General features: G+C 38.8%; 39 protein-coding genes, 1 tRNA gene and 1 pseudogene. 21 read left to right on the forward strand and 20 right to left on the reverse strand.

Annotation, left to right across the window (positions count from 1 at the left end; genetic code table 11):
- Window positions 1–156 precede the first annotated feature (156 nt).
- From D7322_RS27060 to D7322_RS27080, 4 genes are all read right to left on the reverse strand, one after another.
- Window positions 157–795 (reverse strand): hypothetical protein, encoded by a 639-nt coding sequence (locus tag D7322_RS27060; protein ID WP_121127294.1) that lies wholly within the window; start codon window positions 793–795, stop codon window positions 157–159.
- A 271-nt stretch (window positions 796–1,066) separates the two neighbouring features.
- Complete coding sequence (locus tag D7322_RS27065) at window positions 1,067–2,011, reverse strand: hypothetical protein (RefSeq protein ID WP_147430556.1); 945 nt, start codon at window positions 2,009–2,011, stop codon at window positions 1,067–1,069.
- A 172-nt stretch (window positions 2,012–2,183) separates the two neighbouring features.
- Window positions 2,184–3,005 carry a hypothetical protein gene (locus D7322_RS27070; protein ID WP_147430557.1) on the reverse strand — a complete coding sequence of 274 codons (822 nt, stop codon included), beginning with the start codon at window positions 3,003–3,005 and terminating at the stop codon, window positions 2,184–2,186.
- Window positions 3,006–3,411: 406 nt separating this feature from the next.
- Entirely contained in the window at window positions 3,412–3,651 is a 240-nt protein-coding gene (locus D7322_RS27080) for a hypothetical protein (RefSeq protein WP_121127297.1), read from the reverse strand.
- A 512-nt stretch (window positions 3,652–4,163) separates the two neighbouring features.
- Between D7322_RS27080 and D7322_RS27085 the strand changes: the two genes are divergently transcribed.
- Entirely contained in the window at window positions 4,164–4,904 is a 741-nt protein-coding gene (locus D7322_RS27085; RefSeq protein WP_121127298.1) for an SDR family NAD(P)-dependent oxidoreductase, read from the forward strand.
- 190 nt (window positions 4,905–5,094) lie between these two features.
- Here the strand turns inward: D7322_RS27085 and D7322_RS27090 are convergent, their stop codons facing one another.
- Both D7322_RS27090 and D7322_RS27095 read right to left on the reverse strand, forming a co-directional pair.
- Window positions 5,095–5,928: a ferritin-like domain-containing protein gene (locus D7322_RS27090; RefSeq protein WP_121127299.1), complete on the reverse strand. Its 834-nt coding sequence runs from the start codon at window positions 5,926–5,928 to the stop codon at window positions 5,095–5,097.
- 21 nt (window positions 5,929–5,949) lie between these two features.
- Window positions 5,950–6,672, reverse strand: a complete 723-nt coding sequence (locus D7322_RS27095; protein ID WP_121127326.1) for a ferritin-like domain-containing protein — start codon at window positions 6,670–6,672, stop codon at window positions 5,950–5,952.
- 376 nt (window positions 6,673–7,048) lie between these two features.
- Between D7322_RS27095 and D7322_RS27100 the strand changes: the two genes are divergently transcribed.
- Both D7322_RS27100 and D7322_RS27105 read left to right on the forward strand, forming a co-directional pair.
- Entirely contained in the window at window positions 7,049–8,017 is a 969-nt protein-coding gene (locus D7322_RS27100; protein WP_121127300.1) for an ROK family protein, read from the forward strand.
- Window positions 8,018–8,099: 82 nt separating this feature from the next.
- Window positions 8,100–8,483, forward strand: coding sequence for a hypothetical protein (locus tag D7322_RS27105; protein WP_121127301.1), 384 nt, complete (start codon window positions 8,100–8,102; stop codon window positions 8,481–8,483).
- A gap of 213 nt (window positions 8,484–8,696) precedes the next feature.
- Here the strand turns inward: D7322_RS27105 and D7322_RS27110 are convergent.
- A tRNA-Leu gene (locus tag D7322_RS27110) sits at window positions 8,697–8,778 on the reverse strand.
- A 338-nt stretch (window positions 8,779–9,116) separates the two neighbouring features.
- Here D7322_RS27110 and D7322_RS27115 point away from each other — a divergent pair.
- The 8 genes from D7322_RS27115 to D7322_RS27150 all read left to right on the forward strand — a co-directional run bounded on the left by D7322_RS27115 (window position 9,117) and on the right by D7322_RS27150 (window position 16,034).
- Complete coding sequence (locus D7322_RS27115; RefSeq protein ID WP_183078863.1) at window positions 9,117–10,037, forward strand: toxin-antitoxin system YwqK family antitoxin; 921 nt, start codon at window positions 9,117–9,119, stop codon at window positions 10,035–10,037.
- Window positions 10,038–10,164: 127 nt separating this feature from the next.
- Window positions 10,165–10,965 carry a 3-keto-disaccharide hydrolase gene (locus D7322_RS27120; protein WP_121127303.1) on the forward strand — a complete coding sequence of 267 codons (801 nt, stop codon included), beginning with the start codon at window positions 10,165–10,167 and terminating at the stop codon, window positions 10,963–10,965.
- 369 nt (window positions 10,966–11,334) lie between these two features.
- Window positions 11,335–11,976 (forward strand): MarR family winged helix-turn-helix transcriptional regulator, encoded by a 642-nt coding sequence (locus tag D7322_RS27125; protein WP_121127304.1) that lies wholly within the window; start codon window positions 11,335–11,337, stop codon window positions 11,974–11,976.
- Window positions 11,977–11,997: 21 nt separating this feature from the next.
- Window positions 11,998–13,470 (forward strand): phytoene desaturase family protein, encoded by a 1,473-nt coding sequence (locus D7322_RS27130; protein ID WP_121127327.1) that lies wholly within the window; start codon window positions 11,998–12,000, stop codon window positions 13,468–13,470.
- A gap of 4 nt (window positions 13,471–13,474) precedes the next feature.
- Window positions 13,475–14,311, forward strand: a complete 837-nt coding sequence (locus D7322_RS27135; RefSeq protein ID WP_121127305.1) for a phytoene/squalene synthase family protein — start codon at window positions 13,475–13,477, stop codon at window positions 14,309–14,311.
- Between the two features lie 19 nt (window positions 14,312–14,330).
- Window positions 14,331–14,786 (forward strand): sterol desaturase family protein, encoded by a 456-nt coding sequence (locus D7322_RS27140; RefSeq protein ID WP_121127306.1) that lies wholly within the window; start codon window positions 14,331–14,333, stop codon window positions 14,784–14,786.
- Window positions 14,786–15,487 carry a lycopene cyclase domain-containing protein gene (locus tag D7322_RS27145; protein WP_121127307.1) on the forward strand — a complete coding sequence of 234 codons (702 nt, stop codon included), beginning with the start codon at window positions 14,786–14,788 and terminating at the stop codon, window positions 15,485–15,487. The genes D7322_RS27140 and D7322_RS27145 overlap by 1 nt, the downstream gene beginning before the upstream one ends.
- Window positions 15,471–16,034, forward strand: a complete 564-nt coding sequence (locus tag D7322_RS27150) for a lipocalin family protein (RefSeq protein WP_245971488.1) — start codon at window positions 15,471–15,473, stop codon at window positions 16,032–16,034. The genes D7322_RS27145 and D7322_RS27150 overlap by 17 nt, the downstream gene beginning before the upstream one ends.
- A gap of 157 nt (window positions 16,035–16,191) precedes the next feature.
- Here D7322_RS27150 and D7322_RS27155 read toward each other — a convergent pair whose 3' ends face one another.
- The 5 genes from D7322_RS27155 to D7322_RS27175 form a co-directional block, all read right to left on the reverse strand.
- The gene (locus tag D7322_RS27155) at window positions 16,192–17,241 is read right to left on the reverse strand and encodes a DKNYY domain-containing protein (RefSeq protein ID WP_121127329.1); all 1,050 of its coding nucleotides are present in this window, start codon (window positions 17,239–17,241) and stop codon (window positions 16,192–16,194) included.
- 319 nt (window positions 17,242–17,560) lie between these two features.
- Entirely contained in the window at window positions 17,561–18,418 is an 858-nt protein-coding gene (locus D7322_RS27160; protein WP_220700191.1) for an alpha/beta hydrolase family protein, read from the reverse strand.
- Window positions 18,419–18,709: 291 nt separating this feature from the next.
- Window positions 18,710–19,033 carry a 2Fe-2S iron-sulfur cluster-binding protein gene (locus tag D7322_RS27165; protein ID WP_183078864.1) on the reverse strand — a complete coding sequence of 108 codons (324 nt, stop codon included), beginning with the start codon at window positions 19,031–19,033 and terminating at the stop codon, window positions 18,710–18,712.
- A 92-nt stretch (window positions 19,034–19,125) separates the two neighbouring features.
- On the reverse strand, window positions 19,126–20,022 hold the full coding sequence (locus D7322_RS27170) for a dihydrodipicolinate synthase family protein (RefSeq protein WP_121127310.1): 897 nt from the start codon (window positions 20,020–20,022) through the stop codon (window positions 19,126–19,128).
- A 21-nt stretch (window positions 20,023–20,043) separates the two neighbouring features.
- Window positions 20,044–20,544, reverse strand: a complete 501-nt coding sequence (locus D7322_RS27175) for a cupin domain-containing protein (protein WP_121127330.1) — start codon at window positions 20,542–20,544, stop codon at window positions 20,044–20,046.
- A 99-nt stretch (window positions 20,545–20,643) separates the two neighbouring features.
- Here D7322_RS27175 and pdxR point away from each other — a divergent pair, with 99 nt between their 5' ends.
- Window positions 20,644–22,065, forward strand: a complete 1,422-nt coding sequence (gene pdxR / locus D7322_RS27180) for a MocR-like pyridoxine biosynthesis transcription factor PdxR (protein ID WP_121127311.1) — start codon at window positions 20,644–20,646, stop codon at window positions 22,063–22,065.
- A 233-nt stretch (window positions 22,066–22,298) separates the two neighbouring features.
- Window positions 22,299–23,066 carry a phosphotransferase enzyme family protein gene (locus D7322_RS27185; RefSeq protein WP_121127312.1) on the forward strand — a complete coding sequence of 256 codons (768 nt, stop codon included), beginning with the start codon at window positions 22,299–22,301 and terminating at the stop codon, window positions 23,064–23,066.
- A gap of 301 nt (window positions 23,067–23,367) precedes the next feature.
- Here D7322_RS27185 and D7322_RS27190 read toward each other — a convergent pair whose 3' ends face one another.
- Window positions 23,368–24,774, reverse strand: coding sequence for a LamG domain-containing protein (locus D7322_RS27190; RefSeq protein ID WP_121127313.1), 1,407 nt, complete (start codon window positions 24,772–24,774; stop codon window positions 23,368–23,370).
- Between the two features lie 126 nt (window positions 24,775–24,900).
- Between D7322_RS27190 and D7322_RS27195 the strand changes: the two genes are divergently transcribed.
- Window positions 24,901–26,199: a hypothetical protein gene (locus tag D7322_RS27195; protein ID WP_121127314.1), complete on the forward strand. Its 1,299-nt coding sequence runs from the start codon at window positions 24,901–24,903 to the stop codon at window positions 26,197–26,199.
- A gap of 188 nt (window positions 26,200–26,387) precedes the next feature.
- Here the strand turns inward: D7322_RS27195 and D7322_RS27200 are convergent, their stop codons facing one another.
- On the reverse strand, window positions 26,388–26,636 hold the full coding sequence (locus D7322_RS27200) for a hypothetical protein (RefSeq protein ID WP_121127315.1): 249 nt from the start codon (window positions 26,634–26,636) through the stop codon (window positions 26,388–26,390).
- A 1,068-nt stretch (window positions 26,637–27,704) separates the two neighbouring features.
- Between D7322_RS27200 and D7322_RS27205 the strand changes: the two genes are divergently transcribed.
- Window positions 27,705–28,058: a hypothetical protein gene (locus tag D7322_RS27205; protein ID WP_147430558.1), complete on the forward strand. Its 354-nt coding sequence runs from the start codon at window positions 27,705–27,707 to the stop codon at window positions 28,056–28,058.
- Between the two features lie 658 nt (window positions 28,059–28,716).
- On the opposite strand, the gene D7322_RS27210 is transcribed toward D7322_RS27205, so the two are convergent.
- Window positions 28,717–29,625 carry a diacylglycerol/lipid kinase family protein gene (locus D7322_RS27210; RefSeq protein ID WP_183078865.1) on the reverse strand — a complete coding sequence of 303 codons (909 nt, stop codon included), beginning with the start codon at window positions 29,623–29,625 and terminating at the stop codon, window positions 28,717–28,719.
- Window positions 29,626–29,677: 52 nt separating this feature from the next.
- Between D7322_RS27210 and surE the strand changes: the two genes are divergently transcribed.
- A complete protein-coding gene (gene surE / locus D7322_RS27215) occupies window positions 29,678–30,412 on the forward strand; it encodes a 5'/3'-nucleotidase SurE (protein ID WP_121127318.1) in 735 nt (244 codons plus the stop codon).
- 19 nt (window positions 30,413–30,431) lie between these two features.
- Window positions 30,432–31,550, forward strand: a complete 1,119-nt coding sequence (locus D7322_RS27220) for an aldo/keto reductase (protein ID WP_121127319.1) — start codon at window positions 30,432–30,434, stop codon at window positions 31,548–31,550.
- 59 nt (window positions 31,551–31,609) lie between these two features.
- On the opposite strand, the gene D7322_RS27225 is transcribed toward D7322_RS27220, so the two are convergent.
- Together D7322_RS27225 and D7322_RS27230 are read right to left on the reverse strand one after the other, a co-directional pair.
- Window positions 31,610–32,734 carry a sensor histidine kinase gene (locus tag D7322_RS27225; RefSeq protein WP_147430559.1) on the reverse strand — a complete coding sequence of 375 codons (1,125 nt, stop codon included), beginning with the start codon at window positions 32,732–32,734 and terminating at the stop codon, window positions 31,610–31,612.
- Window positions 32,735–33,196: 462 nt separating this feature from the next.
- A pseudogene (locus D7322_RS27230) lies at window positions 33,197–33,732 on the reverse strand (YciE/YciF ferroxidase family protein).
- Window positions 33,733–34,074: 342 nt separating this feature from the next.
- Between D7322_RS27230 and D7322_RS27235 the strand changes: the two are divergent.
- The 4 genes from D7322_RS27235 to D7322_RS27250 all read left to right on the forward strand — a co-directional run bounded on the left by D7322_RS27235 (window position 34,075) and on the right by D7322_RS27250 (window position 38,351).
- Window positions 34,075–34,434 carry a hypothetical protein gene (locus D7322_RS27235; protein ID WP_220700192.1) on the forward strand — a complete coding sequence of 120 codons (360 nt, stop codon included), beginning with the start codon at window positions 34,075–34,077 and terminating at the stop codon, window positions 34,432–34,434.
- 118 nt (window positions 34,435–34,552) lie between these two features.
- The gene (locus tag D7322_RS27240; RefSeq protein WP_121127321.1) at window positions 34,553–36,199 is read left to right on the forward strand and encodes a glycoside hydrolase family 43 protein; all 1,647 of its coding nucleotides are present in this window, start codon (window positions 34,553–34,555) and stop codon (window positions 36,197–36,199) included.
- Between the two features lie 117 nt (window positions 36,200–36,316).
- Window positions 36,317–37,351, forward strand: a complete 1,035-nt coding sequence (locus D7322_RS27245) for a pectinesterase family protein (protein WP_245971490.1) — start codon at window positions 36,317–36,319, stop codon at window positions 37,349–37,351.
- The gene (locus D7322_RS27250) at window positions 37,335–38,351 is read left to right on the forward strand and encodes an alpha/beta hydrolase (protein ID WP_121127322.1); all 1,017 of its coding nucleotides are present in this window, start codon (window positions 37,335–37,337) and stop codon (window positions 38,349–38,351) included. The genes D7322_RS27245 and D7322_RS27250 overlap by 17 nt, the downstream gene beginning before the upstream one ends.
- A gap of 152 nt (window positions 38,352–38,503) precedes the next feature.
- On the opposite strand, the gene D7322_RS27255 is transcribed toward D7322_RS27250, so the two are convergent.
- The 3 genes from D7322_RS27255 to D7322_RS28665 form a co-directional block, all read right to left on the reverse strand.
- Window positions 38,504–39,286, reverse strand: a complete 783-nt coding sequence (locus D7322_RS27255; protein WP_121127323.1) for an NIPSNAP family protein — start codon at window positions 39,284–39,286, stop codon at window positions 38,504–38,506.
- Window positions 39,287–39,465: 179 nt separating this feature from the next.
- Complete coding sequence (locus D7322_RS27260; RefSeq protein ID WP_121127324.1) at window positions 39,466–40,404, reverse strand: proline dehydrogenase family protein; 939 nt, start codon at window positions 40,402–40,404, stop codon at window positions 39,466–39,468.
- A 722-nt stretch (window positions 40,405–41,126) separates the two neighbouring features.
- The coding region (locus D7322_RS28665; protein ID WP_220700193.1) for a hypothetical protein at window positions 41,127–41,743 on the reverse strand (617 nt) is incomplete at its 5' end.

The raw sequence follows: 41,743 nt of genomic DNA on the forward strand, positions 1-41,743 counted from the left end.
TTTTGGCCGCTAACCTTATTATTCGGGGGAATACACGAAGATAATAAAACCCCAACTATTTATTTATCAAATAGTTGGGGTTTTTCTGAATATCCCTGAATAATTCTGGCGGAAAAAAGAAAAAGACAGTTGGTTGTTTCCAGCGTCTATAGTGTGTTAGTTCATTCGCATCTTATGGATCTTGTTTGATACATGGGCGTTATACTGTATGAAGCTTGGATATTGATCTGTTTTAGCCATTTCTGGGATAATAATAGCTAATTCAGTACCCAAATCTAAAAATTGTGTCTCCAGGAGCTTAAACCTATTTTCATCAGCACTCTCTTTAGCCTTGGTCATTTCTGCGAATAGGTTTTCCAGCTTATCTAAATATTTTTCTGCTTTCTCATTGTTTAACTCGGGACGATTTGCGTTTCCTACCTGTTCTGTCGCTTGTCTATTTTGCGCATTGTCCTCTTTTTTGCCAGACCGATTATTGTTGAAGAATGTATTTAAACCAAAAGCTAGTAGTGTAAACAGGGGTAGAACAATCAGCATGATAACCGGTCTGCCACCGCATTTTTTAAATTTGATATAAGCATAATATAAAAGTATACCGCCTAATATAAGTAAACCGATTGCTAAACCTATATTTCCTGAAAATTCATAAACAGGAAGTAATATTCTTGGAATTCTATAAGTTGATTGCTCACTAAAGTAACTGACTCCAAGAGCCAAAAAAAATGCGCCAATTAGTCCCATTGCAAAGGATTTGACTTTCTCTGCTGTCAGTTGTATGTTGTTATTTGTATTCATTTTATTCACAGTTTAATTAGGATATCTACGTATTTCATATCGTATTCCAAAGTTAATGGCTGATTTAAAATAAATCCGAAGAATTTACAAAGCGCCATCTTTCTTTTACAATTAGGGAGCTAGAGTCATGATTATCTTCATTTTCAAGGTTTAAATATATAGCGATACAAATAGAGTCGCACATAGGGAAATGAATAATCTGATAGCTTCTTTACAATTGAAAAATAAATTTATACGGATAAAAAAAATTGGTTAATATCAGTATGATTTTTCAATAAAAGGTGTAGCTCAGATCGAGGACGCGGTCTTCAAAATAATGAGCCATTTTAGCTGTTTCAGATTTTCGTTGTATTATTGTTAGAAAGCCTTTTTTATTATACGTCATAATCAACTCGCTGACTTTTTGTCCATTTCGGATGTTTTGCATCGAAAACAGATTTCTGTTTTTGTCATAGCTGTATTTTTCACTTTTAGATGCAAAGTCTGCATCTGTTTCATGAATTGCGGATAGGAGGTCTTCTTTGAATTCATATTGTTCAGATGGTATTGTCTTAGGTGCGCAACCAAAATGGAGGAATTGAGCAATAGGATGATTATTTAAATGGTAATAGGTTATTTTTTGATAACAGGTGTCTTGACTATTTTTCCTAAAATTGAAAAACTCTGTCTGTTCTTCTACCTCAAATTTGTTTTCTGTATAATAACGATACTGCCATGAAGAGAACTTATTTTCACGGATCATGTTATTTAACAGCTTTTCATCTGGCCATGATCCTTTAAGAATAAGCTGATCTACACCGGCAGCTGGTTCGCCCATCCAATCATTATTCTGCGTTTGACTAGGCATCTGTGTATTCAATGAAAAGATTCTGACGTTATCAATACGATTTTTTTCGTCGTAGCCATATACTTTTATTTTTACGATACCACTGTGATAATCAATCTTCGCTTCTTTGGCAATTAAGCCATTTGCCTGATAGCAATATGTTGTGTAAAAGACGGTATCTGTTTTTTCTTGATCGTATCGAGCCATGCTTATGCTCATTAAAACTCCATTGGGATTAAATGTATAACAATTAAAAATTCCATTTTCCCGACTTTTAACGGTTATGTTTTTTACCTTTTTTGCCTTCATAAACGCAGGATTGAAAGGGAATATGGTCTTTGTGAAATAGCCTTCAATCGCCATCGGTGTGACGTGATAGAAAGATTCCATTTGCGCTATTCCCTTTATTGGGATAAGGTAAATTAAAGCACTGATTAAAAAAGAAAAAACGCCACAATTTTGGTTTATCATTTATGTCCAAGTATTTAATTTTTTGCCGGTAGTGGTTACAGGCCGTTTTGGTTTTGTTACTTCTTGTTTGAAGAAATCAGATTGAAAGTTTTTAAAGTGTATTTTCATAAAATACAACAATATCATTACCCAAAGCGGAAATTGAAAGTGTGTTGTTAATCCCGTTATTCCAAATTATTTCAATGGATTTTAAGAATTTATCTTCACTACCTTCTTGTGTCTTGCGTAATATCGTCCATTTATATTCATTTCCTTCACTGTCCTTAACGATCGTGTTTCCTTCGGGTAGGGCAGTATTTAATTTAAGAATCCGGTAAAAGCTCCCAATATTTTTTATTAAATTATAAACAGTCAGTACGTCGGTATGAGGTATTTGCAAAGTTTCTGAAAAATTTACATCAAAGCCTGAGGTCGTGGTCAAGAGCATTCCGTTTTGAAATATTTGTCTTGAAAAGTAATTGTCATTTTCGCTCTCGCTCAGTGATTCAGATATTTTTCCACTTTCCCATTTATTTCCAATGGGTTGAGATAACTGATTTACCCAATCAGAAAGCTTGCCTGTATTCTCCTTTGGAGGTTTTATACTTGCAAAATTGTTTTTAACAACATAGCCTTTAACCTTGTTATAGATCACTTTCATCCAATACGTCCTTGTGTCATTTATGACCAATGGATTGTTTACCATTTCCAGTTGGTCTACATCCGAATTACTGAAGGTAACTTGTGAGCCATAAGCAACAGTCGCTAAGGCCTTGGTCTGTATACTAGGACCTACATAAAGTTTTACTCCCTCGGATAAAGTAGCATAGTAGATCTTTGGCGCTTTTTGAGCAAATGTATTCATGCTAAATATATCTGCTAGAAGACCGAAAAACAAAGCTGTTTTAAGTAAGAATGCGGTAGACCTTGTCATAGAAATAATTTATTGTATGAAATATAGCAATAATTGTAATTTTATTACATTAATTTTATTTTAAAACTATAACTAGATCGCATGGGTCGATTTATGCGATACAAATCGCTGTTGGATTAATCGGTAGCAGTTCAATGGAGAGATTATTTTTTGTTATCACATCAGATAGAATCAGAAACATCATTTTTCGTCGCGATACTGTTGAACGTATGTAATTGTAACAATTTAAACTTATTCTAACTTCGAAATACAGTGAATGGAAATGTGACGAAAATAGACGTGAATGAGAAAAATACCCAGGCGGTGGATTTCTATAAGCATATGGGGTTCAGTGTTGTCAAAAAGTCAGCTTTAGATGGCCAAGGAAAATCATATCCGATCTTACATATGGGGTATAATTAACTCATTATTTTGCATTTTTCGGGAGAGTAGGCTTTATGATCTTGCTTTCTTGCTGATTGAGTTGTGCGGCCTCTTTCTTTAGTTTCTGAATCTTCTTAAGACCTTGGATAATGCTTGATGCAGGAACGTCATATTTGGCCACGGCTTCATCCAATAACAAATAGCCATTCATAATTTCGGAAATTGCTAATTGGAGTCTGGTTTTCCTTGGCTCTGGATTTTTATTATCAGTTTTTATTTTCATCGTTATTTTGATTTGTGGAATGTGTCTTATTTTTCGGGATGATACCGACAACAAATATTACTTTTTTTTAAAACAGCGTTAGTTTTATAATGAAAGTCATTTTTCAATTGTAGGTGTATTTTTACATGATGTAGCTTGTTCTTTACAGTTTTTATATGATTTTTTTAGGATAAGATGCTATTGGATAGCCTATCGAATGTTAAGATTTCAACCTGGTTATTTTAGGCAAGAAGCACTGGGGGTTAGGGAGCTATGATGGTTATGCAAAGCAATTGGTATCATTTATAGGCGAAAAGATCTTTCTTGAGAATTGTATAGCATATCTTTATGTTGCGGAATCTAAATTTTCAGGCGATTTCATTATATAGAAACCTCAATTTTAAAACAAGAATAAAAATGACTTTCTGGGCTTTTTAGCCTTCATGATAATGGAGAACAAAAATGTAGCAAGTTTCGGATTTTATGCTTGCATCTTTTAAAATAGCTTTGTATTAACTAATACATAAAATAATATGAACATTTTTAAAGATAAAGTTATTCTCATCACGGGGAGCAATAGGGGGATAGGGAGAGCATTGGTAAAAGCCCTTTTGGATCATGGCGTGAAAAAGGTATATGCTACCTGTAGAAACTTGAATACACTGCCATCGTTCGAAGACAATAGAGTCATATCGTTATCTCTGGATATTACAGACGATGGACAGATCAAAACAATTGCTGATGTTGCCGGGGACACTGAAATTCTCATTAATAATGCGGGTATTTTAAATAGGGGGAGTATATTAGATGGCGATCTATTGGGAATGGACAATGATATGAAGGTGAATTATTTCGGGACAATAAAGATGATGCGCGCATTTGCATCTATTTTGAAAAAAAATCGCCCGGCCAAAATCATTAACATCGTTTCAATTGCAGCTTACTCCCCCTTACCATCCATTGCTGGTTATGCTGCCTCCAAAGCGGCCCTTTATTCTGCAACACAGTCTGTCCGCATCGAATTAGCCAAAGATGGAATCGCTGTACACGCAGTCAATCCCGGAGCAATCGATACGGATATGAACAAGGGAAGTGATTGGGATATGCCTGACCCTGATAGTGTTGCCATTAAGATATTGAGGTCTGTCGATGAAGGTAATTTGGATATTATACCTGATGAAATGGGGCAAGAGATGTACAATTCCTGGCGGGAGGAGCCTTCAAAACTATCAAAGATTTTTTCTGATCTATATTATGCCGAAAATATCGGATAAAGAGTCTATTGTTAGAGAAGAGCCGATGTGGAATTTTTTTAGGACAAATAGAAAGCAGCTGTATATATGGCGAGGGAGAATGCTGAGGTAATTTCTGTATTTGAGCGCCTTTTTATAGTTAGCGACTAATGAAAGGCCCTGGTTTTTTAAATAAACCAGGGCATTCAAAACAGGTTAACTACGACTCTTGTTACGCTTTAATAAATAAACCTGCAATATTAAGTACAGCTTCGGCAGAAAGCGGTTCATCAAAAGACTGTGTTGCCGCACTTGTTGAAATTTTTCCCATCGAACCGGGTAACGTTGTGATATCGACTCCTCCTTGTATTACATTGTTTTCACCCGCATATATAGGGTCTACAACTGCTCCGATTCCAGTGTCATTGTTTCCTGTAATCCAAGGTTTCTGATCGGCGGCACCGCCTCCACGAGCACGTCGCATCTGACGAATATGCGACGCATGTCTGGCCTCAACCGAATGGATCTGCAATGCAGCGGTCAGCACTACTCGATTTCCTAGTAATATGCCTGCCTGTCCTTTGTATGCCCGTACTCCAATATCTTCAAAAGCTTGAGCAACCGCTAAAAAAGTATCGTAATCACTAAAAACATTGCCAAAGGTACCCCCCGCTGTAAAGTCAAAAGTAGGCTTTGAGACGGCCTTATTGCCCAGTACCTGTTTTAAAAAATTAACGTGGGCGACCTCATGATCACGGATCGTGGTAATTGCCCCTAGGGGTTTTCCGGATGGAATGAGACCTGCTTTAGCAACACCCATTGTATAATATTCAGCTTCAAGGTATTCTAAAGTTAAAGCATAATTAAGAACACCATTGACATCTGTGGGTGCTGTGGCGCCATAAGCCTTTTTGAAGAGTTCACCAATAAAAAATGGTAATGCTGCTAAGCTCACTTTTTTGCTCATCGAAGCCAGATTTTTAATGGCTTCTCGTCGCGGACTGATACGATCGCTGAATTCAGGATCTATCGTATTTATTTGTTCAAAAACATTTAAAAGATTCATGATAATATAATTTTAGGTACATTAATAAGTTGGTAGATCCTTTACATCGATTTTAGATTTGATAAACGGTGCTGCGGCACTCAAGACGACGCTTGGGCTGTTGGCTACATCCAGTCCGTTCGAATCTACCACCTCTTGATTGGCAAAAGTGCCATTATCTATCATGTCGCGGACCCATGCTGCATGTCGTGCTTCGACAGAAACGATCTTTCCTGCCAATAATAAATAATTCGGATCTTTAATTAACCAACCTGCTCCATTGTAAGCAGAGACTCCGAGATCTTCAAATGTCTTTGCCGTTGCTAAAACACTGGCGCGACTGCCGAAATTAATGCCTGACAGATTAAATTCAAGACTGGATATCGCTTTAGCTCCCAATGCTACTTTGAAAAACTCGCGATGAGCAATTTCGTGGTCTCGGATATCGGTGAAAAAAGCCTTTTCCAGATCCGTGATCCCTGAATAAGGATTGTTGACCAAATGAATGTAAAAGGCGGCTTCGAGCTGCTCCAGCGCATAGGCGTAATTCAGTATTGCAATATCACCACTGCCAAAATACATGCCTTTACCGCCATTGTCCATGTCGTCATCATGATCTTTTTTACAGCTCGATAGTCCGAGAAGAGCGAGTGATGCAGCACCTGCTCCTGCAAATCTTAGAAAATCTCTTCTTCTGAGATCTTTCATTCCTAGTTCACTATGATGATTCAATAGTGGTTCATTGTAAGATGTTATCTTTTCCATAACAAAAGTCTTTAGTTTATAATTTTCTGTACTTATTATCATTTACGACTTTTTGAGATGCTTGGATTGCCAAATTTGATTTTTATTAAAATATTATATCTTTTCAGCTTTCAATAACAAGTTATCGTGGCGGAATTGTACATGTTCTGGGTTGCTCAAATTTTCTTATTTTCTGTTGTTTGATTGGGCAGAGAAGGAGAGGGAGAGGGAGAAAAGGGGGGAAGAAGGAAGCTGAAAAAAGGTGCCCGGATACCTGTAATGAAAAAAAACTTAGTTGAATAGTTTTTTTCTGTAACTATTCAACTAATCTCTTGTTTAATTCCCCGTAAAATACTATCTTTTTTACAATTTTTGAACTTAGAAACAAGGAATAGCAATGTCATTAATAGATTTATCAAAACGTGTAGCGTTAGGAATAGATATCGGAGGAACAAACACTAAATTCGGGGTGGTCAATCATCGTGGGGAAGTTCTTGAAAAGGGGAGCATACGAACAGATGATTATGAGCATGTTGAAGATTTTATTGACGCATTATATGAAAAGGCTCACCCTTTTATTGAAAAGTTCGGTGGTGAAAATAGCTTCGATGGAATTGGAGTTGGAGCTCCCGATGCGAATTATTATACAGGTACAATAGACCATGCTCCGAATCTTCCTTGGAAAGGTGTGATTCGATTTAGTGATTTAATGACTGCCAAATTCAGAATTCCCTGTACCATCACCAACGATGCGAACGCTGCGGCCTATGGTGAAATGCTTTTCGGAGCCGCGCGAGGAATGAAGGATTTTATTATGATTACTTTGGGAACAGGCGTAGGAAGCGGTATCGTGGCTGGAGGTAAGCTTATTTATGGACATGATGGATTTGCTGGAGAATTAGGCCATACTATTGTCAAGCCGGGCGGTAGAAAGCACTGGAGTACGGGGTCCGAGGGGAGTTTGGAAGCTTATGCTTCTGCAACAGGGATCACAATTACAGCAAAGAAAATGAGGGCCGAATTTCCTGAGTCGATGTTGAATCAATATCCCGAAGACGCTATAAATTCTAAAACGGTTCATGAATGTGCGGTGAAGGGGGATTCCATAGCCATTGAAGTATTCAGGTATACCGGGCAAAAATTAGGTGAGGCATTGGCAAATTTTGTGATGTTCTCCTCTCCCGAAGCTATTCTATTGTTTGGTGGGGTGATTAAAGCCGGTGATTTTATTTTAAAACCAGCGAAATTACATATGGAAAGAAATCTTTTCCCCTTATTTAGAAATAAAGTGAAACTCGTTTTCAGCGAGCTGGAAGAAGCTGATGCCGCTATTCTCGGCGCCAGTGCTTTGGTTTGGGAAAAATAATTTTATCAAAGGCATAGTATTTGCTTATTGAATTCTTTAAAACACAAAAATTTCTATTGTAACTAAAAACGAAATTCAATAAATGAAAAAGACCATTTTACTTTTTGTATTGCTATGTACTGCTTTTTTTTCAAGAGCAGACCAACTCCAGGCTTTAACACAAGCTCAGGCGGAGAAGGCGGTGGGATACCTTAAAAAAGAAACAGTTGTTGTTTTATGGTGCAGCTGTTGTGATAATGAGACACCCCAAAAAATCACCATTAACGAAGTCTTTTATAAAAAATATCCGGATGGAAAATATTATTCCGTAGTATTGAAAGGTAGGGACGAGAATGGCAACGAAGTTGAAGAATATTTAGACCTTGCTTATGTATTTGTGAAAAAGGGAAAAAAAGCAAAGAGCTTGGGTAAGGTATTAAAATTTGAGTGCGACCCCTGTACAAAACCATTTGACTGGTCTGCCTAAAGATGATACTAGTTTTGGTTTGTCGAGCTATTTAAGAAAAGCCTGCTAGGGATGAAACAGTAGCTGTTTTCATTTTTTTCAATATGATATTTGGGCTGATCGACATCTGTATTTTCTTTTTCTTCTAATAGAATGTAAATCATACCTGGGGACGAACTTTAAAGCATTTTGGAAAAAAAACTCCCGATATTTTAGAATCGGGAGCTTTTTATGTGCGGAAGAAGGGACTCGAACCCCCACGCCTTGCGGCGCCAGATCCTAAGTCTGGTGCGGCTACCAATTACGCCACTTCCGCATTAGGATTTCTGTTGATGTCGCAAATATATAAAGCTAAGCGATATCTTGCAAGTATTCTGCAAACATTCGCTGTACAGCGCACATTATGAGGTAGATATTTTCAGTACGATTTTTTATCATGAAATAGATTCTCCTATTCCTGTTTTTTGAACCTATCAAATTTAAAAAAAGAGATTTTGCTTCTTTTGATCTGTTTTTTTGATATTAAGCGTTGCTTTTTACCAAATTTAAAATAGTTGAAACGGATTGTAAAAAGTTCTTCCGTAATATACTGAATTTGTTTTTTATTGTACTTAAATAAGAGATAACATATTTTGACGAATGACAGGAAATCTAATGAAAAAACTAATTATACTTGCAGCCGTGCTCTTTATTCATCTTTCCTCCTTTGCACAGAAAAAGTTTGAAAGCCATTATCCCAGTGGAAAGATAAGGTCGACAGGACAGTATGATGAAAGCGGTAAAGAGACAGGTATATGGAAAATATTCTACGAAAGTGGAAAACCGGAAGCAATGGTAACATTCCGAAACGGAAAAGAAACAGGTGAATTTAGGTCCCATTATGAAAGTGGAAAATTAGAAGAGCTGGGAAAGTATGAAAATGGAATTAAAATTGACGTATGGAGGAGTTATCATGAAAACGGGCAACTTCGTGCAATCTGGCAATATGAAAACGGTAAAAAAAACGGAATTTCCAAAACATACCAATCCACTGGGAAGCTCGCTGAGATCGGGAATTATAAAGATGGACAAGCCATAGGCGAATGGAAAGCCTATCATACTAACGGAAATCTTCATGAAATCTGGAACTATGAAAATGGAGATCCCAAAGGGGAATTTAGAGAATATTATGACGATGGCGGGCTGAAACGAATTGGAAACCGCCATGGCTACGCCGCCGATGGTGAATGGAAAATGTACTATCAAAATGGTACGTTGGAAAAAATCGGAACCTACAAAGATAATAAGGAAAATGGTGAATGGAAGCATTATAATCTTAATGGAAAGCTATGGGAAATCGGTAGCTATGAGGATGGGAAAAAGATTGGGGACTGGAAATTATACGGGAATAAAGGCAATTTGCTACAAACCATAAGATACGAAAAGGGAATGGCGGAAGGTCTAAGCCAGTTTTATCATGAAAATGGAAAACTTAGAGAAACTGGTCGTTATCAAAATGGCAAAAAGTCCGGCGAATGGAAATTTTATGATGAACGAGGAGAGCTTATAAGAACTGAAAATTATCAAGAAGAATAATTTTGGCGTAAAAACTATCGATTTGGAAACAAATGAAATATAAAACTGTATAAGGGCTGTTTAGCTAAAGCTTAAAGGAATATATCGTATATTGGTGTTCAATTTAAACCAAATAGCTCACTTTTAAATGAAACGATTAATCTATATAATTGTAGCCGTTAGTTCTATTTTTATAGGCTGTACCGGATTGAAGGGCCAGCGGGATAACAACGGCTGGAAATCATTGTTCAATGGAAAAGACATTAAAAACTGGTTCGTCAAAATTCATCATCACGATGTCGGCGTGAACTTTGGCAATACCTTTAGAGTCGAAGATGGAATAATTAAGATTAGATACGATCAGTACGGTGATTTTAATGACCAGTTTGGACATTTATATTATAAAACACCCTTTTCTTATTATCATTTGAAATTTGAATATCGTTTTGTCGGTGATCTTCAAAAAGGTGCACCTTCCTATACGCTTCGTAATAGTGGTGTTATGTTTCATTCTCAAGACCCCAGAACGATGTTAAAAGAACAGGATTGGCCAATATCCATAGAAATGCAACTCTTGGGCGGATTGGGTGATGGTCAACCACGACCTACTGGTAATATGTGCTCTCCAGGCACTAATGTGGTCTACCAAGGCAAGATGGCGTCCTCACATTGTTTAAATTCAATTTCAAAAACTTATGATGGCGATCAATGGGTGCGAGGAGAATTGATCGTGCTTGGCGACTCATTAATAAGGCATATTATTAATGGAGATACTGTCCTCGAATATTCCAAACCGCAGATCGGAGGTGGCGTAGCAAATGGATATGATCCAAAAATTAAGATTGACGGTAAGTTGTTGAGCAGTGGATTTATCGCATTGCAGAGTGAAGGGCAGCCTGTAGACTTTAAAAATATTTGGATTAAAGAACTCCCTAAACCAAGGAAATAAAATAATTCCCCTGTTTTTGTAAAATGTCCAAGTTCGTTTGAAGATACAGTAACTTCGGAAGAGTATCATACATAAAAAGAATTTAGATAGACTTTTATCGCCGGGTTCCTAACTATGCTCACAATATTCTTATCAAGAATACGCTGTTAGATGAATTTTACGAGGCAATGGATCAATTGTATAAATGATATAGAACATTTCTAAAATAAAAAGCAGGACATAGATCCTGCTTTTTATTTTAGAAATGCCCCGCTTAGACCACCTTTATCAAATATATTACCGTTAATTAGTGTGTTTCTATACTATTTATATATTATTTTTAAAATATTAAAACCAAAATAAGTATATTTATGTTCTAATTCAAGGTGTATGAAATATCAACTTTTAAAAGAAGTCTTAGTGCTGATAGAAAAATTTGAAGAGGAGAATTTGACAATACATATGTATAGCAATCAAGTGGAGGGATTTAAAGAATGGATTGCGAAACAGGTCATACAGCCAGTTGAGGAGCCCACTTGGGAGGGAAAGGAAAAAGGACGGAGCCCAGAAAGTGTTATTAGTACCTTAATTGTACATATGAATAGATTCGCAAAGAGCTATTCGAAAGCTGCTATATGGGGCTCTGATTTTTCAACGCAGGAGGAATTTATTTACCTGATCACCTTAAAATCATTTGGAGAGATGACGAAAATGGAATTGATCAAAAGAAATATCCATGAGAAACCAGTCGGTATAGCAATTGTTAACCGATTGATCAAACAGGGGTGGATAGCTCAGAAAGATTCGCAACAGGATAGACGTAGTAAGCTAATTAATATTACAGAAAAGGGACTGCAAGTATTAGAGGGGCAAATGCAAAATATACGTCGTGCGACTCAAATTGTTTCAGGGGATTTAACTCATCTCGAGAAAATGGAATTGATACGATTGCTCAATAAGTTAAGTGATTTTCATCAAGCTATTTATGAAAAGAATTTTGCACCGGACAGATTGCTGGATGAACTAAAATAAATGAAGAGAGATACAAAGAAAATGAAAAAAAAGATAGCAGTAATTGGTGCTGGTTTTTCTGGGCTTTCTGCCGCGGCATATTTATCCAAAGCAGGTTATGAGGTTCATGTCTTTGAAAAGCATGAACAGGCTGGGGGGCGTGCCAGACAATTTTCTACTCCCGAAGGTTTTCGTTTCGACATGGGCCCCAGCTGGTACTGGATGCCAGATATTATTGAGTCGTTTTTTTCAGATTTCGGCTACAGTACTTCGGATTTTTTTGATCTTGTATCACTCAACCCACAATTTGAGATGGTATTTGATTCTGCTAATTTCAGTATCCCCGAATCTTATGAAGACTTAAAACTGCTATTTGAAGGCATTGAACCCGGAGCTGCTTCCAAGCTGGATAAATTTATGCAGTCCGCGAAATTTAAATATGAAGTCGGAATGCGTGATTTTGTCAACAAGCCCTGTCATAGTTGGGGGGAATTTCTTTCGCCCAAAATTGCGTTTAGTGCTCTTAAACTAGATTTATTTTCCAATTTCAGATCCTATGTGGCCAGATATTTTTCAGATAAACGATTACGCACTTTGATGGAGTTTCCTGTGATTTTTTTGGGAGCTTCACCAAAAGAAATTCCGGCGCTATATAGTCTAATGAATTATGGAGGATATGCCTTAGGAACACATTACCCTAAAGGAGGTTTCTATCAGTTGGTATTAGCTATGCAGAAGGTAGCACAAATACAGGGAGCTACCTTCCATTTTAACCATAATGTGGAAGCGTTGGAGATTAAAAATAATACCATTACTTCACTCATTATTGATGGCAAGAAAATAGCGTTTGATTTCGTAGTTGCTTCGGCCGATTACCACCACATTGAAACACTGCTGCCTGAAGATTTAAAAAATTATAATGATTCGTATTGGAAAAATAGAACATTTGCCCCCTCTAGTCTTATTTACTACTTGGGTATGAAATCAACGATCCCCAACTTAACCCACCATACACTTTTCTTCGAACCCGATCTGGATGAACATATAAAGAGTATATATGGTGATAAAAAGTGGCCGGAAAAGCCATTGTTCTATGTGTGTTGTCCTTCAAAAACGGATACGCATGTCGCGCCAAAAAATCAGGAGAACCTCTTTTTGTTGATGCCGGTAGCAACCGGTATTGATGATGATGATAAAACACGAGAAGAATACTTATTAAAAATGCTTAAGCGTCTTGAACGGCATACCGGAGCACGTAACCTCTATGAGCAGATCATATATAAGCGAAGTTATTGTGTAAGGGATTTTGTTAACGATTATAATGCGTATGGGGGCAATGCATATGGCCTGGCCAATACATTAAGGCAAACTGCTGTTTGGAAACCGAAAATTAAAAATCAAAAAATCCATAATCTATTTTATACAGGACAATTGACCATTCCCGGCCCTGGGGTACCACCATCCATTATCTCTGGAAAAATAGTTGCTAAAGAAGTCATTAATCTAAATCCATAAAACGATGAAAAAGCTGTTTGATGAACTTGCTTATGAGGTAAGCAGAAAGACAACCGAAAAATATAGTACAAGCTTTTCGCTAGGTATTTTGGCCCTGAAACCTAATATTCGCAACAGTATTTATGCGATCTATGGTTACGTAAGATTGGCCGATGAAATAGTCGACAGCTTTCAAGGTTACGATAGAAAGCGGCTTTTAGGCCGTTTGCATCTGGAGACAAATTACGCATTGGAAGAAGGAATTTCTTTGAACCCCATATTACAAGCATTTCAGGAAACAGTCCATAAATATGCCATTGACCGTGATCTCATTAATCAATTTCTTCACAGTATGTCTATGGATCTGAAAAAGTTGGAATATAATTCAGCGCTGTATAATGAATATATATATGGTTCCGCGGAGGTCGTCGGATTGATGTGCTTACAGGTATTCACAGAGGGCAATAAACAACGTTATGAAGAGCTAAAGCCTTATGCGATGAAACTTGGTTCTGCATTTCAAAAGATAAATTTTTTACGTGATCTGAAAGAGGATTACCATGTTCTTGGTCGCACTTATTTTCCCAATCTGAATATGGAAGTATTTGATAATACACTTAAAAGCCAGATCGAAAATGAAATCCATCAAGAATTTGAAGAAGCATTTTTGGGTATAAAAAAGCTGCCTAAATCGGCACGATTTGGTGTATATCTGGCATATAAATATTACCTTTCTCTTTTCGCAAAAATTAGGAAGAAATCTTCTAAAGAGATTTTGGAAAATAGGATAAGGATAGCCAATACAGAAAAAGCTTACGTCGCATTTAAATGTTATTTGCGTTACAAAGCGGCATTTTTATAAATAATAAATAACGAGTGTCATGAATATTTTAATCGTAATAATCATTTTTATCTCTATGGAAGGAGCTACTTGGTTGATTCATAAATATATTATGCATGGCTTTCTTTGGATACTGCACCGAGATCACCATGATCATAGCACCAAAGGATTTTTAGAGAAGAATGATTATTTCTTTGTGATATTCGCACTTCCCACAATTGCGTTAATGTATTATGGTTCATTAGAGAATTATAATTATCTATTTTACATCGGATTGGGGATTATGTTATATGGCATGGCTTATTTCTTTGTGCATGATATTTTTATACATCAACGCATCAGATTTTTGAGCAAAACAAAAAATAGGTATTTCCTAGCGCTTAGACGCGCGCATAAACAGCACCACAAGCACCTTGGAAAGGAAGAAGGCGAATGTTTTGGTTTTTTATATGTGCCAGTCAAATATTTTAAAATGTATAGTGAAAAAGAAAAGTAATGATGCAATATACCTACTCCCTGATCCTATTTTTTACAGTATTTATCTGCTTTATAGCTTCATTTGATAAGCGGATCCGATTTGATCGAGCGTTTGCCCCTTTTTTAAAAGCATCAATAATTGTGGCGATATTTTTTATTGCTTGGGACGTGTGGTTTACCCATCGTGGTGTTTGGTGGTTCGATACTCGGTATACGGTGGGATTAATTATTGCGGGATTACCATTGGAGGAATGGTTGTTTTTTATCTTTATTCCTTTTTCATGCATATTTACTTATTTCTGTATCGATAAATTTTTCGAGTTGAAAGTTCTCAGTGCGTTCAACAATATTGTGGTTTTTGTAAGCATTATCGTTTGTGCCGTTGTTGCACTTCGGTACAGCGATCGCATATATACGTTAGTCACCGCCTTGGTTACCATATTGACGTTGCTGGTTTTCCATTTTTTCCTTCGAGTACAATGGATTAGTCAGGCCTCATTAGTCTTTACAATTCTTATGCTGGGATTTTTACCCGTTAATGGCATTCTCACTGGAACTGGATTGGAATCGCCTATCGTTAATTATAATCCAGCCGATTTTATAGGCTTTCGGGTATTTACCATACCTATTGAGGATGCCGTATATGGATACACGCAGTTTTTACTGGTTCTTTATTTCTTTAAAAAATTTCAAAACAACGCTCATGTTCAAAATGCATAAATGGTGGATAACCATTATAATGATTGGTTTTACCTTGGTGATTATGGTCGCATGTTCTTCTATTCCTCCCAATACTCATCCCGTTCAGAAATTTGATCTGAATCGTTATCTTGGCGCATGGTATGAGATCGCACGATTGGACTCACGTTTTGAAAAAGATCTCAATAATGTTTCTGCCCAATATAGTTTAAATACCGATCGTAATGTTGTGGTATTGAATAGTGGATATAATACGGTCAAGAAAGAGTGGGTAAAAGCGGATGGACTGGCGAAATTCAGAGGCAATCAAAGCGAAGCAGCTCTGAAAGTTAGTTTTTTTGGTCCTTTCTACGCAGGTTATAATGTCGTTGCTTTAGACACGAACTATCGCTATGCTTTAGTTGCGGGAAAGGATTTAAATTACCTATGGATATTATCAAGAGACAAAACCATTCCTGAAGATGTAAAAACAAATTACCTGAAAATTGCGCACGAGATTGGCTACAATACCTCGAAACTGATCTGGGTGAAACATGATCGGAAAGACAATCCGTTTCTTCCTCAATAGGAGCGATGGGGGGGGGCAAATATTTATTCCACCTATTACACCAAATCTACACTTGTGAATAGGGATAATTCATCCGAAATGTTACTCAGGAATTAACAAGAATCTGTCAAAACATAAATTTTCAAAAAAATATAGGAAGAAACAAATCCGTTTAAGCTTATACTTTATTTCCTGTTAAAGCACTGAATTTATTTCCGTGTTTGTCTTTATAAAAATCTCCATCTTTCTTAAAGCTTGTAGCATCTACGTCTTTGAGTAGCTGTTTTTGATAGTAGACATTTCTTGTATCTTTTCCAAAATCACTGCCAATGAGGATAAATGTCTTCACGTCAGCGCCAGGAACTACCTCCTGATTATAGTATACATTGTTCTTGTCCTTTGAATATGGGTTACCTGTATAGAAATCAGTTTTTTCATCAGCAGTAAATAGCTGAAAGGAGGGAACATCGACGTGATCATATTTAAAATTTTTGCCCCGGACTAATATGGTTTTATTGTTTACGCAAATCACATCTAGATCAAGTACCCGAATTGTCTGTATGCTATTAAATGATTTTGTTACACTAGCCGAATCCTGTTGAAAAGGAGGATAATAAATTGTGTTCCCGATTCTCATGTAATACTTGTTGATGGCTTCGACATTTCCCGGATTAGCTACAACCGACTTAAAGTTTCCGATATTTGGAGAAATATAAACGGAATCTTTATCCTTTAGAAAGTAGTCATTGACGAAGCTAAAAGTTTGTCGATCAGCATGTATCATGTCATCCGCGTAGAAATAATGATCTTTGTCCCGAGCCCAATTCGTGTGATTTTTTATGAGTTCATATGTCTTTGGGTCCGCTCCAGTTATGATATTGAAGCCCAAGACCTGATCAATATAATAGACGTGAAAGCGATCTTTAGGAATCTGATTGTCGACATAGAAGGAAGCCTTGTCTACCAGCTTTTGGGGCATTCCACGAAAGTATACCGCGTTTTTGTCCTTTGCAATATCCTCTGCCAATACCTCAAAAGATTCCACATCGGCCTGCATTTGCGATACACCCAGACTAAACCAATTCCCATTCTGACAATAAACAATTTGTCCTTTTGAATCTATAAAATAAGAGCTCGATTTTTGTTTATTGACCAGTTTACCAATATCCCGGCAAGAGATAAAAAAACTGAGTAAAACACAAGCCAGAAAAAAAGTATATTTTTTCATTTTTATACCAGGGCGAAGTTGTAAAATATCCTTTGTAGCGCGCATATATAAATTTACGCTGTCAAAGTTAAAAAAGGGAATTTTCTTGTAAAATAGTAAATCGTCTTATCCCCACATTTTGCATCTTTACATTTGCTGTTGACTTTTTTCAGGAAAGAAGAGATGGACATTCGAGCTCGGTTGTACGGATACCCAGTTCAAGGAATGTAGGCAATGACAAACTTACTTATGCAGAATATAATATTTTTAATGGCCTGTATGTCCATTTTTTTGATAATATATCTTTCGGCTGGCGATTTAGGAACCGTTATCTCCGTCATCAACGATTTTTAAATTTTTGGCTTAGATTTTTTACCCAGTTTATGGCTATTTTGATCGGAGCTGAAGACTCTGAAGGCGTTAGAAAGTGTCCCATTTCAGGAAATAGACAATATTCAAACGGTTTTCCTTCAATTTTAAGTAAATTAAGATGATCAATAGATAAGCCGACAGGAACTTGCACATCTTGTCCGCCAAAAAGCCAGAGTCCCCGTGCCGTTGTTTTGCTAAGAACCAGCTGAGGGTCCGTTGTAATAAATTTATATTTATCTGGGGCATTTAAAATATGCGTCCTTACTTCTTTCTCGGTATGATTCGTCCAGAAATCTACCTTTCCTTCAGTGAAAAACTGAAAACGGAGCTGTTCTCTGGTTGGAACCACTGCCCCACTAAATATGACCATAAAATCCACTTCTTTTGACTTATTTGAAGCCAAAGGAATAATCCATCCAGCCTGACTGAACCCTAGGAGACCAGTATGGGTTAATTTATGTCCGAAATAATTTTTGAGCGCTAAAATTGCTTCCTTAGCATCCTCGGCCAGGAGATCGAGATTTGCTGAGTCAATATTATTTGTGCCTACTTCCGGACCCGCATATTTCCCCCCGGATTTACCAACACCCCGCTTATCATAAGTTAATACAGATATTCCATTTTTTGCCAGCAAAGTTGCAAATGCATTCAATCTGAGCTCCTGTCCGGATCCATGCACTATTACAATTCCGATTTTAGAATTTGGAGCGCTAAAGATTGTCCCTGCCAACTCTACCCCTTTACTTTTAAATTTTATATCTTTTGTTGCACATTCCGTAGTTTGAGCTATTATATTGGTCGTGAATACTAAAAAAAGTAATGACAAAATTGCTTTTATATGTAATCTTTCTTTAACCCTTTGATATGCGGGCTTATTGCAAGAATATGCTATACTTAAATGTTTTTTCATCGGTTTCAATTTTCAAAGTTAGGGCGCTTAAATGCTGTTGCTGTAATTTTATTTTCAGCATCTAACTTAAATAATTTTTGGAACTCGTCCTGATGTTATTTAGGTGAAGTGCTTGTTTTTATCGGTGAAAGTGCTAACGGATCGGTAAAAAAATAATATACTTTTTCTTTTCTTAAAAAGAGCAAGCATATTTTTCTGTTTGGTAAATTAGTACAATTCATCATAGTTTATCTTTATGCTTTTACTTATCGGAGCAGAAACACAGGCTAAGATTAAACCTTGTCGGAGGTGAACCTCTGACAGTACAAAATTCCTTCTTAACCGTACCTCTCCTTCCTCTAATTTGCATACACAAGTGCCGCAGTTGCCCCTGCAGCAGGAGTACGGAACGTCAACTCCAGCATTGAGCATCGCATCGAGCAGAGGTATCTGTTTGTTCCATTGGATATTTTTTGTATTGCCGTTCAATGTCAATGTTACATGTACATAATCCGATTTCTCAGCTTCGGTGGGAGGTGTTTTTTCTTTCATGTTCATATGTTTTTTGGATTTATTTAAATTATTGCTGAAACATTTATGCTTAAAGCCCGAAGCTTATATTGCTTTGGGCTTTGATATTGTGTCTAAACGGCCAATTCACTTTGTATTGCAGAAAGTATTCTGTCCAGTTCCGCTATTTCGTTTTCACCAAGTGGTTTTAGTGGGCTTTTAAAGCCACCTCCACCTACTTTTAGTATGTCCAAACCGGCCTTTATAGAACGCGGAAGACCTTTTGCTACGATGAATTTCAGCAAATCGACCTGTTTGTAAAATATTCTTTGTGCCTTCTCGAGATCATTTTCCTGTACGGCATCGTAAAGTGCAATATTAAGTTCGGGTATCAGGTTCGGAGCGGCTGTACACCAGCCTCTGGCACCAGCCGAAAATGCGGATAGGGCGAGCGGATTGGAACCATTAAAAAACGCGACGCCTTCGCCTAGCTCTTTTCTCAAATAATGCATACGTTGAATATCGCCCGTGCTTTCCTTTATCATCGTTACATTCGGAATTTCCAATAAGCGTTTCAGCAAGGCGGGCGACATATCGACACCAGCGGTAGCAGGATTATTATAAGCCATGATTGGAATCGAAATTTTGGAAGCCACCGTGTCGTAGTGTTTTACAATTTCGTCATCGGTCAATTTCCAATAGCTCATCGGGATAATCATTACCGCTGTTGCGCCTGCTTTTTCGGCAAATTGTGCGTGGTAAACAGTTCTTTCCGTGGTCAGGTTTGAAACACCCACCAATGTGGGTACCCTGCCGTCCACCTGCTGCATGGTGGCTTCAGCCAATGCTTCTTTTTCTGTGTCGTTAAGATAAGGCATTACCCCCGTACTTCCCAATGGTGCAATACCATGAGAGCCTGATGTGACTAGGCGCTCTAACTGTTTTTTGAATAACGGAATGTCGATGTTTTCGTTGTTGTCAAATGGTGTAACCGGATAAGCGATTACACCTTTAAAAGGGACTTGATTCATAGATACTGTTGCTTTTAAATATTAAAAATCTCTACCTTCTTCTTCACGCAATGCGACCCCCAGGTTTTGCAGTTGTGGGGCATTTTCACAAGCAATGTATTTCGCAGGTTCGTTCTCACTGCGGTTTTGGTGCTGGTGCCAAGCCCAAGAAGGGATATAAACGGCGTCACCTGCTTCCCATTCCACAATTTCATCTTCTACCCTGGTCCAGCCTTTGCCTTCAATGACATACAATACAGTTTCATAGGTATGGCGGTGAAGGTGAGTCTTCTGCCCCGGCAACAGACCGCCGATGGTTAAACTGACATTCTTACTGGGTAAATCCACGAAGAAGACAGGATGCTTTCTTTCTTCTGAAAATTGATTATGTACACCTGAATTTTCAACGTTTTTGTGGATAAGGTGCGCGGGTTTTATGTACATTGGTCTTGCAAATGTTTGATGGAAGTCTTTAGAGCTGAATTGTTTTTGCTCTGCATGAATTGATTTTTTAACTTCTGTAGGTGATTCTAATTTTGACATAACTGATTTTTTTATTGTTTTTTGCACTATTGCATTACAAAAGTATGGTATCTTTGGACTATTAAAATAATACAGTTTTTATAAAAACAAATAGTCCAGATGTTAAGGGATTGGAATTTTGAAATACAGTTAGATGAACAATCAGATAAAGCTATTTATCTGCAAATAGCGGATGCTATAATAAAAGATATCCATTCGGGTAGATTAAAGCCGGGCGACGCGCTACCCGGCAGCAGAAACCTTGCGCAATTGCTGAAAATAAATCGAAATACGGTTGTGGAGGCCCTTAATGTGCTGCTTATTGAGGGCTGGCTGATTTCCAAAGAAAGGCAAGGTACTTTTGTCGCAGACACATTACCTGATTTCAACGATATCCAAGAAAGCAACCTTATCACTTCTATAGCAGAAAGTACTTTAGATAGGTACTGTCACTTACAGTTTGATGACGGATATCCTGACAGTAAAATTGCACCCATTACAGAACTTGCAAGGGCATACCGCCAAATATTCAGCCAAAAAGCGAGGTGGCAGATGATGGGTTATGGCAATGAGCTGGGCGATCTGGAATTTAGGAGAACTATCGTTCAAATGCTCAACCATCAACGAGGGATGCAGGTCGATGAGCAAAGTATTTGTATCACTCGTGGGAGCCAAATGGCCATGTACCTGACAGCACAACAGTTATTTACTGATGGTGATCATGTGATCATTGAAAACCCTGGGTATGCACCAGCATGGAGAGCCTTTGAAAGTGCAGGGGCTACATTATTGCCTGCAGCTGTGGATAAGGATGGTTTGCTGATTGAGGATGTTATTTCTTATTTGCAATCTGGAAAAAAGATTAAGGCAATTTATGTTACACCACATCGCCAATACCCGACTACCGTAACGATGAGCCTGAAAAGAAGATTGGAATTAATACGGCTTTCCAATGAATATGGTTTTACCATTATGGAAGACGACTATGATAATGAGTTTCATTTTGGATATCGTCCTGTCTTACCTTTATCAAGTTTTACTGAACTGAAAAATTACGTTTACATTGGCACTATGAGCAAGGTTGTCGCACCGGCTTTACGTGTTGGTTATTTGGCGAGCAACGACCGAATACTGGTTAAGAAAGTAGGGGATCTACGGAAGATTATTGATGTGCAGGGGGATAATATTATGGAACAGGCTGTTTTGCAACTTATCAAAGAAGGTACAATTAAGCGGCATATAAAAAAGGCAACAAATTACTATAGAGCCAAGAGGGATTTTACGGCAAACGTGTTAAACAAATATATCAAAGATAAAGCAAGATATACTCTTCCCGATGGTGGTTTAGCTTTTTGGCTCGTACCCAATAAGCCCGTGGATTGGTTTCATATTTCCAAAAGGTTGCAAGATAAGGGGATCAAAATCATCAATCCCGATGTTTATAGTTTTGATGAAACCGTTAATGGTTTAAGATTTGGCTATGGATCGCTTTCTGAAAAAGATCTGGAGGAAGGTATTATCGCTTTGGCAGAAATGATTTGATAACAAGTATTCTATGTTGAGCTATATCAAAGACTTTAAGAATGGACTAGCTTCTGAAGTGTAGAATATGGGGCACTCGTTTAAAAACATTTGTTTTCATAGTGGATGTGAATTTGTGATTAGCCAAATATTCAGATATCTTTATAAAATGAAATCTGTTTTTCCTGCTACTTATTCTACACTTTGTCCAGTTGCATTGTCTGCGCTGATATCGGTGAGATATAAACTGGAAAATGTGCGGTGTAAGTTTTTGGTTCGTGGTGTTGGCGATTACAGATAGTTTGGGAGAAGCGATACAGAAACTTGAAGCCGTAGAAGGAGAGCGGTACGCTGTACTTTTCAGTTTTGCACATGGTCGGGTCATTCGATCATTGAATGAAAATCAACTTCGCGTTTTGGGAAATGAAATGGCGCGTTTTCACAATATCTCATCTACGATTAAGTTAGAAGAAGAAAGGTGGAATTTCGATCTTGATACAACCGTCTTTAAACCGTTAGCACAATTAAGATCCGCCTTTAAAGAAAATGTCGAAGAATATACGTGGCTGTGTGAAATGGCCTACCATGTTGAAAAAAAAATGTCACAAGTTAATACATCAGAATTTTCGAAAGGCTACTGTCATTTTGATTTTCTCCCCAAAAATTTTCATTTCGACAATGATACGGTGACTTTCTTTGATTTTGATTTCATGGGATATGGTTGGCTGGTCAATGATATAATGTCCTTTTGGCAGCATCTCATGTTAGATGTATATACTGGAAGAACTACACAGCAGGCTGCTGATGACTCGTACCGCATTTTTTTGGAAGGATATCGTTTAAATCGTGCTATAAGAGAGCAGGAATTAGCGGTAATACCCTATCTTTCATTGGGATTTTGGCTTTTCTATATGGAATTTCATACCACTCATGATCAATTTTCCGTATTTAGCCAGCCTCCACATTTAAATTTCTATATCGGATTTTTGAAGCATATCACAGAGAAGTATTACTCCGAGTAATGAGTTTTCTTAAGGTCATTTTACGATCTCATAAATTTTATCATCTCAAATAAAAGGCTACTATTTCCTAGAAAATATCCTAATCCAGTTTTCTTAGTGCTTTTGAATTCTGTAATAAAAATACAGATTGAAAATAATATGCCGTATGTGCTTGTCGCTGGGTATAATATGTTCACAAGACATCCGTGACTTCACCGTTATCAGATCTTGGGAATCTGAGTGCGGTAAAGTCTGGGCGTCAAGTTTAAATAATGTAATGCAATAGCTGTTTTGACAATGTAAAAGATAGTAAAAATAGATTTTATTGCTCCTTTACAAACTTCATTTCAAAACCGTTTTCTCGCCTTATCACCTGTTTCAAATGTGGATTAAATTGCCATTCTATTCCAAGACCCATTTTGAAAAGATCGTTCCCGACATAATCTAGGTGGGTGGTATCTTGATCAGAAGTCTGTAAAATTAACTTCCCATCTTGTTGAATGAAGTTCAGTTTAACTGTGGGGGATATTTCAGCTGTGTACACCCCTAAATACCGTTCAATATTTTCGATGGCTTGTTTTTTCTTCTCGTAAGGTTCTATTGTTGCAATTCCTTCTAGGTTTTCCAACCTCGCAATTATTCCCCAGCCATAAAAGTCATTGGATACACCTATTAATAGTTGATTTTCGCCTTTCTTGAGCTTTAATTTAGTGCTTCCGTTTTGTAAAGATATCCTCCCGTCCGGATACTTTTTCATATTCTGTCTAAAAATATTTTTGTCTGTATAGGTGATCTGATCATTTAGATAAAGCCATATTTCATCTGAGAATCCCAGTTGAAGATTAGTCTGAGTAGCTTCTTTTGCATTGATTGTAGCTTTTAGCCAGACTATCCTACGTTTTTCGCTGCCACCAAAGCGTCGTGTTAAGTTGACGAGCCCATATCTTTCGGCTGCTATTTTTTCTACAAAAGAGTCATCTTTCGGTAGGTCGCTGACAGTGGTTGGCTCCCTTCCTTCGGCTAAAAGTGCGGGTTGAGCTACCGACCAGTTCCTGATATAATTTGCTTCGTGTCTGCTCAGGTCTGCGCCTTCAGTTTGCGCTAGATTTTCGGTCTGACCGGGTTTTATCTCGATATTGCTAATATATGAGTCACCATCGAAGGCGATACTTCCTGAGCGTTCACGCCCTTCCAATTTAGGGATTGTCAGCCTAAGGCTATTATTGACAAAGACCTGCATTTGCATACCCGAAATGACCAGCTTAATATGATTCCATTCGTCTGTTTTGGCGTGTGCAGCAGTCTGATATTGTGGATACATGTCCCACATATTTATACCGTCTAAAATTGGGCAATACTGAATGCCTTCATTGGCGAACGGATCAGTCATTTTGGGAACACGCAGATAGACGATTTCCTGCTCTTTCTCATTTTTTCGATGGAAATAGATTGCACTCGCAAATTCTGTTTTTGCCGGAATTACATCATATTCGATGATGCCATCTGTGAAGATCAGATCTTTAATGACTATCGGTCCCGATGCCGGTGAAATTTTCATCGCATTACGTCCTTTGAACTTTAAGAAATCAACTTTTCCGGACTGAAATACCCATTTTTCCGCGATTAGTGCAATGTTTTGTGTTCCGGGTGTTTTACTTTTCTTTTCTTGGGCATAACTTTCGAACAATATCGCCAAAAGTGCAGCCACTATCAAAATTATTTTTTTCATGTTAATAAAGTTTTTTGATAAATTTAGTGCTTAGACATCTTGTCCCTGAAGTCAACCTAGTATCAAGTTTGTTCAAGTTTGTTCAAGATGGTTTTGTGTTTTTAAGTCATTTGTATACAGTGAATTATGATAAATGTAGACCAGTCTGAATTATTTCATTACCTTAAAGAATCAATTCAAAATCAACTTGAATGGGGCGAGACTTCGACATGGAGTACCGTTGATTTTGAAAAGCTTTCGGGTAAAGTTCAGGAGAGAACGGGAGTAATGCTTAGCATCTCTACGCTAAAAAGGATCTTTGGAAGGGTTGACTATCAAAGCGCGCCATCGCTGACGACCCTGAATACCTTGTCACAGTTTATCGGTTATGAAGACTGGCGGGCATTTCGCAATACATATTCTCAAAAGCGGCCAACAAAAATGGATGTCCCGATGGAAGCTGTTTCTGAAAGTTTTGAGACTGCCCGAAAAAAAACTGGACATTTGTTTTTTAAGATTATTTTCCCTGTTCTAGGGCTGGTCCTGATGGGGTTTTTGACCCAAAAATTTGTCCTTAGTAGACATTCATTTCCTACTAGCGCTTTCCATTTCTCGTCGAAGACTATATTGACGCAAGGCTTACCCAATTCAGTCGTATTTGATTACAGTGCTTCAGAAGCGAATACGAAAGATACGATTTTCATTGCGCAAAGCTGGGATACTCGCCGTAAGGTCGCTGTAGATAAAAATGGTAAACATCACTCTTCTATATATTATTACCCCGGTTACTTTCGGGCCAAATTGATGGTCGGAAATAAAGTTGTCCGTGAACATGATATACAGATTAAAACTGATGGCTGGTTGGGGCTGATAGAGGCGGACTGGGGAAAAGAACCCCTGTATTTTAGAAAAGCTGATATTATAAAGCCGAATGAAATTGCGGTTGGCAAAGAGCTTCTAGAAAAATATAAAATTGACCTTTTGGCAGATGCTCCACCGGTCCGGCTTTACAACCAAAAGGATATAACCGGCGTAATGACGAATAATTTTAGTTTTGAAACGGAGTTAAAGACAAGAACGGCCAATGGGGTAAATAGTTGCCAGCGCGTGGAAGTGCTTTTGCAATCAAAAAATGATATCATTATCGTGCCACTTGTAAACCCCGCATGTATCGGTGATATCGCTCTTATTGCCGATGGTTTTTACACGGATAGTAAGCAGGATGATCTCAGTGGATTCGGCTGTGATCTCTCCAAATGGACGAAGCTGAAAATAGACTGTAAAAACCAGCAAATTAGATTTTGGATCAATGACAAACAGGCCTACATGGCCATGATCAAAAATGCGCCTACTGAAATTGTCGGTGTACAGTACCGTTTCAAAGGACCTGGTTTTGTCAGAAATACCCGTTTATGGGGATCGGGCAATAAAGAAATTGTTTTTTGATCTACATATATCACTTCCGGAGCAACAGCATCTTCTGACCTTATACAAAGATTATAGAATTCTAATTTTTATGATTTATAAGATCATCATCAAACCGATTGGATATTTCGATATCCCGTATTTTGCCTTATAAGGTTTTAAATACAATAAACAAGATGTTCATTATCTTGGATCAATTATTTCTAAGCTTAATTCGTCAACTGTAATTTTCCGATAAAAGGCCGTTTGTCGATTGTATTAATAGCTTCTCGGATGGAATAACATAACTGGTAATTCTCGTTGAGCATTTTTTTGTTTGATTCGATTTTTTCATCGGCAATCTTGTCAAAGATCCACGTGGGATATAGCGGATCTGAATTGAACTTTGTAATTAATACAGTATACCCATCATTTTGAGCATCCTTTAACCTCTCTTTAGTTATATCTACCATTTTCATAGTGAGATAATATACGAAAAAAAATTAAGTGGTTTTTGCGTAAAATGTGATATTTCCCCAACAAATGATTATCCCTTGGTCTTTCTAGGCTATTCCAGCCTTAATTTTCTAGTAGGTCATGGCTAGGGCGTTTGTTACAATTTACCCGCGCTTTTAGCTTTTTACGGTAAATTTAATCGTAAAATACATTTGTTATAAGAGCCATAGCAATGAATATCAGGAAATCAAATGGCTTAAGCGGCCATATTCTCAGTTGGAGGTTTCCTGCTTGGTGTTGTTGTATACCTTCGAGAATAGAAACTCAGATGGTGTCCAAAAGATAAAGCAATAAAGCTGTATTTCGAGCCTATCGCGAAGGCGGGGATACCATATTAGACGGAATCTTAGAATACAAAAGGTTTTTTCCTATTTTGATCGAGACAGCATAAATGGATCGGCACCACCTTCCGCAATAGAGATTACAGGAACTGCTTGATTTTTATCTGTGTATCGACTGAAAAGATATCCGACGGCCAGGTCTCTATGATCCTGCTGATCCATAGGAAAAGCGTGATCCCAGGTTGAAGAAGAAATTTATGTTGCCTGGGGTTCCTGCTTTGTGTTCAAATGGAGGGCTAATGTGCTTCTTAACACGGCCAGATGCAAAACATATCGGTCGGGGGAGCAATGGCCGAGTGCAGATAACCTTGTATTTCTTTCGGTGTAGCTGATGATACATCAATTGTTTTTTATTTCATTCGAATTTTTATTAACGTGAGCTGGAAATGGAAAAGTACACAAAACCAAGCTAAGAGTATCGCATGCTTAGAAATGAAATCAAAGAAATTTTTATAAATAGCGTTTTTTAGGGAAAAGATTGCTTATAAACGTGTAAGAATCGTTTTTTATATAGTTAAAATACTATTCATGTCGCGAATTGAAAATGTACAACGTTTAAATATCTACTAAACACATAAATAAATTATGAAAAGTTGTCTAACAATGTTAATTCTGTCTATTGTTATTTTCATTACCTCATGTAAAGAGAAAAACGAACCTTTGGTGGCTTGCCTCGATATATATCATCCCATGGTAAGTAACATAAATTATAAAGATTCGAACGGAAAGGAGCTTATCTTTGCTGATACTCCACTCTACCCGGCAGCTGACATCAAAATTTATAAGATAGATATTAATGACCGGGAGACCCCTTTATCATTTACAATAAATAAAGAATCAAAATTTATTTCGATCAATTTGGATAAAGTTGAGAATGGCACTTTCTATATTCAACTTAAGTCCGATGTGCAGGACAAAATTACCTATACAGCTAAAATTGATGCGAATGATCCCTGTAGGGATTATAAACTTCAAGAAATCAAACAGAATGATATCATTGGTCAATATGATCAAAAGAATCAAATTTGGATATTAAAGAAATAAATTAATGCGGAGTTCAATCCTACATACTTTTGCTCGGAAATCTCCAACTGATCCTATGTCTCGGCCATGCGTTCTTTGTTAGGATTTCCTTCAAATATAGAAAATGGCAAATAATTATTTTTTAGCCAATAATTACAGCTAACTTATAGAATCGTTTTTGTTAGCTGTACACTAAAAATATAGTATTCTTTTGCGTGTTTCCATTATGCAATTTAAAACTGTCCCTGTCTAATAATCTGGCAACTAATTGAGGCTGTTTTTGAAAAAAGTGTCTAGATTTTATTCATAAATTAAAGACTGAACGAATACCGGAGAGTAGCCGGAAATCGACACCTATTATACGACGAAAGATTTTCGCTTTGTTTTACCGTAAATGTCCGCGGTTAGACAAAATGAAGCACATTATTATCGTGCAGATCCCAAAGTGATGCGCTATGTCCTGAATACCATTCCTTTATTAGCTGAAATAGTTCATCATTCTTTAACCTACTCCAGTCTTTGACCTTCTCTATCAATAGACTGGTCTTTTCGATTTTTTTTTGGACATAACGTAGGATAGCAATTCTCCAGTTAAAATACAGTTTATTTCTTGATTATTTGTTTTTCCTGATCTGCTACTAGCTTTCGATATGTCAAATCCCTATTTTAATTAAAAATATCAATTCCCGTTCACAATAACTTCGATTAAGCTATCGAGCAATGAAATTTTGAGTTGCTGTCCAGTATAAACTTTACACTCATCATCTATATGCAATTCTTTTCCGTGCCATTCCATAGTTAAGCGGCTTGCTCTGATAGGCTTTATATGAAATATCACATTCTTTTTATTCAATAACCCATCTATATAAGCAACTAGTTTCTGGCGCTGATCGGCAGTTACGACTATGATATCAAACTGACCATCTCCCGGGTCAGCATCCTCAGCGAGTACCAATCTGGGGCCTATGCTCGAAATGTTCATGACTTCAACCATAATACAGTCTTTTTCAATGCTACCAGTAGCAGTTACTAGTTTGAGCGCTTTGGCTGGAAATGTCAGCGCTAGTTTTCGAAGTTGCTCGAGCGCGATCCTAATCTCATCATCAGCGCTATTGTCTTGCCTATTTTTTTTATCCATTTTTTCCATCAGTATAGGGAATACACCAAAACCAATCGATTCGATAAAATGCAAAGGCTTTCCTCTCAGGCCAGTCACCATCCCTACGTCGAAATTTTTAAGCTTGAAATATTTCCACAGGCTCATGGCCTGTTTACAGTCCAACGGAATACCAAGAGAAATGGCTATGTTGTTTGCCGTACCTTGGGGCAAGATGGCTATCGGTCTTTTAAATCGTAGTTTTTTTTCCAGTAGCGCCATAATAGTCATTTTTACGGTTCCATCCCCGCCGGCTAAGGCAATGAGATCGGTCTCCGGATCTATCTTTTTGACTGCATCTTTTTTAGCTACCACCGTGCAATGGTGTCCCAGGTCTTCAATCAGCTGACAAAGTTCGTCTTTGTCGTCATTGTCTTCATTCCCAGCAGCTGGATTGTGTACTAATCGCACTTTTTTGCTCTGTTCTTTCATATCAGCTGAACAAACCCCGCTTGAGATTGGTTTTCTTAGAAAAGACACAACTATGAACATACTTATCACCAATGACGACGGTATCTATTCGCCCGGTATAGCAGCGCTAGCAAAGACGGCTAGGCAGTTTGGTACTGTTAGGATTGTTGCGCCAGATGTCGAACAGTCGTCGATGGGACATGCTATTACGCATTCTCGTCCCCTAAGCTATCGGAGTGCCCCTATTACCTTTGAAGGAATTGATGCGTTTCGGGTGAATGGGACACCTGCAGACTGTGTCGCGCTGGGCTTACACATGTTTCCCGATACGCAGGTTGTTCTTTCGGGCATTAATATGGGACCCAACTTAGGTAATTCCATGTGGCATTCAGGTACCCTCGCGGCCGCAAAACAGGCCATGCTTCTAGGTATTACCGGTATAGCTCTTAGTACACCAGTCGGAAAAACGGAACCGGATTTTGAAGGACTATCTCAATGGACAAGCGATGTACTCAAGATTTTACTCAATGATAAAGGTTCTGCGCTATATAATGTGAATCTTCCTCCAAAACCAGAAGGAATTTTATGGACAAGGCAATCGGTACGGCTTTATGATGGGAATGTAGTACCTAGCCAGGATCCCATGGGAAGAAAAAACTATTGGATAACAGTAATACCGCTTGAGCCGGCGGAAGAAGGGACGGATCGCTGGGCGGTACAAAATAAATTGGTATCCATTACGCCTCTACGTTTGGATCTGACTGCACACGATGAACTTTCAGCTAGACTGACAATCGAGAGGAAATGAGACCTATAGGACCGAGTATATGAAAAGAAGTGAATTTTTAGCAGATACAGCCCTTGTGGGTACAGCTCTCGCATTGAGCGCAGCAATACCTGATATTTTATTAACGACGTTAAAAGAACATAGAATGGCAACACCTCAAAATTTAACAGAAAAGATGCGATTCCGTCCCGCTGATAAAGCTGGATTTGGTGGAGTCGCATTAGGTAATGGATTCCAACAGAACACAGATCTTGAATGTCTGCAAGCTGTGGAGGCGGCATGGAACTCAGGGATACGATTATTTGATACCTCTCCGTGGTATGGTCTAGGGATAAGCGAGCGTAGAATGGGGCTGTTTTTAAAAGACCAACCGCGTGACAGTTTTACACTTTCGACCAAAGTAGGGCGTCTGATGGAACCAAAAGAAAACTTTACGATGAAACAAATATTATGGAAGGGAAAACTAAATTTTGGCTATACGTATGACTACAGTGCGGCCGGTGTCAGGAGAAGTGTGGAGGATAGCTTGCAGCGTTTGGGCTTATCGTCTATTGATATTGTTTTTATCCATGATCTTTCGCCAGATAATGGCGATATGAAAGATAGTTATGCGCGCTATTTCGAGGAAGCAGCAAAAGGGGCGATGCCAGAACTTACTAAAATGAGAGCGGAGGGGATTATCAAAGGCTGGGGGCTTGGTGTCAATACCATTGAGCCTATACTGCAGACATTGGACGTTGCAGACCCCGATATCTTTCTGTCTGCCTGCCAATATTCATTGATTAAACATGATAATCTCAGCAATGTTTTTCCGAAAGTAGCTGAAAGAGATATATCCATAGTCGTAGGAGCACCTTTATGTGCTGGATTTCTGTCAGGCAAAGACCGTTATCTGTATGATGGTAAGTTTCCTGCTGGAGTTAAGGAAAAACTGAATGCTCTACAGCGCGTAGCAGAAAATCATGCGGTGGACCTACGTACAGCGGCTTTGCAATTTGCTGCTGCGCCAGACGAAGTTTCAGGCGTTATACCCGGGGCACATACTGCCGAACAGGCCGTACAAAATGCATTGTCTTTCAAGGCCAAAATACCCGCAGGTTTTTGGGAAGAATTAAAACATGAAAAGCTGATCGCGGAAAATGCGCCAGTACCAAATTAAAAGAGGGATGGATTTAAATGGGGGCTTCGAGTGTTTAAGCCGGTTAAATAAAAAGTATATTACTTTATCGGAATTAGCAGTTTGAATGTGATCTTCTTACCATCAGTTAGTATATCAATATCCCCTTGGTGAAATTTCGCTATTTCTTTCGTCACATACAATCCCAGACCGAGTCCCTTGCTATCGGAACCTCTTACAAAGGGCTTAAATAGATCCGGACTATTTAATGGGTGGATGGCAGCGACATGATTTGTTACACTGAAGACAAAATTGTCTTTTTCTATAAAAGCATTTATTTCAATTTCTTTATGAGGTTCTCCATGCTTTATCGCATTACTGATTAGATTAACAAATGCCCTTCCTATTTTATTTTTATTACCCTGCACATGAAGGGGGAGTTGCATATTTGTTATGACGGTGCTCTTATGCACTACTTCAAATTCTCCCAATACTTGTTTTATTAAAGGTTCTATATTCACAAGCTCAGTATATCGTTCAATATCACGCCCGAAACGAGTATTGCTAAAATCCAAAATATCATCTATTACCCCCTTCATTCGGATGGACGCATCTTCTATTTTTTTTGCCAGACTTTTTTGTGTTTCATTTTCAAGGTTCTCGCCCAGATATTGAGATAATAGTTTTATTATACTGACCGGATTGTGCAAGTCATGACCTAGAGAAGATAAAATAAGGTCTCTGTTTTTGGAGTAGTTGCGTTCCTGTTCAAGGGTACTTTTAAGGTGGCGCCATTCAGTTGTTGAGCTGAAGTCAAGGACAATCATATCACCGCAAAAGGGGAACATCGTTTCAAGTTTAATCCGGTCAAAATCGACCGGCTCATCGTTCATAAAGCTTAAGTGGCCGACAATAGTGTTGTTTTTGTTAAGTAAAGGATAGGAAATATAGCTCTTTAATCCAAATTTCTGAAGAAGTTTGCTCCAATGCTGTTCTGCGCACTGGTCGGTATTGTCGATGAAAATTGGTGCAACACCTCTTCTTATTTCCCGATAAATTTTTACATAAATATCACTATTTTGAGCAATGAACTGTTGAGACTGATAATCATAAACACACCAATTGTTCCATTTATTGCCCTCTTTTTTGCGTATCATTCCGTACCTCATTTGGGTATGGTTACACATCGTTTCCAAAATTTTTTTGCTAGAATTAATCTCTCCCAAGTCAGTATATTTTTTGTTCTGTTGCTTTTTCCGTCTTCTGGACTGTCCTTTTTTGTAGTCTTTTTATTTGTTCGAGAAGCACAATATCCTAGCCTTAACGATAGGATGATAAAGCTTAAACTATTACTTTTACGGCACGTAAAAGAGTAGTTATCGTGGCAGCGGCTAAAAGAATATGAGTTATCTCGCACGTAACAAATCCACCCAAACAGCTAATTACTCTAATCAATACAAAAAAGCACAGTGATTGAGTACACTAAATCTCTCATATATGCTTATTATGATAGCTATTTACTGAATAACAGTATATAGCCTCAGATCGTTTCATAATTTTTGATTTAATGAAAATTTTAAGACCATACTATTTTTGTCAGGACAAAGACGCCTTGAAAAGTGTCGGCCTCCGGAGTATCCAAAAAAAATACTAATGCCCGGATTTCCGGGCATTAGTATTTTTTTTTATTACACTGATTCATTGACCGCTGAGATAGCTATTTCAGTAAGCAAAGTATCTGTTTGCTTTTCCTCATCAAGTGTTTGTCGTAGCAATTGTTCTGCTTCGGTATGCTCCATCAGCTTTGCAAAAGTGTCAAACAGCCATAGCTGGCAATTTCATAATGTTCGACTTTTTGCGCTGCAGAAATTAGCGCAGCATCTAAGGCTGGATCTCCTTCAAAATTTTCAATAATATCGTCAGCTTCTTTTAGAAGTCCTTCCATGGCTTTACATGTTTTGCCTCTGGCAGTAATTCCCAAGGAGCCAAATACTTCCTTAAGCCGCTCGATTTGCCCTTCAGTCTGATTGTGGTGCTTATCGAATGCCTTTTTCAGTTGGCTATTTTCAGTAGCTTTGCTCATTTTTTTTAATCCTTTCAGGAGTTGTCTTTCAGCCCCCAGGATATCTTTTAACTCGTCCAAAAACAATTCGTGCAAATGTTCGTTCGGCATTTGTTGGTTATTTTGCTTTGATTTTACCATAATTCTTTTAATAAGGGACATATATCAAATGAATATTGTTTGTTAAATTTACACAGGATGACATTTTCCCAAAAAATAATAAAAGTTTTAAATGCATAAGCTTTTAAAGTGGCACAAGTCGTTATTTCATTTCAACCATCGATTGGTCATCTCATTAATAAGCGCCCATACATTACTTAAGCAAAAAGTAAATCTTTTCTTTTGGTCGGACGCCCTTCCGGGCAAACAGACCTATCGGCATCTTTTCGCCACTGATTTATGGATAAATTGAATAAGGTTATTTTCAGATGTCTTCAGATAATGAGGCATTAACCTTGCGATGTTTCATAAAATTCATGAAGAAAATCATTGATGGACAATGTGATGGAGAATCAATTTTGTCAAGGAATACACTTGCCAGAATTTTATCTCGGGAACGATTGCGTGAAAAATTGGTTACAATTAAAGCAAAATGTGCTAATTTCAATATTGATGCAACCGGTTGCTTGTACTTTCGGTTGCACCCCTGTCTTGTTCCCCGGCTGGCGAGGTCAGTACGATTGGTCAAAAACGACGCTCAAAGTGACAGGAACAATGCATAACACGTTTATAAAGGGACTGTTTGACTATATTGATCCGAATAGTGAACTGGCAAAATCTTTGGAATCAAAACAGCACAGGGCCCGCCGCGCTATTTCTTCCCGATTCCCTTTGAAACGGTTAGCAAATCAAAAGGAAAAATAACCAATGGCCATGGGCTGCCATAGCAGTAAATTGCCAAAAATGAAGTAGCTGATTGAGACGGCAAAACATGTGAATTGAGCGCAAGATAATTGAAATAAACCTTATAAATACAAAATTTATGTCAAATACATGGAGAAATGCCTGGAAATATTCCGCATTGGTGGTTTATCTCGCCTGCGGCGAATCATTATCGACATTTGGACAAAATTATCATTCTCAGGTGTGGAATCCTGACCTGGGAAATGGAAAATTTAAAAACCCGATCATCAATGCTGATTATTCTGATCCGGATGCGATCCGTGTTGGTGATGATTATTATATGACCGCCTCGAGCTTTAACCACAGTCCGGGATTACCGATTTTACATTCGAAAGATATGGTCAACTGGACTATTATTGGGCATGCATTGCTGCGGCAGGTCCCTGAAGCCGTATTTAGCAAAGTGCAGCACGGTGGTGGGGTATGGGCACCTTCGATACGGTATCACAACGATGAGTTCTACATTTATTATCCAGATCCGGATTTTGGGATCTATCAGATCAGAACGAAGGATATCCGTGGACCATGGTCTGCACCTACATTGGTATTCGAGGGAAAAGGCCTGATCGATCCCTGTCCTTTTTGGGATGAGGATGGACGTGCATATCTGGCCTATGCCTATGCTGGCAGCCGTGCGGGGCTAAAGAGCGTGATTGGTATAGCCAGGATGAATGCCGAGGGGAACAGCGTGCTGGACCGGGGAATCATTGTCTATGATGGGCATGAACTGGATCCTACGATTGAAGGGCCCAAGGTATATAAGCGAAATGGGTATTATTATTTGTTTGCTCCGGCAGGTGGTGTCGCAACAGGCTGGCAATTGATTCTACGCTCGAAAAATATCTATGGCCCATATGAACGCAAGGTCGCCATGGCCCAGAATAAATCTACCATCAATGGACCCCATCAGGGGGCCTGGGTAGATACACCTACTGGTGAGGATTGGTTCTTCCACTTTCAGGATAAGGAAGCCATGGGACGTGTCGTCCATTTACAACCTATGGTTTGGAACGCCGACTGGCCTGTAATCGGAGAGGACAAAGATGGGGATGGAATAGGGACACCCGTGATGAGTTATAAAAAACCGAATGTGGGAACTTCGGTACATCTCCGGACCAACCCACAGGAGTCGGATGAGTTTGATACACCACACTTGGGATTACAGTGGCAATGGCAGGCCAATCCAGACGGTACTTGGCTTATGCCCTCCCAAGACGGAAAGCTTCGGCTTTATAGCCAACAGCTCCCTGAAGGAAGTAAGAATCTGATGGCAGCCCCTAATATACTCACGCAGAAATTTCCGGGCGATGATTTCACCGCGATAGTAAAAATACGACTACGCCCCAATGAAAAGGATCTTGGCGAAAAAGCCGGTTTTGCGGTGGTGGGTGAAGATTATAGCCAATTATTCATCTGTAAGGAAAAGGGCAGATTCCAACTTTATTATGGCAGCTGTACAGGGGCCTATTCTGGGACCAAAGAGCAGGTCAGGCTCATAGCTATGCTACCAGAAGACTTTATCTACCTTCGTGTACAAGTCAAAAATGGAAAGACCTGCAGTTGGGCTTATAGCTTGGATGGTAACAAATATACAGTCGTGGAAAATGGCTTCCGGGCAAAACCGGGTAAATGGATCGGCGCTACATTAGGACTTTATGCCAGTCGCGAAAAACATATCAATGATAGTGGCTATGCAGAAGTGGATTGGTTTCGAATAGAGAAATAAAACAGTTTGGGCCATGCCGTTACGTTTAAAAAGCCATGAAATTACTGCAATACGTTGATTTATGAACCAAGTTTTTATATAACTAAACGAGTTAAACAATATAATTATTTATTGATTATGAAAAAAATAGATATGATAAAAGTCTTGGCAGCCTACCTACTTGTCAGCCTGCTGTTGTTGGGTTCGGGATTGCGGGCAGCCAGTCCGGAAGTGATTACTGTAGACCAACAAGGGAAAGGAGACTTTACAAGTATACAGGCTGCAGTGAATGCCGTGCGAGCTTTCCGTGGGCATTATGCTGTCCGGATTTGGATCCGTAAGGGGACGTACCATGAGAAAGTGGTCATTCCCACTTACCTGGAAAATATTCAGTTGGTGGGTGAGGATGCTGTCAGTACGAAGATTGTCTTTGATGATTATGCTGGTAAGTTAGCCAGCTGTCCAGATGAGACAGGGCAAACGAAGCTCGGAACGTTCAGCAGTTATACCCTGCTGGTACGTGCCAGCAGGGTACTCATTAAGGATTTGACCATCGAAAATGCTGCCGGACCTGTAGGCCAGGCTGTGGCCTTGCACTTGGAAGGTGATCAGATCGCCCTAGTGAACTGTCATCTAATGGGCTTTCAGGATACTTTGTACCTTGGAAAGAGCAGTGGCAGGAGTTATTTTTCCAATTGTAACATTAGCGGGACAACAGATTTTATTTTTGGTCCCGGGACCGCTTTTTTTGCGGCGTGCAAGCTGATCTCATTGCGAAATTCGTATATCACCGCAGCTTCCACAGCGCAGGGACAACCTTATGGCTATGTATTTGATCGTTGTGATTTTGTGGCCGCGGACGAATCTGTCAATAAGGTGTTTTTGGGGCGACCATGGCGACCTTATGCTAAGACGGTACTTGTAGATTGCCTTTTGGGAGGACATATTGTGCCTGAGGGCTGGAATGAATGGAAGGGCGACAAGATGTTTCCTGATAAGGATAAAACCGTGTTCTATGCTGAACTGGGGTCAAAAGGAGCAGGTGCGGCAGATCTTTCCGGGCGGGTGACCTGGTCCCATCAGCTGTCTACTAATAAACGCAGTATGTATAGTCTTGATAAAGTTATGGGCGATTGGAACGTTAAATTGATGCTTAATGAAATGGAAAAATAAAAGGTTTCATTACCTGCGGCTTAGTTATATTTTTATACTTCTTTTTTACGGTGGCACGGTGTGGGCACAACATAAGGCTATTCCACGGGATACAACGTATAATACCATGCGTGTATGGCGGCAGATTAAGAAAAACTACCCACAAGCGAGACCTGCGGTGGACAGCACAGGAGCGGAGCTCAAGGTAATCCGCAATGTAGTGTATACGCATCTACCCCACACAGATTTTGGGCCACGTGATCTACACCTGGATATTATTCGACCCAGTGATAAGCTAACGCGTGCCGCAGTGCTGTGGATCCATGGTGGTGGCTGGCGTTCGGGCCACAAAGAAATGGATATGCCCATAGCTCAACTGTTGGCCAGAAAGGGGTATGTTTGTATTCCAGTGGAGCATCAATTGTCTTTGGAAGCGAAGTACCCACAAGCGATACTCAACATCAAATCGGCGATTATATGGGTCAAAGAGCATGCTGGACGATATGGCATTGACAGCAGCAGAATCGTTGTGGCAGGGAGTTCAGCAGGGGGACAATTGGCAAGTTTGGTTGGATTGACAGGAGGAGTGGGCCGTTTTGATCCTCAGGTCGAATCTAAAGCGAGTACGCATGTACAGGCAATTGTGAATATGGATGGTGTGGTAGATTTCTTGGCACCCCTTTCGCTCAATCTGGAACGAAAGGCCGACTCCCCGGATGCCTTTTGGTTGGGTGGAACTTTCGCCGAAAAACCGCTTGTCTGGAAGGAAGCATCCCCCATATTCTGGGCCAGAGAGGATCAGCCGGTCCCCATGCTTTTTATCAATAGCGGATTTCCGAGGTTTCATGCAGGGCAGGATGAACTTGTCGGCATGCTGAAGCGCTGGGGAACACCCCATGAAGTGCATTGTATTGATGTGGAAGTACATCCCTTTTGGCTTTTTCACCCGTGGGTAAATCACTGTGTAGACATGATCGACCAGTTTTTGAAACACCTACAGTTAAAAGAAGACAATGCATAAAAAATGTAAAGCTACTTTACCGGGATATAGTGAGTCAGCTGAGTTTCGCTTCACTTGTTAGTTTGTTTTTGTCTATGCCTAAGTCATTATTTATACTTAACACGGATTCAAAAGAACTGGCCAATTTTTCAAAGGACAGTTCCTTCGTTTCGTTATATATCTGAATAATCTGTTGGCCTACAAAGGATAGTTACGTTTTTAGAAACGTTGTTCTGGTATTGCGGAAGCTCAGCCATTGGTTTATACAAAGGTCCAAAAGCTTTCCAATGTGCTTCACGCTCTGTCATGTTTTCGAAAGTCGTCAGATAAATTAAATTAGGCATGGTACTCCCTGCAATAACCTGACCATAAAAAACGGCATTAAAATTTAGTTTTTTGAAAATATCGATCTCACCATTATTAAACATGGAAATTTTATTTGCAGCTAACTTTTCCGTTGGACCTTCATAGCTCCTCAATTCGTAAATACGTTCACTTTTATCGGTGCTTAATTTTGGAAGGGAAAGCAATGGCATCCCAACAAAGGCTTTCATTAAAATCGTTTCGATCCTAGAATATGGCGGGTGGCTATGTGCGGCATCCAAGTACTCCTTTCCCGACTCTAAATACCGTTTATCTTTTAAGATATCTACATCAAGACTTGCATATTTTTCAAGATTTGGCGATGAACTGAATACGTAAACCAATTTATCTGCTTTGTCCTTATTGTCAATCGGTTTGAAAACACCAATCTCTTTAAAGCCTAATTTGTGCATCGCCGGCAGATAGGCTTTTTCAAGAAAACGATCGATCACCTCTTCCTGGTCTGTGGTCTGGAAGTGATAAACTTTCAATTGAAAATAAGTAGTTGCTGCGTGGGCAAAACAGCTGGATTGACTACTGATAAAAATAAATAGGATTAATATCCAATGTCCCGGATTCATACTTCTGACCATGTGTAATATTAGTTTGATAGATTTAGATTATTATTTACTGTTTTCTTGTTATTATCTCATTTTTCTGGGCAAGATTGTTGCCTCTACTTATGTCCGCCTTCTCCATAATAAAGCGAGCTATTATTCGTGGAGAGTCGACAAAAACAATAGTATTTATTGATTGGTATTATCGTCAACCGTTAATTTGCTTCCACAATATCCTGTAATGCTCTGAATAAATTTAACGGATATTCGGCCAATCTGTTGCAGAGGTACAGGTACCATTCCTGACCATACACGAAATACAGTTTTGTGGGATAACCCTCATTTCTCAATTGGGCCAACTGTTCTGTTTGGATACCAAATAAACTTTCAAATTCATACGATTCCTTTTTAGGACTTAGTCGGTCTATAAGTTTTTTTACTTCCATCTGAATTTCGTGATGATGCGTTGCAATGGAACATAGGTGGCCTCTTGAAAACAACTGTTCGACATAATAGAGATACCGTTCATTGAGTTTCTCTCCTCTTGGCAGAGATAAACTTTTGGCTGTTTCAAAAGCTCCTTTGACGATCCGGATACGGCCCCTTTCCTTGCACATGGCCTCAAAATCATCTGCCGTACGATGGAGGTAAGCCTGCAGCGTAATGGAAAGATTTGAGAATTCTTTAGAGCCCTTCTGGTAGAGTTTTAATATCCTGTCAGTTCTTTCAGTGCCCTCAGCACTGATGATCACTTCCTTGTCATTCGCTATTTCGCATATTTTGGAAAGGTTTTCATAACAGAGGTTTTCAGAGATTTCCAGTCCAATGTGCGAGAGGTCGAGTGAAATCGTTGAATTGAGTTTTTTTTGATTTATTGCGTTACAAATATTTAAAAACTCATCTGTCGCTTTAGTCGCTTCCTGAACGGATCGCGTGCTTTCCCCCATGTACTCGATGGAACATTTAAAACCTTCATCATTTGAATTCTGTACCTTTTTTAGCGTTTCAGTAAGGTTTTCTCCTCCGATATAGCGATCTGCGGCTTTCTTCATCAGCTTATAGAGTGCTTCGTTATTCAAAACATAAGCTTTGGCATCTTCATTTAATGCAGCCTTCCTTAGTGCTTCAGCACCAGCTGTTAATAACTGTTCCATTTTGCAATCTTAAAATTTACCATGCAAAATACATAAATTAAATTATGTTGTGTCAACATATACTGTTTAATATTATCCATATGTTCTCCATCTATGGGGAACCTGTTTTCAACCTTTTACGCTCAAAAACTTATATTTTCGAACATATTATTCTTATTGGGATGTTACTTTCCTTGTCTATTGTTTGACCCAATAAAAAGTTTTTGAAAAAATGCCTTTATGGGCTACGATTTTCAGCTTTTAAAAGCAGGGATACAAATACAGAGCCCATCGAGTTTGCTGTAAGGGATGATACGCAAATCGGTTTTTTCCAAAGCCTGTTTGTCATAGGTATGGAGGCGGTAAAAAATACACTTTCAGGCTGTGTCAATATGGTACCTTTCGCAAAAGTTTTCCTGGTAAAAGCGTTTATCAGCTGAATCAAAAAGGAACGCATTTGGCTGAGTAAAATAATTTTTCCAACTCAGCCATGGTGAAAAATCGTTTCAGTTTACCGTTGAACCGAAGATCACTTTCCAGCACTACATCATTCGATTTGCCATCGGTGTTGGGCATGAAGACAATTGAGACATCAACCGTTTTTGTACGTTGACAATCTGTTTACAATATGAAGAAAAGCCCGGCTTGGATAAACCAGCCGGGCTTTGATTCCTCTTTTTCAACAGAAATTTCTAGTCAGATAGGGATTATATAATGACTACTTATGAAAATTTTTAAGTTTCTTATTTATCCTGGATACAACGTACTGGATAACCCGCATATTTAAGATAAGTCGACGTATCCCAAGAACTTTGAAAACCCCGTCCTTGTCGTGCACTATTATTGCCACCAACTTCCATATTTAACCAATAGATTGCAGAACTTTGTCTGATAAGTTGGGCGCCGGTTGTTGGGTTTCTATGACCGGCCGCAGGGAAGCTTAACTTAATATCACTGCTCTTTCTGCTGGTCATGATATGTGCCGCTGTAAAGTCTGACAGTCCAACCGTTGTATTGCCAGTGAAAGTCGTCCAGTTGCCGATCGAGGTGTGGCGGGTATAATTTCCCAAACGTGTATATTCAGCTGGGCTAGGTAAGCGGTCGCCCGTACCACATGGATCCAATGGAGCTTTTACAGGTGCTGCTGCTGTACCACTATTCCAGGAACCATCAGGAGCGGGTGTATTATTCCATCCAGCAATAGCGCCATCGCCACTATAAGCATTTGCTACTGCTGCCTGACGGCCCCATTGATAGTAATTACCATATAGTGCCTGTACGGAAGGAACGGCATCAGGATTATTGGTTGCAGGGTTTACATTCGCCACACCGAGGTTATAGCGATCCCAACGATGGCCTC

Origin of the sequence: Sphingobacterium puteale, assembly GCF_003627955.1 — a bacterium.
GTDB lineage: Bacteria > Bacteroidota > Bacteroidia > Sphingobacteriales > Sphingobacteriaceae > Sphingobacterium > Sphingobacterium puteale.

What these genes read in the sequence shown, in the direction of transcription:
- D7322_RS27060 (WP_121127294.1), bottom strand. Translation starts at nt 795, where the DNA reads ATGAATACAAATAACAACATACAACTGACAGCAGAGAAAGTCAAATCC.
- D7322_RS27065 (WP_147430556.1), bottom strand. Translation starts at nt 2,011, where the DNA reads ATGGAATCTTTCTATCACGTCACACCGATGGCGATTGAAGGCTATTTC.
- D7322_RS27070 (WP_147430557.1), bottom strand. Translation starts at nt 3,005, where the DNA reads ATGACAAGGTCTACCGCATTCTTACTTAAAACAGCTTTGTTTTTCGGT.
- D7322_RS27080 (WP_121127297.1), bottom strand. Translation starts at nt 3,651, where the DNA reads ATGAAAATAAAAACTGATAATAAAAATCCAGAGCCAAGGAAAACCAGA.
- D7322_RS27085 (WP_121127298.1), top strand. Translation starts at nt 4,164, where the DNA reads ATGAACATTTTTAAAGATAAAGTTATTCTCATCACGGGGAGCAATAGG.
- D7322_RS27090 (WP_121127299.1), bottom strand. Translation starts at nt 5,928, where the DNA reads ATGAATCTTTTAAATGTTTTTGAACAAATAAATACGATAGATCCTGAA.
- D7322_RS27095 (WP_121127326.1), bottom strand. Translation starts at nt 6,672, where the DNA reads ATGGAAAAGATAACATCTTACAATGAACCACTATTGAATCATCATAGT.
- D7322_RS27100 (WP_121127300.1), top strand. Translation starts at nt 7,049, where the DNA reads ATGTCATTAATAGATTTATCAAAACGTGTAGCGTTAGGAATAGATATC.
- D7322_RS27105 (WP_121127301.1), top strand. Translation starts at nt 8,100, where the DNA reads ATGAAAAAGACCATTTTACTTTTTGTATTGCTATGTACTGCTTTTTTT.
- D7322_RS27115 (WP_183078863.1), top strand. Translation starts at nt 9,117, where the DNA reads ATGAAAAAACTAATTATACTTGCAGCCGTGCTCTTTATTCATCTTTCC.
- D7322_RS27120 (WP_121127303.1), top strand. Translation starts at nt 10,165, where the DNA reads ATGAAACGATTAATCTATATAATTGTAGCCGTTAGTTCTATTTTTATA.
- D7322_RS27125 (WP_121127304.1), top strand. Translation starts at nt 11,335, where the DNA reads ATGAAATATCAACTTTTAAAAGAAGTCTTAGTGCTGATAGAAAAATTT.
- D7322_RS27130 (WP_121127327.1), top strand. Translation starts at nt 11,998, where the DNA reads ATGAAAAAAAAGATAGCAGTAATTGGTGCTGGTTTTTCTGGGCTTTCT.
- D7322_RS27135 (WP_121127305.1), top strand. Translation starts at nt 13,475, where the DNA reads ATGAAAAAGCTGTTTGATGAACTTGCTTATGAGGTAAGCAGAAAGACA.
- D7322_RS27140 (WP_121127306.1), top strand. Translation starts at nt 14,331, where the DNA reads ATGAATATTTTAATCGTAATAATCATTTTTATCTCTATGGAAGGAGCT.
- D7322_RS27145 (WP_121127307.1), top strand. Translation starts at nt 14,786, where the DNA reads ATGATGCAATATACCTACTCCCTGATCCTATTTTTTACAGTATTTATC.
- D7322_RS27150 (WP_245971488.1), top strand. Translation starts at nt 15,471, where the DNA reads ATGTTCAAAATGCATAAATGGTGGATAACCATTATAATGATTGGTTTT.
- D7322_RS27155 (WP_121127329.1), bottom strand. Translation starts at nt 17,241, where the DNA reads ATGAAAAAATATACTTTTTTTCTGGCTTGTGTTTTACTCAGTTTTTTT.
- D7322_RS27165 (WP_183078864.1), bottom strand. Translation starts at nt 19,033, where the DNA reads ATGAAAGAAAAAACACCTCCCACCGAAGCTGAGAAATCGGATTATGTA.
- D7322_RS27170 (WP_121127310.1), bottom strand. Translation starts at nt 20,022, where the DNA reads ATGAATCAAGTCCCTTTTAAAGGTGTAATCGCTTATCCGGTTACACCA.
- D7322_RS27175 (WP_121127330.1), bottom strand. Translation starts at nt 20,544, where the DNA reads ATGTCAAAATTAGAATCACCTACAGAAGTTAAAAAATCAATTCATGCA.
- pdxR (WP_121127311.1), top strand. Translation starts at nt 20,644, where the DNA reads ATGTTAAGGGATTGGAATTTTGAAATACAGTTAGATGAACAATCAGAT.
- D7322_RS27185 (WP_121127312.1), top strand. Translation starts at nt 22,299, where the DNA reads ATGTGCGGTGTAAGTTTTTGGTTCGTGGTGTTGGCGATTACAGATAGT.
- D7322_RS27190 (WP_121127313.1), bottom strand. Translation starts at nt 24,774, where the DNA reads ATGAAAAAAATAATTTTGATAGTGGCTGCACTTTTGGCGATATTGTTC.
- D7322_RS27195 (WP_121127314.1), top strand. Translation starts at nt 24,901, where the DNA reads ATGATAAATGTAGACCAGTCTGAATTATTTCATTACCTTAAAGAATCA.
- D7322_RS27200 (WP_121127315.1), bottom strand. Translation starts at nt 26,636, where the DNA reads ATGAAAATGGTAGATATAACTAAAGAGAGGTTAAAGGATGCTCAAAAT.
- D7322_RS27205 (WP_147430558.1), top strand. Translation starts at nt 27,705, where the DNA reads ATGGTAAGTAACATAAATTATAAAGATTCGAACGGAAAGGAGCTTATC.
- D7322_RS27210 (WP_183078865.1), bottom strand. Translation starts at nt 29,625, where the DNA reads ATGAAAGAACAGAGCAAAAAAGTGCGATTAGTACACAATCCAGCTGCT.
- surE (WP_121127318.1), top strand. Translation starts at nt 29,678, where the DNA reads ATGAACATACTTATCACCAATGACGACGGTATCTATTCGCCCGGTATA.
- D7322_RS27220 (WP_121127319.1), top strand. Translation starts at nt 30,432, where the DNA reads ATGAAAAGAAGTGAATTTTTAGCAGATACAGCCCTTGTGGGTACAGCT.
- D7322_RS27235 (WP_220700192.1), top strand. Translation starts at nt 34,075, where the DNA reads ATGGAGAATCAATTTTGTCAAGGAATACACTTGCCAGAATTTTATCTC.
- D7322_RS27240 (WP_121127321.1), top strand. Translation starts at nt 34,553, where the DNA reads ATGTCAAATACATGGAGAAATGCCTGGAAATATTCCGCATTGGTGGTT.
- D7322_RS27245 (WP_245971490.1), top strand. Translation starts at nt 36,317, where the DNA reads ATGAAAAAAATAGATATGATAAAAGTCTTGGCAGCCTACCTACTTGTC.
- D7322_RS27250 (WP_121127322.1), top strand. Translation starts at nt 37,335, where the DNA reads ATGAAATGGAAAAATAAAAGGTTTCATTACCTGCGGCTTAGTTATATT.
- D7322_RS27255 (WP_121127323.1), bottom strand. Translation starts at nt 39,286, where the DNA reads ATGGTCAGAAGTATGAATCCGGGACATTGGATATTAATCCTATTTATT.
- D7322_RS27260 (WP_121127324.1), bottom strand. Translation starts at nt 40,404, where the DNA reads ATGGAACAGTTATTAACAGCTGGTGCTGAAGCACTAAGGAAGGCTGCA.